This is a genomic window from Rhodococcus sp. 7Tela_A2 (assembly GCF_049311045.1).
Lineage (GTDB): Bacteria > Actinomycetota > Actinomycetes > Mycobacteriales > Mycobacteriaceae > Rhodococcus.
In genome coordinates this window covers 1-41,153 of sequence record NZ_JAXION010000030.1, presented here as the reverse complement: position 1 = coordinate 41,153, position 41,153 = coordinate 1, and the positions used below count along the sequence as shown (strand labels likewise).

Sequence of the window (41,153 nt, the reverse complement as noted above, 5' to 3'; positions counted from 1 at the left end):
CGACATCCGTCGCGGCGCTTCTGTGCATCCGATCGCCTCCGCGTTACAGTCGTACCCATCCATTGATCAACCGATCAACACGCTCCGCATCCCGTTCCGAGGAGGGCGTTGTGCCCGACGTATCCGACAGTCCCCAGTCCGTCCTGGGGCGTGTCACCCTTCTGCTCGAACCGTTCCGCACCGCCGAGGGCCTGACCCTCACCGAGTTGGCTCAGCGCACAGGGTTTCCGCGCTCGACGACCCACCGGATGCTGGTGCAACTGGTGAAGGTCGGCTGGATCAGCCGCACCGGCACCACGTACCGCCTCGGCCCCAAGATGATCGAACTCGGTGCCCAGGCCCGCGAACGCGACCGGATCTACAAGGCCGCCCTACCCACGATGTACGACCTTCAGACCCAGACCGGCCTGGCGGTCCACTTGGCCGTCCTCGACGGTGAAAGCCTGCTCTATCTCGAGAAGATCGGCGGGCGCTGGGCAACCGAAATACCCTCCCACGTCGGCCAACGCCGACCGACGCACGAGACGGCGGCGGGCATCGCCTTGCTGCGCCACCGGGACGGCGCACCGTCGGACCACGCCCACTCCGAATGCTTCCTCTACTCCGAGGGCGTCGTTCGCGGCGGAAATCCGGTCCGCTGCGTGGCCGCGGCCTTCGATGCAGGCTGCGGGGAGATCGCCGCACTGTCGCTGGCCGGCCCTCAGGGGCGCATTCCCGAGGGGGCGAGCCGGCTGGTTCGCAGCGCCGCCGACGCGGTGTCGGCACTCCTGACCTGAAGAAACCTCTTCCCGAGAACATGCTGCCCTGCTACTGTCTTCTTCGGTTGATTGATCGAGCGATCAATACTCGTGGGCCGGCGTGCCCCATCCATATGGAGGTTTCGTGAGGAACTGTGACGGCTTCCCCGCGGCTGTCGTCGACCGCGTCGCCGGACTGCTCGATGCGTTCCAGACCAACAACAAACTCACCCTGTCCGAATTATCTTCTCGGACAGGGCTACCGAGGTCGTCGGCACATCGGCTCCTCACCCAGTTGATGGAGTTCGGCTGGGTTCGGCGAGAGGGCCACTCGTATGCTCTCGGCCGCACCATCTTCGAATGGGGCGCACTCGCGCAGCACCACGACGGACTGCACCGCGCCGCACACCCGGTTCTCCACGAACTGCACGCCGTGACGGGACTGGTGGTCCACCTCGCAGTCCTCGACGGCAGCGAAGTGCGCTACCTGGACAAGGTAGGCCGGGAATCGGTACCCGTCCCGTCGCGCATCGGGGGACGTCAACCGGCTTTCCGGACTGCCTTGGGTAAGGCACTCATCGCGCACACCCGGTTCGACCCCACCGGGACGTCCACCGCGGAGCAACTCGCTCCGCCGGTGGGTATCGACGCAGCACGGCTGCGCAACGAGATCGCGTGGATCCGGGAGCGGCACGTGGCCCATGAGCGCGGCGAATCGATTCCCGGAATCGCGTGCGTCGCAGCACCGATCGGCGACGGGCGCACCTACATAGGTGCCGTGTCCGTCACCGGCGCCGCCGACAAGGTGGACGCCGTCCACCTCACGACGCCGGTTCGAGTGGCTGCCCGCACGATCTGGCGCAGCCTCTCCCGGACCACCACCCCACAACGCCGCGTGGGGTGAATGCGAGGCACACCGCGCCGTTACCGCACCAGCGCTTGCCCTCCGTCGACAGGCAGCGAGTGACCGGTGATGTATCGCGCGGCGTCGCTGCACAGAAACACCACCGCCGGGCCGATGTCGGTTTCCGGGTCGCCGAGCCGGCCGAGGGGCACGGTGTCGAGGTACCCCGCGGCGGCGTCGGGATCAGCGCGGGCCCACTCTTCCATCGGCTGCGAATTCGCGAGCGGCAGAATCGCGTTGACGCGGATACCGTCGCCGGCCCATTCGCACGCCGCGGTGCGGGTCAGTACCCGGACGGCTTCTTTCGCCGCGGCGTATCCGCCGGTGCCCGAAGGGTTCCACCGGATTCCGGCCGCCGACCCGAGGTTGACGACGGCCCCGTGCCCGCGCAGGTAGGGGTGGCACGTGCGCATCATCCGCCACGTCGCCGTAGGACCCGACTCCATGCACTCCCGGTATGTCGCCTCGTCCAGGTCGAGCAGTGGCCCGGGCGCCGGGGTCTGGGCATTGTTGACCAGCACGGTGATTCCGCCGAAACGTTCGGCGACAGCCGGAACGAGCCGCGCGACCGCCTCGGCGTCGGTCACGTCGCACACGTAGGGCTGCGCCACACCGCCCCGGCGGGTGATGTCGTCGGCGACCGATTCGAGTGTTCGTGCCGTGCGCCCGACCACGGCGACCTGCGCACCGGCGGCAGCGAGTGCAAGGGCGATGCCGCGGCCGATGCCCTGCCCGGCACCCGTGACGAGAGCTGTTTCGCCGGCCAGAACCGTGTTCGGGACCGGTGCGACCGTCTGCGAGGTTGTCATACATACTCCTGGTGAGCGTGAGGGATGGGACCTCATTGATCGTTTGATCAATGAGGTCTGGCACAATGGCCTGCCGAGGTACGCCGGTGCCCGACGGCAGGAGGCTCGAAGTGGATCCACACGAACGCAAAAGGCAGATCCTCGACCGGTCGGCCGAGATCTTCTCCCGGAAAGGTGTCACGGCGACCACGATTCGCGAGATCGGCGACGCTGTCGGTGTGTACTCCGGGGCGCTCTACCACTACTTCCCGTCGAAGGAAGCGATCGTCACCGAACTCATCCGTGAGTATTTGGAAGACCTCACGGCGCGCTGCGCCGAGGTGACGGAGCGCAAACTGCCCCCCGTCGAACGACTCGAAGCACTCGCCGAGATCGCACTGGCGACCAGCGAGCAGTACCACGGGGCGACGTCCATCTGGCGACGCGAAGGCGAGTACATGCGCGAACGCGTCGTCGAAGCCGACATGGTCGAGACGGCCGACGCCATGCAAGTCGCGTGGCGCGAGGCGATCGCCGACGGCGTCGCCGACGGCACGTTCCGTTCGGATATCGACCCGGAAGTGTTCCGGGAACTGCTCTACGACGCCGTCTGGCACGCGTCGCGCTGGTTCCGGTCCGGTCCCGACGCGACGACAGCCGATCTGGCGCGCACCGTGATCTCGGTATTCGTCGACGGCCTGCGACGTCGACACAACTGAGCCGTGCCCCCCGCGCGGGGGGGGGCCCCCCGGGCTCCGGCTGTTACTCCCCTGTGGCGGAGAGGTTCTCCTCGACTTCCTTGTGCCACGACTCGAGGGCACGACTCGTGTCGACCTCGAACTCGAAGCGCTGGGTCATCTCGGGAGTGACCTCCTCGACATCGACGTAGAACTGGCTGTACCAGCGCCGCAACTGATACACCGGGCCGTCTTCTTCGGTCAGGAGCGGGTTCTCGATACGCGTCTTGTGCTTCCAGATCTCGATGTCCTGCTGGAACTGCTCTTCGAGACCGTCGGTGAACAGCGTCGCCATCTCCGACATCTGCTCGTCCGTCATACCGTCGATCTTCTTGACGATCGTGCCGAACTGCAGGACGAAGGAGTTCGACGTCACCGGGTAGTGGCAGTTGATGAGCTTGGACTCGATGGTCTTACCTTCGGACACGGTGTAGATCGTGTCCAGCATGAAGGACGGACCGTAGTAGAAGGCGTCCGAGATCGTCTGTGCCTCGGGAAGATCCATCTGGACGCCGGTCTTGATGTCGTCGCGCCCGTACGAACGCATGTGCTGGCCGGCGATGTGGCCGTCGAAGACGTTCTTGAAGTACTCGGGCATCTGGAAGTGCACATAGAAGAAGTGCGCCATGTCGACCACGTTGTCGACGATCTCACGGCAGTGCGAGCCCTCGACGTGGATCGTCGTCCAGGTCCAGTCGGACCACTGCCCGTCCTCGTAGCCTTCGATCTCGGGGATCGCGAGTTCCGGCGTCGGCTCGGTGCCCTGCGGGCAGTTCCACACGAAGAGCACGCCGTTGCGCTCCATCGTCGTCCACTTCTTGGTGCGCGCCACCTTCGGGGTGCGGCGCGCGTAAGGCACTGCCTCGCAGCGGCCTTCACCGTTCCAGCGCCAGTCGTGGAACGGGCAGGCGATGGTGTCGCCCTTGATCTCGCCGCGTGCGAGATTGCCGCCCATGTGCCGGCAGTACGAGTCCAGCACGTGAAGTGTTCCGGAGGTGTCGGCGAAGACCACCAGGTCGGTGCCGAACACCTTGACCTGGTGCGGCTTTCCGTCGCGGAACGACTTGGCGAGGCCGATACAGTGCCATCCTCGCGCGAATCGGGTGGGGTTGGTGCCGGTGTCGATATTGCGGATCTCGATACGATCCTGCTGGACGGTCATTCTGGTCTCCAAGAGGTGTACGGGCGGAGCGAGCGGAATCTGACAGACACGGTGGTCACCGGGCTGCGGTGACGGTGTCCTCGGAAGCGAGGGGCCGGACGGACGGTTCGACCCTCGTGGTCGCGCGGAGCTTTCCCTCCGACACCGCCTCGTCGACCGTGCAATCCAATGCTGCACACCGCATGACGTATGCGGCGGGATCGAGATCACGAGCTGCCGCGATTTCGTGGCAGGCCGCGCGGGCGGAGTCGGTCCACTGGATGCTCGTATGAGCGGGGCTGTATTTCGCGACGTGTACGCGGGCCGCACAGGCGCGACAGTCGAGCGACTGCATCAAGGCGTTTCCCTTCCTCGGATACCGCGAGAGTAGAAAGGCAGCTGTGGCGGCGGCCACATCGATTCAGCCCAGTGGAACGCCACGCCGGGCAGGACGTCATCGGTGACGGGACGACCCGGCGATCGTTACGCTCCGCAGGCCAGCCGAACTCGTCTCCGCGAAGGAACGAACATGACCGAGCCGATCCTGCTCACCGCACAACACGGGTCCACCCGTGTGCTCACGTTCCACCGCCCGCAACAGCGCAACGCACTGAGCTCCGCCCTCATCGAGGTACTGCGCACGGAACTCGCGGCGGCGGACGCCGACGAGGCGACCGACGTCGTCGTCCTGACCGGCACCGACCCCGCGTTCTGTGCGGGACTGGATCTGCGCGAACTCGGCGGCTCCGGCGGCAACCTGGGCCGCCTGTCGGACGACGGCATCCCCGTCGGCCATCCGTGGCGACCACTGTCGAAACCCGTGATCGGCGCGATCAACGGCGCCGCCATCACCGGCGGGCTCGAGATGGCACTGGCGTGCGATTTCCTCATTGCCTCCGAACGCGCACGGTTCGCCGACACTCATGCGCGCGTCGGGGTGCTTCCCGGCTGGGGACTGACCTCCCGGCTTCCCGCCGCCGTGGGCGGCGCGTTCGCACGTCGCATGAGCCTCTCGGGAGACTTCGTCGACGCCGAGACAGCCCTGCGGGTCGGATTGGTGACCGAGGTGGTGGAGCACGACCGGCTTCTCGGCGCCGCCCTGGATCTGGCCGCGACCATCGCGGGCAACGACCGGGCGGGCGTGCGGACACTGCTCGCGTCGTACCGCCGAGCGGAGGAGCACGTCGTCGCTCCGGCACTGCGGGTGGAGAACGAGACGTCGCGGCAGTGGATGGAGAACTTCACGCCGGAACGTGTCGCCGAGCGCCGCGACGGTGTCATCGGACGCGGGCGCGCTCAGAACGCTCCCTAGCCGTACCGACCGGAGACGTCGGTCGTCTCGCCTCGGCCGCTCACCGGCCTGGCTGTTGCTGGGGGAACGCCGATCTCGTCGAGGTGGTGGCCGCTGCAGGCGATCCTGGTTGCACTGGCGTGCTCGATACGCGACACCAGGAACCACCGCATGGCGCTGCGTAGCCTGCACCACCCGATCAGGTACCACTGGCCGTTCGTGGAGGCGAACATGACCGGCTCGACATCCCGGGTGGTCGTGTCGCCGTCACGCGCGGTGTAGCGGATACGCACCACCCGTTGCTCGGCCATCGCTTCCTCGAGCGCCGACTTGACCGCGCGAAGTGGCGGTGGAGGCGAGTTGACCCAGACGCGACCGGCCAGCGCATCGGCCTTCGTCCGAGTCTGTGGATCGAGTACGTCCATGATCTTTCGAACGCCCGCCGAGGCGAGATCGGCGTACGGAGCATCGGGTGCGGCAGAGACTGCCGCGAGTAGTGCCACTGCCTGCACGGGGGTGAGGCTGACCGGGGGCAGGGTGCCTCGGGCCACCAGCCCGTAGCCGCCGCCGGGGCCCGGACGCGACCAGATCGGCGCGCCGCTGTTCTCGAGTGCGGTGAGGTCTCTTTTGACCGTCCGCACGGACACGCCGAACTCCTGTGCCAGTCGCTCGGCAGTGCATCCACGCGGTCCGCTGCGTCGCAGCATCTCGGACAGGGCGTGGAGTCGCTCCGCCCTCTTCATCTCCCACCCCGGCAGAAAACCATGTCAAAAATGGTGACACACCGTTGTCCTGCCGGCGCGAGAGCATCGTGGTGTGACGAACAATGCGAGTAGCCCGACCATCATCTTGATCGCCGGCCATTGGCTGGGGGCCTGGGCATGGGACGAGGTGCTGGAACATCTGAGCGCCGACGGCCTGCGATCCATCCCGATGACGCTTCCGGGCCTCGATGAGCGGGACGCCGACAGGGCGTCCAGGACGCTCGACGACCAGGCGGCCGCGATCGAACAGACCATGATTCGGGCTGGGGCTTCCGAGGCCCAGCCGGTAGTGATCGTGGCGCACAGCGGAGCCAACGCGCCGGTGAGCCTGGTGCTCGATCGGCATCCTGAGCTCGTCCGCCGAGTGGTGTGGGTCGACAGTGGGCCCGTCGCGTCCGGCAGTGTCTTCGCCCCGGATGCGCCCGAGGATCTGGACGAATTTCCCCTACCTCCCTTCGACGCGCTCGGGGAGCAGGCCGGCCTCGAGGGCCTGACCGCCGAGGCTCTCGAACGCTTTCGAGCCAGGGCCGTTCCGGAACCCGGTCCTGTTATACGGGGGCTGGTGACGCTCACCAACGATGCGCGTCGGGCCGTCCCGACCACACTGGTGTGCTGCTCGATCCCGAGCGCGCAGGTAATGGAGCTGGCCGACGCGGGTCATCCCATGTTCGCCGAGGTGTCGACACTCGGCGATGTCGATGTCGTCGACCTCCCGACGGGGCATTGGCCCATGTGGAGCCGTCCCGGCGATCTCGCGCATATCCTCGCCGCAGCAGCGACTTCCCCGGCAGGCGAGCGCACGGCACAGAGGAACCGGACGCGTCGATGAGTTTCCGGGCGTCCCCGAGTCGATACGGGTACATCCGGATCGAAGGAGCCTCCATGACCCAGCCCGACACCCGCACGCTCGATGTCCCCGGAGCGTCGCTCGTCTACGACGTGCGACCCTCGTCCGGCGAGCAGCGGTTTCCCACCCTGATCCTCGCCGCATCGCCGATGGATGCCGGTGCGTTCGGCACCTTGGCCTCGTACTTCACCGACCGGACTGTGGTGACCTACGACCCGCGCGGCACCGGGCGTGGCGTGCGCACCGACACCACCATCGAATCGACCCCGCGGCTGCACGCCGACGATCTGGTTGCGCTGATCGACGCGCTGGGAACCGGACCGGTCGACCTGTTCGCGACCAGCGGCGGCGCGGTGAACGCACTGGAACTGGTCTCCGGCAACCCCGAACTCGTGCGCACCCTCGTGGCACACGAACCCCCGATTGTGGGCATTCTCCCCGACCGCGACCGGATGGCGGCGGCGTGCGCCGACATCCACGACACCTACCTGCGCAGCGGGATGGGCCCGGCGATGGCGAAGTTCATCACGCTGGTCGGGTGGAAAGGTGAACTGTCGGACGCCTACTTCGAGGCACCCGCACCTGATCCGGCCGCCTTCGGTCTCCCCACCGAGGACGACGGCACGCGTGACGACCCGCTGGTAGGCCAGAACATCCTCTCGTGCACGGGCTACGAACCGGATTTCGATGTTCTTTCCGCCGCATCCACCCGGATCGTCCCCGCAGCCGGGCGCGAGTCCGCCGAGGAGATGGCAGCGCGGGGTGGGGCAGCCCTCGCGGCACGACTCGGAACGGATGTGACGTGGTTCCCCGGAAACCACGGTGGGTTCCTCGGCGACGAGTACGGAATGCCCGGTGAGCCCGAAGGGTTCGCCGCCGTGCTGAGAGAGGTACTGCAGCCCGCTCGGGTGTAGACGCGTGCGTCAGTTGCGGTCGTCGGGCCGGCGGGGCGCCGCCCGCAACTGCCACGGCACGCTGGTGACCATGACACCGGGCTGGAACAGCAACCGGCTCTTGAGCCGCAACGCACTCTGGTTGTGCAGCAACTGTTCCCACCAGTACCCCATGACGTATTCGGGAACGAAGACGGTGACCACTTCCCGCGGTGAATCGCCTCGCCGCCGCTTGACGTAGTCGAGTACGGGCCGGGTGATCTCCCGGTACGGCGAGTCGATGACCTTCAGCGGCACATCGATGTCGCTCTCCTCCCAGGCGTGGACGAGCCGGCGGGTTTCCTCGTCGTCGACGTTGACGGTGACCGCTTCGAGCGTGTCAGGGTTCGTCGCGCGGGCGTAGGCGAGCGCGCGGAGGGTGGGCCGATGAAGTTTCGACACCAGCACGAGCGAATGGGTCCGGCTGGGAAGCACGCCGTCCCACTGACCGCGCTCGAGTTCCACCGCGACCCGCGCGTAGTGACGGTGGATCGCACGCATCACGAGGAACACCGCCACCATCGCGACGATGGCGATCCATGCGCCGGCCACGAACTTGGTGACCAGCACGATCACGAGCACGGTCGCGGTCATCGCAAGACCCACCGAGTTCACGATCCGGGAACGGTGCATGTGGCGTCGTTCCTGTGGATCGGTTTCGGTGGCCAGATGCCGGGTCCAGTGCGTGATCATGCCCATCTGACTGAGCGTGAACGAGACGAATACTCCGACGATGTAGAGCTGGACGAGCTTGGTGACCTCGGCGTCGAACGCCCACACCAAAGCTATGGCCGCGGCGGCGAGCAGGACGATGCCGTTACTGAACGCGAGCCGGTCCCCGCGGGTGCGCAGCTGACTCGGCAGGTGGCGGTCCTGTGCGAGCACCGACGCCAGCACGGGGAACCCGTTGAACGCGGTGTTGGCGGCGAGCACGAGAATCAGTGCCGTCACCCCGGTGACGAGGTAGAAACCGATCGGGAACCCCGAGAACACCGTCTCGGCGATCTGGGCGACCATCGTCTTCTGCCGGTAGCCTTCCGGTGTTCCGGTGAGCTGGGTCGCGGGGTCCTCCGCGATCACCACACCCAGCCGCTCCGCGAGCACGATCATGCCCATGAACAACGTGATCGCGATCGCACCCAGCATCAGCAATGTCGTCGCAGCGTTGCGGGACTTCGGTTTCCGGAACGCGGGGACCCCGTTGCTGATCGCCTCCACACCCGTCAGTGCCGCGCACCCGGACGAGAATGCCCGCGCGATCAGGAACACGAACGCAAGGCCTGCGAGGTGCGACTGCTCCGCATGCAATTCGAAGTTCGACGAGGGCGCGCGCAGGTCGGTGTGGAGGACGAAGATCCGGATCAGGCCCCACAGCACCATCGCGCCCAGACACCCGATGAACGCGTAGGCAGGTATCGCGAACGCCACGCCGGCTTCCCGCAGTCCTCGCAGGTTGACGGCGGTGAGGATCACGATGGCGGCCGTCGCGAACAGCACCTTGTGGTGGTCGATGAAGGGCACGGCCGAACCGATGTTCTGTGCGGCGGAGGAAATCGAGACCGCAACGGTGAGCACGTAGTCGACGATCAGCGCGCTTCCCACTGTCAGGCCTGCCGCGACCCCGAGGTTCTTCGTGGCAACCTCGTAGTCGCCGCCCCCGGAGGGATAGGCGTGCACGTTCTGCCGGTAACTGGTGACCACCACGGCCATCACAACCGCGACCGCGATGCCGATCCACGACGAGAACGCGTAGGCCGACAACCCGGCAACGGACAGGACGAGGAAGATCTCCTCCGGCGCGTACGCGACCGAGGACAATGCGTCGGAGGCGAAGACCGGCAACGCAATACGCTTGGGCAACAACGTGTGACCGAGGGCGTCGCTGCGCAGCGGCCGTCCCAGGAGTACCCGCTTGGCGGTGCCGGAGGGTGCGGCGTGGAGGTTCGCGGCGCTCCGCGCGTGGTCAGCCGGAGACATGACGCAGATACAACAGGCGGTCGCCGCCGCGAAGGACGTCGACGTCGGCCGTGCCGACCCGCAGCAGCCGCCCGTCGCGTTCGATGCCGACGACGAGGTCGGTCAGGCTACGAGGCGACACCCCTGTTTCCTCGGGCGTGATGTTCCGTTCGGCCATGGCGAATCCCTCTTCGGGTGTGAGCAGGTCGTCGATCATCTCCACCACGTTGGGGGTGGTTCTGGCGACGCCGAGCAGCCGCCCGGCGGTTTCGGCCGAGACGACCACGGTGTCGGCGCCCGACTGCCGCAGGAGGTGGGTGTTCTCCACCTCGCGGGCTGCCACGACGATGCGCGCGGCGCCGGACAGTTGCCGGGCGGTGAGGGTGATCAGGACGGCGGTGTCGTCGCGGTCGGTCGCGATGACAACAGCCGACGCTCGCTGGACTCCGGCCAGGCGCAGTACATCCGAGCGACTCGCCGTGCCCTGGACCGTCACCAGGCCCTGTCGGCCCGCGGCATCGATCACAGAGCGGGCAACGTCCACCACCACGATTTCCGACAACCCGATCCCGTCGCTGATCATCGCGTCGACGGCCGTGCGCCCCTTGGTGCCGTAACCGACCACGACGTAGTGGTTGCGCACGCGGCGTCGCCACCGCTGGATGCGAAGGACCTGACGGGAGTTCTCCGTCAGGGCCGCCAGGGTGGTGCCGACCAGGATGATGAGGAAGAGGATGCGCAGTGGTGTGATCACCAGTGCGTTGAGTGCGCGCGCACCAGGGGTGACAGGCGAGATGTCGCCGTAGCCGGTGGTCGACAGCGACACACTGGCGTAGTAGATGCAGTCCATCAACGAGAGAGGATTGCCCTGAATATCCCGGAAACCGCTCCGCCCGATGTACACCACCACGACCGCCACCGTGAGCACCACGATCGCGTAGGCGATCCGGCGCGCGATCTCCCACGTCGGGCTCACGAAGACGTGGGGTACACGCACGGTACCGACCAATGTGAATGCCGGTCGCTCGGGTGTTCGTCCCGATCGGCTCGGCCGAGCACGCAGGCTTCCGGCCACTCCGGCTCCCGTCATGTCACTCGCGCGGGGATGCAGAATTGCAGAGTACGCCCGTCCACGGACGGCGCAATAGCGTTCGACGGGGAGATGGTGGCAATATGATTCTCATGAATGAGAATGGAATTTCTAGCGACGGTTCGTCACTGCTGGTGATGAGTCAGCACACCTTCTCGTCCGACTTCGGCCTGCTCTCACGGCTCGTCACGAAGGAACGCGCGGTGATGCGTTCGGTCCTGACCGACAAACTGCGCTCCGATGCGGGCTCGGCATCGCTCGGAGTGCTGACGACGCTGGTCGACATCGTCACCTCGAGTCCGGCGCTCGCCGCCTGCGGACAGGACTGGGTCGCCACCCAGGACCTCACCCTCCACGCCACCGGCCCGCTGACGGAAGGTCCCGTCGTCATCGACGCACAGCTCGTGCGCATCGGCAAGAAGATGATCCACGTGTCGGCAGACGTGTACGACGCACGCGGCACAACCGATCTCGACGAGCTCATCGCCGCGCTCGATACCGGCGGTGAGGGCGGTCCGGTGCTCGCGGCCCGCGCGCTGGTCACGTTCGCGCGCTTGCCGCGCGCCGCCGCGCCGAGGGCGGACGAATACACGCCGGGCGAATGGGTCGGTGTGGACCGTGAGTACCCGGTCGTGCCGGTCGACGGGACGATCTACTCCCGACTCGGCATGCGCATCGTCGACCCGGACGAAGGGGTTCTCGAGCTCGACCGAACGCCCTTCGTGGCCAACATGATCGGCACCATCCAGGGCGGTGCGCAAGCCCTCCTCGCAGAGTCGGCCGCACACGCGATGCGGCCCGATCTGGTGGCGACCGACATTCAGATGCACTTCCTGTCCCAGGTGCGCGTCGGTCCGGCACGGTCGTACGGCACGGTGGTCCGCGACGGGGCCGACCATTCGGTGATCAGCGTCCGTCTCGTCGATGCCGGCGCAGACGACCAGCTGCTCGCCCTGACCACGGTGACCCTGCAGCGTCCGCCGGCGAGGGCGGCCGACTCGGCTCAGCCCGAACTGTGAGTGGCCGCGAAGACGATGAACACCACGAACAGCGCACCCGTTCCGAGCACCGTGCCCACGACGGTCTCGACGTAGTTCGTCGCGAGGCCCTTCTCGATCCTCAGAAGTCCGATCCAACCGCAGACCACGGCGAGCAGGCCGGCGGGGATGGACACGAAGTCGCCGACGATAGGAACGAACGCGGTCAGCGCGGCAACGATGCCGGCGATCAGCGCAGTGTTTCCCAGTCCGTTGCGATCGCGGAACTCGGTGGGCGGTGTCGCCGACATGCCTACTCCCAAGAGATCGGCGGATGGGTATCGGTACATCCTGCACCCTCGACGGTGAGTCTGTCTCGGAGGACGACGCTCCGCCTCGGCTTCGGCCCTCGACCGACCGGCAAGGGCCGCACGCGCAGTCTCTCCGCCGCCGAGTCCCCGATTCACCCCCGGGGTCACCTTGCATTTCGCGGCAGCGTGACGGAAGGACGTATAGCGTGTTTCGGAGTTGCTCCTCGCAACACGCTGCACGCGCCTCCTCCCCTTCGGCGCTGCGGCCGGCCCCGTCGGCCCCTCCCCTCGAATTCGCCGACGGGGTCCCCGCTTCTCCCGGCACGCCCGACCGGCAACCTGCGTCCCGCACGTCGGCACCGGCGTTTGACCAGCGGGCACGGACACGGTCGACTAGCGGTGGCCCCTCACACGAACCCGGAGACCCCGCGATGACCGATGCTCTCGACGCTGCCGCCCGCCTTTTCGTCAACGACGGGCTTTCCGAAGAGGAGATCGCTCGTCAGGCCGCGTTGTACGGTCCGCTCGCCGACGATGTCCGCGCACTGATCCCGCTTGCCGTGCAGAGCCGAGCCGATGACGACGACGTGCGACGGGCCCGGGAGCACCTGGCAGCCGCGAGGGAGTTGCTCGGGCGCCGGAAGGAGGACCACCCCTTCGGTACCCGGTTCAACGACGCCGGCAACTTCCGGGTGTGGGGCAACGCCGCCATGGGACTGCGGAACGCGATCGCGCCACTGCCCCGCATCAACCAGGATCCCGACGGTCGCGTGTGGGCCGACTTCCATCTGCATGTCGGCTTCGAAGGGCCCGCGGGACATACACACGGCGGAGTCTCGGCGCTGATCCTGGACCAGCTGCTCGGTGACGCGGCCCGGGTGGGCGGCTCACCCGGAATGACGGGCACGCTCACGCTGCGCTATCGCAGGCCCACCCCTCTCGGCGATCTGCACGGGGAAGCAAAACTCGACCGGATCGAGGGGCGTAAGGGATTCGTCACCGGACACATCGCGGGGCCGCACGGGATCTGCGTCGAAGCGGAGGGCATCTTCATCAGGCCCAACTGGCCTGACGGCAACGGCCGCGACCGGCACCGCGCGGGATAACAGCACGCCGCGCCGCGTGCCGGCCGTCGAGACCGCCGGTCGTGCCGGGAGCGACACGGCCGTGCGCCGTATTCACCCATCCCGGGCGTGACCGGGCCGAACAGTTCCGTAATACCTGTTCCGTGACGATCGTTGCTTCCGGGACAGAACGACCCTTACCACGTCGCACGACGCGTGTCTCGTCGAGCACGGAAAATCTTTTGTCTGATTCTCCAAAAGCGAGAAGTCGGTTCCCCTCCTGTGCAAGCATCATGCCCGACACCGGCGAAGTGGGGGCTTCGGACGCCGGGTCACCCGTTCACAGCGCTGGCCGAACGGCCCGGTGAAGGAGGCAGACGTGAAAGCACAACGGACGCTCGTCGCACTGGCGGCGATCGCCGTGCTCGCCGCAGGATGCAGCGGGCGCAGCGAAAGTGGTGGGTCCGAAGACGACGAATCGCGCGGCGGTACCGCGCAATCCGTTTCGGGCGACTTCGGCGACCTCAGCGGTCTCTGCGGGCCGGGCGACGCCACGACTGCGACCGCGCAGGGCGTGACCGCCGACGAGATCCGAGTCGGCGTCCTGTCCGATGTCGGCTTCACCAAGAACCCCGAATTCGTCGATGCCGCACATGTGTTCACCTCATGGTGCAACGCCGCCGGCGGCATCAACGGCCGCACGCTCGTAGCCGAAACGCGCGACGCGAAACTGATGGAAGTCCGGCAACGGATGATCGAAGCCTGCCGCGAGGACTTCGCCCTCGTCGGCGGCGGCGCTGCGCTCGACGGTCTCGGCGTCAAGGAACGGTTGTCGTGCCTGCTGCCCAGCTACCCCGCCCAGGTCTCGCAGACGCAGGCAGTGGGCGCCGATCTCGAGATCAGCGCCTCCCCCAGCCGGGTTCCGGGCTACGACCCCTACTACGGCTTCCGCGAATGGCTCATCACCGAGAAGTACCCGGAGTCCGCGGGTTCGGTGGGAATCATCAACGGTGATTCGCCTGTCACCCGCGACCTCGGGCAACAAGCCGTCGACAGCATCACCGCAGCAGGTGGCACCCTCACCTACAACGACCTCTACCCCGCGATGGGCGTCGCCGACTGGACCCCCTATGCACAGTCCATCAAGAGCAAAAACGTTCGCGGACTGGTCTTCTACGGCGACTTCAAGCAACTCGCCAAGCTCGAAGAAGTGCTCACGGGGATGAACTACAAGCTCGACTGGATCGACGCCAACAACAACGCATACAACGATTCGTTCATCGAACTTCTCGGGAAGTCGGCCGAATTCCAGAACAACTACGTCGATCTGGGCGGCAGCGCTCCCTTGAGCAGCGCCGACGACGAGCCCGCCGTCCAGCAGGTCCTCGACATGTACGCCGAATACGCGCCGGACGCCGAGATCACCTTCCCGGCGCTACGGGCGATGTCCGCCTGGGCGCTGTTCGCGAAAGCCGCGACGAGTTGCGGCGACGACCTCACCCGCTCTTGTGTCTACGAGGCTGCGCTGCAGGAAGACGCATGGACCGGCGGTGGCCTCCACGCCGCCGGTAACCTCGCGAATCCTGTTCCACCGCAACCATGTTTCAACATCGAGGCAGCCACACCCGAAGGTTGGGTCACGGCCGACTTCGGAGCCGACAACGGGCTCTATCGATGCAACACTCCGCCGTTCGCGTACCCCGGCGACTACGGCGTGCCGATGACACTCGCCGACGTCGGCAAGAGCATGGGCGACATCCAGTAATGGAACAGTTCGTCACCTTCGGGATCGTCGGCCTCAGCACCGCTGCGATCTACGCGATCATCAGCAGCGGGCTGGTGGTGACCTACACGACCACCGGGGTGTTCAACTTCGCGCACGGCGCCACCGGAATGATGGCCGCGTTCGCGTACTGGCAACTCAGCATCGGCTGGGGCTGGCCGGTGTGGCTGTCGGTGATCACGGTGCTGTTCGTGCTGGCGCCGGCGTTCGGGATACTGGTCGAGCACCTGATGCGGCCCGTACAGCGTCTCGGGGAAGCCGAGAGGCTCGTCATGACAATCGCGATGCTCAGCGGCCTGATCGCCGTCGCCCGGTGGATCTGGGATCCCAACAAGTCCCGTTCGCTCCCGACGTTCTTCGCCGAGAAGGACTCCTTCCACATCGGCGCGGCCACGGTCTCCTGGCATCAGGCCCTGACGATGGTCGTCGCGGTCGTAGTGGCGCTCGGGCTCCGGTTGCTGATGTTCAACACCCGCACGGGCGCGGAAATGCGGGCGACGGTGGACGACCGGGCCCTCGTCGGACTCACCGGCGCCGACCCGGTGCGCGCCAACCGCGTCGCCTGGATCCTGGGCACCACCTTGGCGGCCCTCGGCGGGATCCTCATCGCGCCGATGGTGGCGCTCGATGCCACCCAGTTGTCGCTGCTGATCGTCAGTGCTTATGCCGCAGCGATATTCGGGCGGCTGAAGAGCTTGCCGATGACCTTCGTCGGCGCGATCGTGATCGGCTGCATGGAGGCCTACCTTGCCGGTTATCTGCCGCAGAACGAGTACCTCCCGGGGTTGCGGCTGGCCGCACCCGCGATCGTGTTGCTGCTCGCGCTGCTGCTCTTCCCGCACGGAAGGTTGCGCGGGCGAGACCGTCACCTGAGCCCGGTTCCCTTGCCGTCGGTGCGCGGAACGTTCGCGTTCGCGGGCGTCATCGTGGCGTTCGGGCTCCTCCTCGCCACCGTGCTCGGCGCGGGCGATCTCGTCACCTACGGACAGATCTTCGCCTTCGGTGTCATCGCGCTGTCGTTCGTCCCGCTCGTCGGGTACGCCGGCCAGATCTCGCTGTGCCAGCTCAGCATGGCCGGCATCGGTGCGATCGCGTGCGCACACCTCGGCGGCGACGGACAGTGGTGGGCGCTGATCGCGGCGGTGGTGGTCGCGGGCGTCGCAGGAGCCGTCGTCGCGGTACCCGCCCTCCGGCTGTCGGGGGTGTACCTGGCACTGGGCACGGCCGCGATCGCCGTCGTGCTCGACCGGTGGATCTTCTCGCTGCCGTCGTTCGAACTCTTCGGCATCGACATCGCGCTGTTCGACCAGGGGTCGGTAGAACTCGTCGGCCCGTCACTGTTCGGGATGCAGGTCGACACCCCCGCCGAACTGACGGTGTTCTCGGCAGTCTGCCTCGCGCTGGTCACCGCGGGCATCGCGGCACTGCGGCGGGGCAGGCTCGGCAGGCGCTTGATCGCCTTGCGCGACAGCGAAGCCGCATACGCAACGCTCGGCGGCAGCCTGCTTCTGACGAAGATCGTCGTCTTCGCGATCTCCGCGGGCATCGCCGGTCTCGGCGGTGCACTGTACGGGATGCAACTGCAATCCGTCGCGGCCGACCAGTTCAATTTCGTTGCCGGACTGTCGATCTTCCTCATCGCGGTCGTAGGCGGCCTCGGGGTGGTGGGTAACGGACTGTTCACCGGGTCGATGCTCGCCGGACCGTTCAACGCGATCGTGGCACTGTGGCCCGCCGCGCAGAACCTCGTTCAGGTCGCACCGGCCGCCGCGGGTCTCGCGTACGGGTCCGGCGCGGTGGACGACGGTGTGGTCCCGTCGCTGCGGCGGCGCTGGGAACCGGTTTTCCACGATGCACTCGTGATCGCGGCCGTCGTCACCTGGGTGGTGTTGCTCTGGCTACTGCGACTGATCGACGTGATCAACGGATACGTGCTGATCGCCGGGATCGTCGCCGGAGCGCTGGCCGCACGGAGCTGGGCTGCCGCCCGCCACAGGCCGGTTCCGCACTCCGAGGAGATCCCCGTGGAGTGGTGGGGCGTGAAGCGTCCATGGACTGCGGAAGACGAGGAGGTGCTCGATCGTGCCGTCACAACTCGCAGTTGACGACATCTCGGTCGCGTTCGGCGGCCACCGCGCGCTCGACGGGGTCGCGCTGACCGCGGAACGCGGAGAGGTGACCGGACTGATCGGCCCCAACGGTGCGGGCAAGAGCACTCTGTTCGACGTGGTCTCCGGACTCCGGAAACCCCTCTCGGGCACCGTGTCCCTCAACGGCCGGGACGTGACACGCGCCGGTCCGGCTCGCCGCGCACGACACGGGCTCGCCCGTACATTTCAACGCCTCGAACTGTTCGGCCGACTCAGCGTGCGCGACAACCTGCGCGTAGCAGCAGAATTGGGACCCGAGCGACGACACGCTGGGCGCGTCGCCGACGAGATACTCGCCCGACTGGGTATCGAACATCTCGCCGACACCACCGCCGACTCACTGTCCACCGGCATGGGACGCCTCGTCGAGGTGGCGCGGGCACTTGCGGTGCGTCCGTCCCTCATCCTCCTCGACGAGCCGGCGGCAGGCCAGGACGTGCAGGAGACCGAACTGTTCGCCGCGCTCCTGCGCGCGCTCGCCGCCGACGGGACCGCCGTCCTGCTGGTCGAGCACGACATGGAACTCGTCATGAGCGTGTGCGACACGGTGTACGTGCTCGATCTCGGGAAGATCATCGCGTCCGGGCCACCGGGTGTCATCCGCAGCGACGAGACCGTGCTCGCAGCCTATCTGGGGAAGTCATGAGCGCCATACTCGAAATGCGCGGTGTCCGAGCCGCATACGACGCCATCACCGTTCTTCACGGAATCGACCTGCAGGTCGCTGCGGGTCGGGTGGTGGCGTTGCTCGGCCCCAACGGAGCCGGCAAGACCACCACCCTGCGGGTCGCGGCCGGCGTTCATCCCGTCTCGTCCGGGCAGCTACTACTCGGCGGCCGTGACGCCACGGGAGTCGCGCCCCGGGATCTGGCACGGGCGGGAGTGTGCCTTATCCCCGAAGGCCGAGGGGTGTTCCCCAACATGTCGGTTCGGGACAACCTCCTGATGATGACCTTCACCGGTCGTCCACGAGCCGAGGTCGAGGAGATCGCGTTCTCGCGCTTTCCCATTCTGGCCGAGCGAGCGGCGCAGACCGCGGGAACACTGTCGGGGGGCGAACAGCAAATGCTGGCGCTCGCCCGCGGTCTCGCCACCGACCCCGCCGTGCTCCTGCTCGACGAGCTGTCCATGGGTCTGGCACCGATGATCGTTGCCCAGCTCTACGACCACGTCTCGGAGATCGCCCGGAGCGGAGTGGCCGTGCTCGTCGTCGAGCAGTTCGCCGACGCGGTACTCGATTTCGCCGATCACGCAGCGGTGCTGATCCGCGGGCGGATCCAGCAACAGGGACATCCGGAAGACCTACGCACCGAACTCGCATCCCTCTACCTAGGAAGTGCGCCATGACCTCGACCGAAGACCGCGCCGACAGGTTCACCCGCGAACTCGCCCAACTGAAGATCCCGGATCCGGCGGCCGGGCGACACGACCTCTGGCTGCGCCTCGGCCTCATCCTGATGGTGGCAGGTCCCGTGCTCGGCGTGGCGTCGTACTTCCTGTCGCACAACACCTCCGACGCTCTCGTGCAACGCGACGCGATCGTGATGGCGATCGTCGGCGTTGCGGTGGCCGTGGTGGGATCCGCCGTGTTCCTGCGGTACTCGCTCACCGGCTTTCTCCGGTTCTGGATGGCCCGCCAAGCCTTCGATCTGGCGGTTCTCTCCGACGGTCTGCCCCGCCGGGACGGATCGTCCTAGACGACACGGTTCGCCGTAACGACTCGAGGTCGCGACCGCGTCTCCGTCACGACCACGACCACATCTCCGGTAGCGGGATTCCACTGCCGGTCGAACAGGGTGACGGAAAACGTCCGGCACCCGGAGAGGACTCACATGCGCGTCTCGATCACCCGTCGTGCGCTCGCCGTCTGCGGTTCGATGGCCGTCGCCGCCGCAGTCGTCACAGGCTGCAGCGATTCCAGCGAAGACACGTCCGGCGACGACACCTCCACCACGTCCAGCGTCGCCACCACTACCACTCCAACTGCGGAAGCGGCCTCGGCCGACACTGCTACCACGGAGGCGGTGACCGCGTCCTATGTCACCTTCTTCGACGGGACGACCCCGGCGGCCACGCGCGCCGGCGTGGTGGAGAACGGCGAGAACTTCCTTCCCGCCCTCGAGGGCATGGCCACCGACCCCCAGGCCTCCGCGACGGCAGCAACCGTCGAGGGTGTGACGGTCGCGGATGACGGCACCGCCACGGTCTCGTGGACGTTGCTCATGAACGGTGCCCCCGTACTTCCCGATCAGTCCGGCGAGGCGATCGAGGAGGACGGCACGTGGAAGGTCAGTGCCGCGACGTTCTGCGCGCTGCTGGCCATCCAGGGAGACGGCAGCGCCGTACCGGGCTGCTGACACAGCGAATCACCGTCGCTGCCCGAACGACTCGGCGGTCGGCGCCATTCCGGTTGCTGCCGGCATGGCGCCGACACGCCGTCGTTGCATCGGCAGATGCCCTCCCCAGTACAGTGGGGCACCGCCGCCGGCAACGAGAGGGAGCCCATGCAGCACGCCCTGTTCTACTCGCTCGTCGCCATGTGCTCGCTGTTCGCGGCATCGACATGGTGCCTGGCGAGGCCGCACGCCCTCTCGAGCCTCGCCGCTGCGGTAGCCGCCGCACTCTGGTTCCTCATGAACGGAATGCTGGAAGGACGGGTGCTGTACTCCGTCACTCCCGACCACGGGCTCACCGAAGCGGACCTGCTTTCCGGGGTGGCACTCGCCATTTCGGCCTGGGGTTTCCGGACGACCGCCCGCAACCGGCGCAGACACGAGCGTCGGCCACGACCCGCGCCCCGCAGCGTCGACGTCGACGAGACACGCGCGATGCCCCAGCAGATCCTGGCCGCGCAACAGGACGTGAGTGTGCCCCCGCGCGGACCTCGGAATCGGCACTAGGCGAGGCTGCCGACCCTGCGATCCACATCCCCGCAACCGATTTGGGTATCGGTTTCGTCTCGATGCTGGACCGGGTGCGCGCACCTGACCTAAACTCCCCGACGGCCACATTCAGGTGGCCGTGTCTCCAGAAGTCCTCCCCGACACACATGGAGATACAGCGCAGGGCCCCGCCGGCTCCTCCCCCTCATTTCGCTGGCGGGGCTTCCCTGCTCACATCACTCCTGGGTTCACAGCTACTCCGACGGGCACTCGACCGCCCCGCCGGGTTCCGCAGCGACGGCGTCCGGCGTGACCGGTAGCAATACCGCACCCGCTCCCGCGGTTGCGATACCCCTCGCGCTACAACTGCCTACTTCACTTCCTCCCGCGCCCACGATAAATCTCTTTGTCCACGCTTGTGTCAGGATTCACTGATCACCGCTCGTCGAATGCACGCGCACGACAGCGGTCCCCGAGCGGCGGGCTGTAGACCACGGCGTCGCACACGCGGCACGCATGTGTCCGGTGCATCACGCCGCAGTCGCATACCTGCGATCCCACCAGCGTCCGGTTCGGTCCCAGCCGATGCCCGTTGGGGCAGCGCGCGGGAGCAGGTTCGGCCCAGCCGGACGGGATTCGATACAGCTTCACCGTTCGATCATATGTTCGAATGCATGACCTGTTCGACCCCTCCGGCGGGGAAGGATCAGATTGCGGTCGCCCGATCACGCGGAGGGTCCGGATCTGCGCGGCACCCGTACGGGCGACACTGGTCGCATGACCACTCGCGCCTCCCGGACCACCACCAAGCCCCCGAAGATCGACGGACGTCGGCCGGTCGAACTCGACGACGGGGACGCCGGCGACCTGGCGGCGCACACCACCGTCGAGCGAATGCGGTATTCGGACGTCGACCTGTCCGGACTCGATCTCGCGGGTGTGACGCTGTCCGAGTGCGAGCTCACCGGGGTGTCCGTCGACGGCACGGACTTCACGAGCGCACGAATGGTCGACACCCGCATCGAGCGGATGCACGCACCGAAGCTCTCCGCTTCCCGCAGCACCCTGCACAACGTGCGGATCGTCGGCAGCCGGATCGGCGCGCTCGACCTGTACGACTCCGGACTGCGCTCGGTGGTGGTGACCGATTCGAAGATCAGCCTGATCAACCTGCGCGCAGGGAACCTGCGTGACGTGCTGTTCCGGGGATGCATCATCGACGAACTCGACCTCGCCGAAGCGAACCTCACGCGGGTGGCGTTCGAAGACAGCCGAATCGGCGACCTCGATGTGAACCGCGCCACTCTCGCGCACGTCGACTTCCGGGGCGCGGAGATCGGAGTGATCAGAAATCTGGACGGATTGAGGGGATCGACCATCAGCGGCCATCAGGCCGTCGCACTCGCAGGCATGTTCGCCGCACACCTCGGAATCCGGATCGACAGCTGAGGTTGCCCGAAGATCGAGGAAAGATCAGTAAAGTCATCGAGTGCGACATTTATGGCTGAAGCGAGACGACGACCGCCCATCGACCGAACTCTCCCTCGACCTCCGCGCACACACCACCGCGATCGCGGTGATCTTCGGTCTCTCGATCGCCGCGACGATCGCCTTTCTGGTCGGTAACGACTACATCGACCTGCTGGTCTACCGCATGGGCGCACACGTGCTGCTCGACGGCGGAGACCTCTACGGTGCGATCCCTCCGGTCGTCGACGACTTCGGACTGCCGTTCACCTACCCCCCGCTCTCCGCGATCCTCTTCGTACCGCTCGCACTGATCCCCGTCACACTCTCCAAGTTCGTGTTCACCGCGGTGTCCGTCGCAGCACTCGTGGTGACGGTGCGCATGGTGCTCGGACGTGTGCGTCCCGACCTGGAGAACCGCACATCCTGGGTCGTCACTGCGGTCACCGTCGCCGTCGCACTCCAACTCGAACCGGTCCGCGAAACCATCAGCTTCGGCCAGATCAACTTGGTGCTCATGGCCTTGGTGACCGTCGACGTACTCGCCTCCAAACCCAAATGGCCCCGGGGTGTGCTGATCGGTCTTGCCGCCGCCATCAAGCTGACACCCGCGGGTTTCCTGCTGTTGTTCCTGCTCGCGCGCGATTGGCGGACCAGCGCACGCATCGTCGTCTCCGCACTCGGTTTCTCTGCGGCGGCGTTCGTCCTCCTGCCCGAGGCGTCCACGCGGTACTGGTTGCACACGCTTCCGGACACCGGGCGAATCGGCTCGGCGTACTACGCGGCCAACGAATCCTTCAAGGCCGTCGTCTCCCGGTTCGCTCCGCCCGACCCGCTCGAGTCGGCGCTGTGGCTCGGTGCCGTCGCCGTCATGCTGATCGTCGCGGTCGTCGCGATCCGTCTCGCTCTCTCGCGGGGAGACCTCGTGACGGCGCTGCTCGCCACTGCGACTGCGGTGCTTCTCGCCTCGCCGGTCTCGTGGTCGCACCACTGGGTCTGGGTCGCTCCGGCACTGATGGTGCTGACACTCGAGGTGCTGCGTGCACCCAGCCGGCGCAACGTCGCCGTTGCTGTCGCCATCGGTGCGGTCTTCCTCATCGGGCCGCACCACCTGCTGCCGGCGGGCGACGGACGCGAACTCGAGTGGGCGCTGCCGCAACACCTGGTAGGCGGCGCGTACGTGATGATCGGCGTCGGCTTCCTGATCTGGCTCGCACAGCTGCGTCAGGACACAGTGCGTCAGGACACCGCGTCCGGTGCCGAACTCGGGCGTCTTCCGGGCGCAGCTTCCGACCCGGCCCCACGGGTGGGAACGCTCTCCCCACCCGACGACACACCAGGCGTGTGACGCAGATCTCACGTTTTCCGGCACCGAAACGGGTACCTGACGGTGGGAAGTTGCGTCCGCACCGCGCGGGACGCGCAGAAGGAGAAAGGTGCAGACCTGTGCGCCAGAAGGCAGATCTTCGGATGGTCACCCCGACGCAGGGCATCGCCACGCAGGACGTCGCAACACGCGGCACCGAGCATTTCGGTGCCCAGCGCTGGTCGTTCCGGTGCGAGCGATGTGACCACTCCTACCGGACTGTCGCACACACCTACACCGTCGCCGCGCTCGCAGCCCGCGCCAACGGCTGGGTCGTGGACCCCACCGCGCTGTGCCCCGGGTGCGCCAGCGTCGCCCTCTCCCTCGCCGCATAGCGGGTCGAAAAGCCTCCCTGCCGTACCCATATCCTCGTAGGGAACGAGGACGGAAGGCAGGCGATGACGTTCATCAAGATGTGCGGGCTTCGAGACGAGGCCACGGTCGACCTGGCCGTCGAACTGGGTGTCGACGCGGTGGGCTTCGTCTTCGCCGACAGTCCGCGCCGGGTGTCTGCCGAAGAGGCGACGCGACTGCGGTCGCGGGTGCCCGACGGAACACTCGCGGTGGGGGTCTACGTGAAGATGGCTCTCGACGAGATCGTCGCGACAGCCCGTGCGGCCGGCCTCGACCACGTCCAGGTGCACGACTTGCGTTCGGCGGACGACGTCCGGGTGCTCCACGAGGCGGGACTGACTGTCGTCCGTGCGGTGAACAAGAGCGGCGCCGCGTCGGTGTCCGAGGATTTGGGCGCCGATCTGCTGCTCGTCGACGGTGCGGTTGCGGGTGCCGGGGTCACGTGGGACTGGCAGGATCGCAGCGCTGTCCCCGACGGGCGCTGGATCCTCGCCGGCGGCTTGACCCCGGACAATGTGGCGCGAGCGGTCGCCACGTCGGGAGCCTGGGGCGTCGACGTCTCGAGCGGCATCGAGTCCGGTCGCGGGATCAAGAGTGCGGAGTTGATGACGGCGTTCGCACACGCGGTGCGAGGAGCCTGAGCCGGCGGGCCGAAACGCGCCTCAGTAGGCGCCGTCGCTCGCGAGGACAGCGCGCACCGTCTTCGCGACGATCAGCAGATCCTGCACCATCGACCAGTTCGCCACATAGAACAGGTCGAGCCGAACACGGTCGGCCTCCGAGAGATTCGACCGTCCCGACACCTGCCACAGCCCGGTCATGCCCGGGCGCACCAGCATTCGGCGGTCGACGAAGCGCGGAATCTCCCGTCCTTCCCCCACCGTGAGGGGGCGCGGACCGACCAGACTCATATCGCGCGTCAGAACGTTGAACAACTGCGGCAGTTCGTCGATGCTGGTTCGGCGAATGAATCGTCCGACCGGGGTGATCCGCGGGTCGGACGACGACTTGTAGAACACCGAGCGACTGCTGTCCGTTTCGCGTCGCATCTCATCGATCATCGTGTCCGCGTCCGTCACCATGGACCGGAACTTCCACATGCGGAAGGTCGCTCCGTTCAGCCCGACGCGTTCCTGGCGATAAAAGACGGGCCCCCGATCCTGAACTTTGATCAGAGCCGCGACACACAGCATGACGGGTGCGAAGGCGAGGAGAGCGAGAGTCGCGCTCACGAGGTCGAAGACGGTCTTGGCCATCCGGTTGGACCCGCGGTACTGGGGTTCCTCGACGTGGACGAGAGGGAGACCGCCCACCGGGTACATCGACAGCCGGGGTGACGCGATCTCGGTGACACCCGGCGCGACCACAAGGTCCACCCGGTACGGCTCGAGGTCCCACGCGAGGTCTGCGAGATCGGAATTGCCCCACTGCGCATTCGTGGCCACCGCCACGGTGTCTGCGCCCGTGAGCTTGACGGCGTGCAGCACATCCTTCTCGCCACCGAGGACCGGAATGTCGAGCCCGCCCGCGGTGAGCGTCCGGATCTGCTCACCGGTGTATCCCGGGGTGCACACTCCCACCACCCGGTAACCGGAATCGGCGTCACGAGTGAAGGATTCGACCATCGCCTTGACCGCCTGGTCACCGCCGATCACGAGTACCGAGGTGCGGAACTCGCCGCGTTCACGCCTGCGGCCGATCTCCCGGCGCCACCGATGCCGCCCGAGGAGAAGGCCGGCCAGCCCGAGGGGCAGGGCGACTCCGAGATAGATGCGGACCGCGTCGAGGTCGATCACGAACGACTCGATCAGGAACGACAGGATCGCGATGAATCCGAAACACTGGAGCGTCGCCCTGGTGACCAGACGGTACTCCTCTTCGCCCCTGCCGATTACCGTGGGTTTGCGGGTGCGAGCCAGCGACAACGCGGCGAGCCAGCAGCCGGCAACGGCGACCGCCAGCAGCATCGAGCTCGGAACTCCGGCCTCCGGAACTTCACCGAAAGCGAACCGAACCCACTGTGCAAGTGCAAGAACCGCACACACGACTGCGGCGTCGGTCAGGCACAACAGCCGGGTATGGATGGTCTGCCATTGCCTGCGGGTGCCGTGCCTCTCGGTGGATTCCCGCGTCGTGTCCGGGCTCGGGGCGGGTAGGGCGCGCAGTCTTCGCGCTCGCCCGGCTTCGATGCTCATTTACGCCCCATGCTTCGGCTTACCCCTCGCCCCCCGACCGTGTGACGGCTCGGTCGGTCCCGACCGTTTCGCCCTGCCCGACTGCTATGACCGTTATGCCGCTATTACCGTTTTCCTGCCGAGAAGTGTTTCAGTGCTCTAGGTCACACCGGAACGGAAGCCTGTCCGTGCGAGAATGTCCGGCCGCGGGGTGACAGCACCGTCCGGAAGCGTGCGATCCGTTGAGTGCACGTGCGGCGTGTTTCGGCCCTCGTAACCGCGGCGACACCCGGTTCCGTCCGTAGAACGGCCGGCGACCCTACAGCCGTTCCGGTGCCAGGGGCGCAGAGGATTCGGGCGACGCCAACATCCGGAGCGGGTCCACAAGAAGGCCAACCGTCGTACCGAAGTGCATGCCGAACCCCACTTGTCCCCCATCGAACAGGCCCGCGACCCGCGTGGAACCTACCTCAGGGCACGAAGCGAGACAAGATCGACTCAGCGAGGGCGGGAGCCGTCGTACGTCACCGTTTCCGGCTCACGAGGAGACCCAGTTCCGGATGTCCGCACGGAATCTCTCCGACGACAACTCCGCCACCGAATTCCGGCCCCGTCGGGGAACCGTGTCGACGGCCGCGATGCACTCCGCGAGCGACTCCACGGAATCGTCCCGAAAGTGCAAGCCGTCCACCCCTTCCACCACGGTCTCCCCAGCTCCGCCGAGTTCGTTGACGATCACCCGCGCGCCGGCAGCGCGCGCTTCGACCGGCATGATCCCGAAGTCCTCGATCGCGGGAAAGACGTAGACATGCGCGCGCTGATACAGGGCGTACAGCAACTCGTCCGACGGACGCGCAAGCACACGCACGGGCACACGGGCCTCGTCGGCCAGCTTCCGCAGCCGCGCTTCCTCCGGACCCGACCCCGCGACGACGACGGGCAGACCCGCGAGATCAGCGGCACGGATGACCCAGTCCAGCCGCTTGTACGGAACGAACCTCGACGCCCCGAGGACGAACGTGTCCGGAAGGCTCTCGAGGAGCGCCGATTCCGGCTCCGAGAGTTCCGCACTCCACTCCGGGACCGACGAGATCCGTGTCGTGTCGACCGGAGGAAAGATCACGCGGGCCTCCACGCCCCAGGCCCGTTCCACCCGGCGTCGAACGAAATCGCTGTTCGCAGCGAACTGTGCCCCTTCTGCCGCCCGCCGGCGGTCGAGACGCCGGAGCGGCGGCGATGCCAGTTTGACCGCCGTCGACGCACCTCGATCGTCGAGTTCGGGGTTCCACAGGTAACGCGCGGGGGTGTGCACGTAGACGAACTTGCGGAAGTCGCGTGCGGCACCGCGGAACGACACGTGGTGGGCGAAGCAATGCGAACTGACCAGCGCGAAGTCGTAGTCCCCGGTCCTCCGCCGCCACACGTAGGGCATCGCGGGGAGCGCGAGCGCCTTGTGGCGCCGCAGGGGGGTGCGCGCAAGTCCGCTCTCGCGCACCGTCCGCGTCGGGTAACGCTCGGCGTCGTCCCACAAACAGAGGACGTCGGCATCGGGATAGCACCGCACGAACTCGTCGAGCACCTTCTCCGAACCGCCGTCACGTGCGATCCACTCGTGCACGAGCACTCCCGGCATGACCATCCCTCCGAACGCCCGAGCAGTAGGGCACGGTAGTTTATGGCACAGGTTGCGCACCGGTACCGCCGGGTGTCGACGGCCCGATTCGAATGTGTCGTAGCAACAACCCGATTCAAGAGGTGGCGCGTGGTGCGCCGTCCGCCGCCTTGGGTCACCCGCATGATCTGGAGGTTCGAACGTGGGCGTGCAGCACTCGTCGTGGTTCGGGCCCGCCGACGCACCACTCCTCGCGCACATTCACGTTCCCGACGACGGCCGGTCCCGCGGCGCCGTGGTGCTCTGTCCACCGCTGGGCAAGGAACACCTCGACACCTACCGCGGCATGAAAGCACTCGCCGAGCAGCTCGCGGACCGCGGCCTGACGTCGGTGCGGTTCGACTATTCCGGTGCCGGTGACTCGTCGGGCGACCAGGATTCCCCTGACGCGGTAGCGGCCTGGCAGCGCAGCGTCGTTGCGGCGACCGCACTCGCGCGCGCATGCGGAGCAGCGCACATCACCGTGGTCGGTCTGCGCGCCGGAGCACTTCTCGCGGCCACCGCGCTTCCCGGCTGCGGACCGGTCGACGCCGTGGTGCTGTGGGATCCCATCCTTTCCGGCCGCAGCGCCCTGCGCGAACAACGCGCCCTGTACCGGGTAACCCAGGGGACCGACGATCCGGCCGATCCCCGCATCTCGATCATCGGCGGGGCCCTCTCCCCCGACGCCGCGCACGCGCTGAGCACGCTGCGCATCGACGCGAGTGTGTTCACCGGCATCAGGACCATGCTCGCGACGCGCCCCGCGGCGCGCGACACCCCGGCACTGTCCGCGCTCGCCGACGCGCTGGTGTGCGACGAACTGCCCCTCGTCGACCACGAGGCGTTCACCGCCCCCGCAGCTCTGTACGCCGACATCCCGTTCGGCGGTATCCGGGAGATCGCCGACTGGATCGCCGGAGGGTCGCCCACCGACACCCACGAGGTGGTGCTGTCGCTCCGGCATCGCGCGGCGGTGGCCACCACGACCGACGGATCTCCCGTCTACGAATCGGTGGAATCGCTCGGACCCAATGCGCTGTTCGCGGTGCGGACCCATGCGGTCGAATCGACGGGCAGCGACGATCATCGACCCACCGTGCTGTTCTTCGGGACCGCCTACGAGCACCGCATCGGCCCGGGCCGCATCTGGGTGGAACTTGCCCGAAGCCTGGCCGCGCACGGAGTCTCGTCTGTTCGTTTCGATCGCACCGGCGTCGGAGACACCGGCATGGTGAAACATGACCAGCAGGTGGCGTTGTATTCGGAGGTGTCCGACCGCGATGCGCTCGACGCCGCCGGTGCGCTGAATATCGATCCGAAAGACCTGATCGCGACGGGACTGTGCTCGGGCGGGTGGTACTCCTCGTACATCGCACTTCGAGGGCACGCGCACACTGTCGTTCTGGTCAACATGATCTTGTGGTCGACACGGGTAAGAAAATCACTGCGCACTCAGCTCCGCCCGCCCGTACCTGCTGCGCCCGGTGGCGGTGAGAAACGACCGACGGTCGGCTCGGTATCGCTGCGCGCTCGGATCAAGCCGCTAGCGCGGAAACACTTGCCCTACCCAGCCTGGCTGTGGCTGGGCCGACTCGGCCTGACCCAGGTCCCCGAGGTGATCCTCGAAGCGCTGCGTCGGGCAGGTGTCGACGTCACCGTCGTGCTCTCGGCACAAGACCACCAGTGGTTTCGTGATCAACGGGGCGGGGAGGGTCTGCGACGACTGAGACGCCGAGGGTTCACCGGCCAGATCTTGGCGGGGGAGCTCGGCGATCACAGCGGTTGTCACCGTGACGGACGTGAGTTCATCCGCACCGAGGTCACCGCAGCGGTTCTTAATTCATTCGGCCGGACGATAGCGGCACACGAGCCCCACCCCTGTCCGGACGTGTCATGACGACTGTGCTCGTCCTCCTATTGCCCGCTGCAGCCGCCCTCGCCGTCGTTCTCTATCAGCGGCCGCAACGTGGGCTCCTTCTCGTCGCGGCCCTGACTCCGCTGCACGGATTGCTCGCGATCGTGCCCGGCGGTTCTGCATTGTCTCCGTGGAAAGAGGGAGTTCTGCTGTTGACGCTTGCGGCAACCTTCGTCAGCCCATATCGCAGACGTAGTCCCACTCCGTCCTTCCCGTGGTGGCCGGCAGTGGCGGCATGGGTGGTCCTGGGTGTCGTGTCGGCGATACTTGTGTCGGGACCAGGGGCCGTTACCCCGCTGAAGATCACCTTCTTCTACCTCATCATTCCCGTGATCCTGTGGCGCGCACCGTTCGACGGCCGCGACCGCGATACCTTCGTCACAATCCTGATGGGCATGGGTGTGTTCACCTCGGTCGTCGGATTGGCCCAGCAAGCGATCGGCGGTGAGCGTCTCGCCGCACTCGGGTACCAGTGGGACGACCAGATCCGCACCACAGGCGGGATCCTCCGTAGCTTCAGCACCTTCACGACCCCGTTCGCATTCGGGTTGTTCGTGATGATCAGCCTCGTCGTCGGCGGCGCGATCGCACTCGCCGATCCCACCCGGCTCCGCAACCGGTTGTTTCTCTGCGCGACACCGATCATGCTGCTGGGCATGGGCGTGACGATCGTTCGTGCCAGTTATATCGGTCTTGCGGTCGCACTGCTGTGGCTCGCTGTCCACCGCCACCGCGCGCTGCTGCTGGGATTCGGTGCCGCCGCCCTCGCCGCGCCGATCGCTCTCCTCGTCGTACCGGGCTCGTTGCTTGCTCCGCTCTTGTCGTCGTCGAGCCTCGGTGAACGCGGCGACGGGTGGTCGGAGACCCTTGCCTCGCTGTGGGTGCATCCGTTCGGTCAGGGACTGGGCGCAACCGGTTCCGCCGCCGCCAAGGCCGCTTCCGAAACCAACCCCATGCTCTCGGAAATGTCGTTGCAGGCTGCGGTGACCTTCGGATTCATGCCGTACCAACCCGACAACTACTACATCAAACTCGCCGTCGAACTCGGACCGATCGGAGTGTGGTTGTTCGTCCTCGTTCTGGTCTGCGCCGCCGTGTCGACCCTTCGCGCCTCGCGGATCATGCGCGGCCAGGACGCCGCGCTCGCGCTCGGTGTGAGTGCGTCGGTGGTGGCGGTGGCGGTCGCGTCCACCGTGTCGACCTATCTGGAGATCTTCCCGCTCGACGTCTACTTCTGGTTACTCTTAGGAATCGTGGGATGTGCGCTCACACAGCACCGTTCGCAGCTTCATCGACCGGATACCGAATCGGGTTCGGAGCCATGGCGCTCCGCCCTGCCGGCAGCGGAGTCCAGACCTACGCCCGTGAACTGCTGAGGGCGCTGCCCGCGCTTCTCCCCGGGACCGAGTTGTGCGCGACAGTTCAGCGCGACGCGGTGGCAGAGTTGCCACCACAGGTCTCTGCCTCGCGGCGCCCCGTGGCACGCGGTGTGCGCCGCGCCGTGTGGAACGCGGTGCCCCTCCCCTCCACAGACCTGTTCCACAGCCTCGACGTCGATCTCCCTCTCGGTCAGCGCAGCCTGACGGTGTCGACGTTTCACGATCTGGCCGTCTTCGACGCACCGTGGGCGTTCAGCCGGTTCCGGGCGACAGGGGAACGCCGGTTGCTGCGCGACGCGATGCGCCGGGCCGATGTCCTCGTGGCCGTCTCCGAGTTCACCGCCGAACGCATCCACGCGTTGTCGGGCCGCGATGCCGTTGTCACCCCGCTGGCGCCGGCCCCGTGGGCCACGCCCCCGTCGCCCGGCCAGGTTGCCGAGGTGCGCGCCCGCTACGGACTGCCCGACCGCTTCGTACTGCAGGTCGGCACCGTCGAACCGCGCAAGTCCGTCGCGCTGGTGGCCGAAGCGTGCCGGAACCTCGACGTGCCGTTCGTCCTCGCGGGCGCCGGTTCGACCGGACGCGACGCACCGTCCGGGGCCCACGGACTCGGTTATGTCGCCACCGCGGACCTGCCTGCCCTCTACGCTGCCGCGAGTGTCGTCGCATACGCCTCGCGCTACGAGGGCTTCGGTCTCCCACCCCTCGAAGCGATGGCGTGCGGCGGTGCTGTCGTCTCGAGTGCCGTCGGCGCATTGCCGGATTTCGCCGACGACGGGGCACTGCTCGTCACCGAACACACCGTGCCGGCATGGACGGCGGCGTTGCGCGCCACTCTCCTCGACCTCGACACCGCCCAGGCACTGAGGCGACGCGCCCCGGAGGTCGCCTCGACCCTCACGTGGACTCGGACGGCGGAACTCACCGTCGGCGCCTACCGCACCGCCGGCCTCCGACTGTGAAGGTGACTCCCGGTGGGTAGGCATTCACGTCCGGACGACGTGGACGACGACGAGAGCACCCACATTCCCGCCGACCTCGCTCCCTCGGGTCGCCACGCGAAGATCTGGGATTCCCCGTCACTGTCGGGCTACGCGCATCCCTCGATGACCAACACGGGGCAACTGCACATCGACCTCGTCGCCGAAACCGTCCTGATGGAACGGATCGTCGCCAAGGTCCACGAAGACCGCGACGGCACCCTGCACGAACCGCGACAGCCGCAACTGGACGGACGCGCGGCGCGGCGCAATACCGTGGCGATGCTCGGGAGCCGTCTGGCCATCGCGTCGATGGGCTGGGCCGGATCGATGATTTTGGCACGGGTGCTCGCCCCCGACGACTTCGGCAAGTTCTCGTTCGTGTTCGGTTTGCTCGGAGTGCTGTCGGTGGTCACGGATCTGGGCGTGGGCCGCGTCGTGCTCGCCAAACTCGTCGAATGCAATCCGTGGGAGGTCTCCTACGTCACGACGGCGTTCATCGCGCTGCGCGGGGTGCTCGGCATCCTCGGCTACGCCCTCGCGGTGGGATACGTGGTGCTGCTGGGCTATTCGTCGGACGTGGTGTGGGCGACGGTCGTGGCAGGGCTGGTCGTGGTGGTCGCGACCCCCAGCAACGCCTTGTCGGTGATGTACCAGAGCCGTCTGCGTATGGCGTCGGTGGCCGCGGCCGAAACACTCGGCCAGCTCGCGCAATTGGTCTGCACCATTGCGGCCGTCCTGTGGCATCCGGTCCTGCTGGTGGTCGTCGCACCCGCGGTGATCAACGAAGTCGTCGCGGCCGCACTCAAGATTCGTGGCGTCCGCGCCGGTAAAGCCGGACCGCTACCGGCCGCGCGTGCCCAGTTGTGGCGCTGGCGCGAAATGTTGATCGAGGCGGTGCCGCTGACGATCGGTTTCGCGCTGCTCACCGTCCTGTCGAAAGTCGACGTGCTGATGCTCGGCCGGATGGACACCTTCGACTCCGTCGGCCTCTACACCGTGGGGTACAAATTCGCCGACCTGTTGTCGATGGTCGCCTCCACGGTCGTCGGTCCCGTCACCACGCTGCTCGTCGCGACGTGGCCGGCGCAGAGCGAGCAGTTCCGGCAGCGGACGCGTGAAGCGGCGATGCTGCTCGCAGTCCTCGGAGCAGCGGCGACCGCCGCATTCTGGCCGACCGCGGACGGTGTGCTGGCGCTGCTCTACGGAGAGCGATTCGCCGAAGGTGCCGATGCCTCCCGAATGCTCGTGGCCGGCAGCGCACTGTCGATGCTCACCGAACTGGGCCTGATGGTTCTCGTCGCGACCGGCCGGCACCGCGTCTACCCCTGGGTCGCGTTCGCCGCACTCGTCGCGAACGTCGCCACGAACCTGGTGCTGATCCCCCGGATGTCGTTCGAGGGCGCAGCCCTCGCGACGGTCCTCACCGAGGCGGTGATGGTGGTGGCGATCTGGGTCGTGGTCGCCCGGACGGTTGCGGTCCGGCGGCTGTTCCCGTTCGCCCAGGCGTCGGCCATCGCCATGCTGGGTGTAGCAGTGACCGTATGGGCGTCGCTGCTCGCCGAGCAGTTCGACGTGCCGTGGCCGATCACCGCCGTCGTTGCTCCCCTGTGTGTGTTCGCAGGTGTTCATTTCCTTCCCATCACCGGTGGGCTGGGACTCGTCGGGCTCGTGAAGTCGCGGTGAGTCCGCGCCGGGCACAGCAGTACGGAGAAACAGTGAGACGGAGAACGGTGCTACGGAGACGCCTGCTGAGCGCGGTGGCGGTGCTGGTCGTGCTCGGTACAGGCGCGTGCGGAAGCACCGAGCCCGCCGGGTGCCGCACCGATCTGTCGGCCGACAGCCTCGGTGTGGCCACGGGTTCGGGGCTCGACACTCTCGGGGATGCGGATCTCGACCGGTACTTCGGCGCCGCCGCGGACAGCGGTGCGGCGTGGGTCCGGTTCGACTTCGACTGGTCGATTCTCGAGCCGAGCCGGGGAGAATTCGACTGGTCCGGAACCGACCGGGTCGTCGATGCGGCCCGCGCGCACGGACTGCAGATCCTCGGATTGCTCACCCACACCCCGGAGTGGGCACGCGCCGGTGACGCAGACGATACGCACGGCCGGCCCGCCGATCCGGACGAGTTCGGGCGGTTCGGCGCGGATGTCGCGCAGCGGTACCGGGACCGGGTCTCCCACTGGGAGATCTGGAACGAGCCGAACCTCGCGGTGTTCTTCGGACCGCAGCCGGACCCGGTGGCGTATGCGGCCCTACTGGAGTCCGCCTCGAGTCGTATCCGTGCGGCGGTGCCCGGCGCCGTGGTCGTGAGCGGCGGATTGTCCCCGGCGACCGACACCGGGACGGATATCGCTCCGACGACCTTCCTCTCGGAACTCTACGAACTGGGTGTGGCGGAGAGTTTCGATGTGGTGGGCATGCATCCGTACAGCTACCCCGCCTTGCCCTCCGACGCCTCGACCGAGAGCTGGAACTCCTTCTACCGGATGCGCGACATGCGCGACATCATGATCGGGCACGGTGACGACGGAAAGCCGATATGGGCAACCGAATTCGGATCTCCTACCGGAACCGGCACCGATGCGGTGGATGCGGAGCGGCAGGCAGAGATACTGCGCGACGGCATCACCGAGCAGCGGCGCCTCGGTTTCGTGGACAAGCTGTTCGTGTACAGCCTCGTCGATCGTGGCACCGACGAATCCGATCGCGAACAGAATTTCGGTGTCGTCGACCATGCCCTAGCGCCCAAACCCGCCTGGCACGTGATGCGCACGGCGGCAACGACACCCGGATGCCTCTGATCAGACGGATTCACCTGCGGGCCGGAGCGCGTCACGTGCGGCGCGGCGCACCGGCCGCACCCAGTCGCTGCCGTGCTCGGCGAGCTGGAGCATCCATCGGGCGTGGCGGCGGCGGACGGGTGTGGCAACGACGGTTCCGACCCGGTATTCGCCGTTCGCCCAATGCGATTTGAATTCCGAGGTGCCCAGCATGAAATCGAATCGGGAGATGCCGAGGTCGTCGTGGTGGTCGGCGAGCCATCGTTGCAACAGCTGACCGGGTTGGTACCGGCGCACATCGGGATGGAAGCGGGACATCCACATCTCCGCCACGTCGCCGGTGCGGAACATGATTTCGTGTGCGCACCATCGCGTTCCGACGACCAAGCCCACCACGAGCAGAGTTCCCGCCCGCGCTTCGGCCTCGAGCAGAGGTTTGGTGAACGCCGCGAACGGTGGTCCGCAGAAGTTGTCGCGGTCGGTGTGCTCGTCGGCTGCCGCTGCGACGGCGACGACGTCCTCCCAACGTCGCTCGAGGTGTTCCGGATCGCGGATCACCTCCACTCGCGCGGGTGTACCGGCACCCTCGAGTGCTCGTTCGGCACGGCGCAGTGTCTTGAGAGTACGACTGCCGCGGAGCGTCGTCGCACCGGCGCCTCTCGGCAGATCGATGGTGAGGCATCGATCGTCCACCTCGACGCCGACGTCCCACAGCGGCGACGTGCGTAGCACTTCCACCAGGGGATCCGCTACGTCGATGTGGGTGAGTTGCAACGACATCCCGGTTGCGGCGATCCCGTCCACCAACTCGGCGAGAGCATCACCGTCGGCTGCGACGAACGTGCCGATCGTGCCGAGGCCGTGCCCCGGAAAGCGGAGGGTCTGTACGCCGAGTCGATTGCGCCGGTGGAGCGGGGCCACCGCCACGAGCCGGCCACCGCGGCGTGCCGTACCCACTGCCAGTCGTCCCCGCCCGAGGTTCCGGTGCCAGTTCAGCGCGTACGACGGTCGCGCGGCGACACGTGTGCCCACGTGCCGCGCGAGGTCGGACCATTCCGGGACGAGGGCGTCGACTGCACTACCCTCGACGATGTCGAAGCTCATTGTCCGGGGCGGCGTCCGCGCTCCGGGTCGGACCGCCGGTGCTCTGTGTGCCGGCCTCGCATGTACCCAGCTCCTTCTCGGGAAAGTACCGCGACGCCCGGCCGCGAGGGACGCGACGTCTCTCGCTCCCCGAGAACGATCGTAGGCGGAGGGTGCACCGTTACGTCGTCCGCATCGAGCTACCTCCCGGCGCTCGGCCGGAGCTGGCGCGTCTACCGGACTCGGGGCGCCGCGAACGGCGCCGCGGGTACATCGGCTCCGCTGCCGAGCGCGGAGATGACGCCCTCGAGGATCATGTCGAGAAGCTCGGCCGATGTCGCGAAGTTGATGCGCACATTGTTGCGGCATCCGCTGCCGAACCGCAACCCGCCCTCGACGAGGATTCTGCCGCGCTCCCGCACCCGTTCGACCGGATCATCGAATCCGAGCGGACCGACGTCGATCCAGGTGAGATACGTTCCCTCCGGAAGGTGGTGCCGCGCAGCGGGGATTCTTTCTCGAAGCACGGCGTCGACGTGCCTGCGATTCCGTTCCAGGACCTGCATGAGGTCGCGCTGCCATGCGTCACCGTGCCGCCACGCGGCGAGCGTGGCGATCACTCCGGGCACGGACACCGCGCCGTACAGGTCGAACGGTTCGGCGTCACGCCGTCTCAGTAGCCGTTCCGATCCGTAATGCACCACCGCGCACCGTAACCCGGCGAGATTGAAAGACTTTCCCGCGGATGTGATCGTGACAGTGCGTCTCGCCGCGTCCGGGCCGAGCGATGCGAACGGGATGTGCACGTGGGGCTCGAAGACTATTTCGGCGTGGATTTCGTCGCTGACAACCAGCAGGTCGAACCGTTCGGCGATGTCTGCGATCTGCTCGAGCTCCGCGCGGGTGTGAACACGGCCGGTGGGATTGTGCGGGTTGACGAGCACCAGTACGCGGGGGCGGTGGCGCGCAACCCGCTGCTCGAGGGCTTCCATGTCCAGCACCCACCCGTCGCCCCGATCGACGAAGGGGAAATCGAGCTGCTGCAGGCCCATCCGGCGAATGGAGGCGAGAAACGGCGGATAGTTCGGGGTCTGAACGACGACCGAGTCACCGCGCCGCGTGCTCAGGTGGAGGATCAGTTGCAGGGCCTGGATCAAGTCCGTTTGCTCGCGGACCGAGCCCGGGTCCGGTTCCCATCCGTACCGGTCGCGCATCCGTGCCGCGAATTCTTCACGCAGCGGAGTGCCGTGCACCCAATTCGGGTAGCCGAGGTCGGTCTCGATCTGTTCGTGGAGCGCACTGCGGATGACCGGTGCAACGGGGAAGTCCATGTCGGCGACCCACGCGGGCAACAACCCTTCGTCGACGGCTCGAGCCCACTTCGCCCCCGCGCGAGCCGACAACTCGGCGATGTCCAGGTCGTCGAATCCTGGGAAAGAAATCCTGCTCATCGGGCCTCCTCGGATGTGGAGAGCAGCAGATCGCGCGTGATCTCGATCTGACCGTGATGCTGCGCAAGCTCTTCGAGGACGTGGAGCAGGACCCCGTCGACCGACACCACGTCACCCCGGTACTTCTCCGGTACAGCATGCGCCAGCCGGGCGGCCGGGTCCACCGCAGCGAGATCCTCGGCCAGCCGGGTGCGCTGCTCGGCGACCATCCGCGCCAACTCCGCGACGGTGCCCGATGCGCCGAACTCCGACTCGCGGTCGCGGTTGCTCTCACGGCCGAGGACGATGTGGCCCACCCAGAACTCGACGAGCGCGCAGCAGTGATAGGTGATCGCCCACACCGAGTTGGCGCCCGGCAGCGGCGGTACCGTGTTCGCGCCGGCGTCGCCGAGCTTCGTCGACGCGGACAGCATCCCGTCGAAAGCACGATCGACGAAGTAGAGGTACTCGTCGGTTTTCATCGCCCTACCGCCGTTCATCCTCATGTTCGAGTGAGCTGAGAATGACACGGTTCGGGGAAATCCGCGCGACGAACTCAGGCGACTTCCGCAGGTCTTTCGCCGGTGACGAAGAAGATGAGCCGATCGGCCACGTCGGCGGCCTGGTCTCCGAACCGCCCGTAGAAGCGCGCGACGAGAACGGTGTCCACGGCCGTCGGAACGTCACCGTCCCAGTTCTTGCCTTCGACGGTGGCGAGGATCCGCGAGTGCACCGCGTCCAACTCGCGCTGGAGCGCACGGACACTCTGAATCGCCTCGAGGTCGAGATGAGTGAACACATCGCGCAGCACGGCTGCGATCCGGGCTGCGACGTCAGCCATCACAGCGAGGTCGTCGTGCAGGGCACCTCGCACGAGCAGGTCCGGGAAGCGACGGCGTGCAACGCGCGCGATGTGGAGCGTGAGTTGCCCCATCCGGCTCAGATCACCGCTGATTCTGACTGCGGAGAACACGAGTCGGAGGTCCGCGGCGACAGGCCCCTGCAAGGCGAGGATCTTCATGGCCCGATGGGCGCAGTCCGTGGTCAGCTCGTCGAGGCGGGCGTCGAGGTCGAGCGTGCTCTGCGCCGCCAGCAGGTCACCGCGGAACAGCGCCTCGGTCGCCGACGAGAGGCCCTCCGCGGCCACGGCGCCGAGTTCCCCGAGCCGTTCGAGCAGTTCGTTCAGTTCGCCCTTGAACACTTCCCTCATGCAGCACTCCTCTCGGTAGCGTGCGGAAGTCCCATTCTGCTGCGGTGGGTGCCACCACAAACTGAATGCCCGTCCCCCCACGTTCTACACAGGCTGATGATTCACTTCTTTGCGCTCGGTGTCACTCCGGGTATCGGCAGGCGAGAGATCGTCCATGCGCGCAAGGTGGGCTTTGATCCATTCTGTACTTCCCGGTGTCGCGACGTGCTCATGCGTTGTACCGGCGATGCGGGTAGTCAAGGCAGTCCTTCGAGGTAGTGCCGACATGCTCGGCTCGCAGGCCACCCACACCCCCGGAGTGACCGCCATCACTATATAGCGAGACCGCGAGGATACAACTCGGCCTAGCCCGAAGCTCGGGGTGTGGAGTCCGGTGCGGGAGCCGAATCGCTGGACGGCGGCCGATTTCCCTGGTCGTCTCGGTTCCGGACGATCTCCTGGGCGTACTCGCGGTTGACCGACTCGCTCACCGGAGCATATGTCTCCTCCGCATGCGGCGGGTGCCCCTGCGGCGTGTCGACCTGCCCCTCCCCGCTCCGGTAGCGGGGATGAGGGGTGTTTTCCTGGGGCTCGAAGAGCGACTTCGAGAGCGCCGCGATGGGCCGGGTCGGCGGTGCCGGATCGACGAACGGAACGGGCCCGGACGACGGGTCGCGGGCGGGCACAGGCACAGGCACAGGGGCCGGCATGGGAGGCCGGCGCTGCGGATCCACGGGCGCTTGCGAGCGCGGGTGCGGTCGGTGCGGGTGCGGCGGCGGGTACGGGCCCGGTTGCGGGGAGACGGCGACACTGCTCGGCTCGGGCGTCGTCGGGGTAGCCACCGGCTTATCCTTCTCGGGTGCCGGCGGCTTGTCGACGGACAAGACGACGAGCCGGGTGGGGACATCGATCTCGGCCAGCGCACGAAGACTGTTCTCCACTACAGCCCGGTCTTCGCTACCCGTAGTGACGACGATCAGGGCAAGCCCGACCTTCTCCTGACGCAGTTGCTTCCACCATTGCTCCGTCATACCGCACCGGATGATGCGTTCGGCGGCGTCGTCGCCGAAGATGTCCGGGTCCGCCTCCACCCCGGAACCATTCAGAACGAGAATCGCTTCGCCGAGCGACGCGCGCTGCTGCAGCATCACCACCGTGTCGAGCGGCAGGCGAGGGATGCCGGAGGTATCGACCTGCAGGGCCGTGCGATACCGGCGGGAAGTCCGCCGCGCCCATGCCGGCGTGACGGTCCTGCCGAACCGGCCGTTGAGCGCGACCAGCAGTTCTGCGACCACGATCAGCGTGAACAGGAATGCGACGGCAGCTTCTGCCACTGGTTTAGGGGACACCTTCGTGCCGCTGCTGGCGGGTGACGCCAGCACCTGGAGATGTTCGGCACCCGCCCCCGCACGGACAGCACGTATCTGCTCCAGCCGGGAATCGAGTTCGGCCTGCAGGAGCGGGTCCGGGCTGCCGTCCGTGGTGTCGTCGGTACCGGCCGCGAGTTCGGCACGGAGACCCGCGACGATTCCGTCGAGATCCGCGATGCGCGATTCGAGTGCGGTGCGGTTCCGGGTGCTCTGGGCCTGGTCGAGCGCAGCAACGACCACCTGCGCGAGCCGGTCCGCTTCCTCCTGCGACCCGTCGCGTGCCGTGACCGTGAGCAGTGTCGGCGACGTTCCGTAGTCCACCGAGACGTTTTCGGACAACGCAGCCGGATCCTCACCGACCTCCGCCGCGATGGCGGCGACCACGCGGGAATCCTCCGACAGCGCGACGTAGGGAGCGATCAGCTGCCCGAGCGACGCGTCGGATCCGGAAACTGCATCGGTGCTGCGAATCTCCACCACGACCGTGGACTCGTAGACGCCCGGCCCGCTGTCGCGGACGAAGAACACCGCGAGTGCCACCACCGCCGCTGCGACGACCGCCGGAAGCGCGACGCGCGCCAGTTCGCGAGCGTGCCCGAGGAGATCGACGGCCGGAGGGACGCCGAGTTCACGACGCAACTCGGCGTCGCGGATGTTTCCTTCAAGCACGTCGCGGACCCTTTCGCGGAACTGCCGTATGGGGGGAAATGTCGCTTTTAGGTCGCGAAAATCCGGCCGAACGTTACCTCACTCCGGAGCGCGCGGCTACAGGCCGAGCAGCCAGCGAGGGCGCGACCACATCTGCCAGTTCTCGACCACCTGCGCACCGGCCGAGACATACAGCGGGGTCACCTGCGGGCTGGTGAGACCGCACATCGGCACCGGACCACGCAGTGCGAACGTGCGGGCTGCCGCCGCATCCACGAGACGCCGCGCGTAGCCACGACGCTGCCGTCCCTTCCTCGTCCCCAGCGACCACACGGTTTCGATCTCGCCGCCGTCCGAAATCAGTGTGCAGGACTGTAAGCGAGCGTCGTCGAAGATGCCCGTCGCCGTCAGGCCGGGTGCTCCCGGAACGGTGTCGGCGTACGCAATCGCCGCGGTGCCCGGCGACACCCCGAACGCACCCGCAGCCAGGTCGCGCGCGTCGGACATGTCCTCACGCCCCAGGACCCGCAACGCGTCGTCCTCGGGTGCGAGGACCGGAACGAACACCGTCAGGTCGAGAGCCCCCGCGCACACCCAGCCGCGGTCGGCGAGCACCTGTGCGGCGGCGAGGCCTCGTCCGGCGAGCAACACGATGGCCGGAAAGCGGGCTGCGGTCACGATGTCGTATACGTGTTGCGCATGCGCGGTGACGTCGCCGTTGTGGACGAGCGCGAGGTTGTAGTCGGGATCCGGTGCTCCGGTGATCCCGGCCCACCATCCGTCACCGTCCAGGTACGACCCCGCAGCGGTGAGCGGCCGCATACTGCGTCCGTAGGCGCGGCGCAGGACGTCGAGCGTCACGGTGGTACCTGAGATGGAGCCGGGTGTCACTCGTGATCCTCCTGCTTCTCGGCACATCCGAGTTCGACCGGTACGAGATGAAGTTATCGTCCACTACCTCGCACACGCATCGGGGGGGCCCCCCCGCGGGGGGGGGCGCGGGGGGG

General features: G+C 67.2%; 40 protein-coding genes. 24 read left to right on the top strand and 16 right to left on the bottom strand.

All coding sequences use genetic code 11. The features are described from left to right. The first annotated feature begins 110 nt into the window (after positions 1 to 110). Both TVH25_RS08235 and TVH25_RS08230 read left to right on the top strand, forming a co-directional pair. Positions 111 to 776 (top strand): IclR family transcriptional regulator, encoded by a 666-nt coding sequence (locus TVH25_RS08235; RefSeq protein ID WP_296550499.1) that lies wholly within the window; start codon positions 111 to 113, stop codon positions 774 to 776. A gap of 106 nt (positions 777 to 882) precedes the next feature. Continuing rightward, positions 883 to 1,641, top strand: coding sequence for an IclR family transcriptional regulator (locus tag TVH25_RS08230; protein WP_296550498.1), 759 nt, complete (start codon positions 883 to 885; stop codon positions 1,639 to 1,641). A gap of 20 nt (positions 1,642 to 1,661) precedes the next feature. On the opposite strand, the gene TVH25_RS08225 is transcribed toward TVH25_RS08230, so the two are convergent. Further along, positions 1,662 to 2,450 carry an SDR family NAD(P)-dependent oxidoreductase gene (locus TVH25_RS08225; RefSeq protein WP_169618938.1) on the bottom strand — a complete coding sequence of 263 codons (789 nt, stop codon included), beginning with the start codon at positions 2,448 to 2,450 and terminating at the stop codon, positions 1,662 to 1,664. 110 nt (positions 2,451 to 2,560) lie between these two features. On the opposite strand from TVH25_RS08225, the gene TVH25_RS08220 reads away from it, so the two are divergent. Continuing rightward, positions 2,561 to 3,148, top strand: coding sequence for a TetR/AcrR family transcriptional regulator (locus TVH25_RS08220; protein WP_296550497.1), 588 nt, complete (start codon positions 2,561 to 2,563; stop codon positions 3,146 to 3,148). A gap of 43 nt (positions 3,149 to 3,191) precedes the next feature. On the opposite strand, the gene TVH25_RS08215 is transcribed toward TVH25_RS08220, so the two are convergent. Both TVH25_RS08215 and TVH25_RS08210 read right to left on the bottom strand, forming a co-directional pair. After that, entirely contained in the window at positions 3,192 to 4,328 is a 1,137-nt protein-coding gene (locus tag TVH25_RS08215; protein ID WP_169618934.1) for a Rieske 2Fe-2S domain-containing protein, read from the bottom strand. A gap of 55 nt (positions 4,329 to 4,383) precedes the next feature. After that, positions 4,384 to 4,662, bottom strand: coding sequence for a hypothetical protein (locus TVH25_RS08210; RefSeq protein ID WP_169651430.1), 279 nt, complete (start codon positions 4,660 to 4,662; stop codon positions 4,384 to 4,386). 174 nt (positions 4,663 to 4,836) lie between these two features. On the opposite strand from TVH25_RS08210, the gene TVH25_RS08205 reads away from it, so the two are divergent. Continuing rightward, the gene (locus TVH25_RS08205) at positions 4,837 to 5,619 is read left to right on the top strand and encodes an enoyl-CoA hydratase (protein WP_378528139.1); all 783 of its coding nucleotides are present in this window, start codon (positions 4,837 to 4,839) and stop codon (positions 5,617 to 5,619) included. Here TVH25_RS08205 and TVH25_RS08200 read toward each other — a convergent pair. After that, the gene (locus TVH25_RS08200; RefSeq protein ID WP_422423802.1) at positions 5,616 to 6,341 is read right to left on the bottom strand and encodes a helix-turn-helix transcriptional regulator; all 726 of its coding nucleotides are present in this window, start codon (positions 6,339 to 6,341) and stop codon (positions 5,616 to 5,618) included. The genes TVH25_RS08205 and TVH25_RS08200 overlap by 4 nt on opposite strands. A 73-nt stretch (positions 6,342 to 6,414) precedes the next feature. On the opposite strand from TVH25_RS08200, the gene TVH25_RS08195 reads away from it, so the two are divergent. Beyond that, positions 6,415 to 7,191, top strand: coding sequence for an alpha/beta fold hydrolase (locus TVH25_RS08195; RefSeq protein ID WP_422423801.1), 777 nt, complete (start codon positions 6,415 to 6,417; stop codon positions 7,189 to 7,191). A gap of 53 nt (positions 7,192 to 7,244) precedes the next feature. Continuing rightward, positions 7,245 to 8,123, top strand: coding sequence for an alpha/beta fold hydrolase (locus TVH25_RS08190; RefSeq protein WP_296550493.1), 879 nt, complete (start codon positions 7,245 to 7,247; stop codon positions 8,121 to 8,123). A 9-nt stretch (positions 8,124 to 8,132) separates the two neighbouring features. Here the strand turns inward: TVH25_RS08190 and TVH25_RS08185 are convergent, their stop codons facing one another. After that, positions 8,133 to 10,118 (bottom strand): APC family permease, encoded by a 1,986-nt coding sequence (locus tag TVH25_RS08185; RefSeq protein ID WP_422423800.1) that lies wholly within the window; start codon positions 10,116 to 10,118, stop codon positions 8,133 to 8,135. Beyond that, a complete protein-coding gene (locus TVH25_RS08180) occupies positions 10,105 to 11,172 on the bottom strand; it encodes a potassium channel family protein (protein WP_296550559.1) in 1,068 nt (355 codons plus the stop codon). The genes TVH25_RS08185 and TVH25_RS08180 overlap by 14 nt, the downstream gene beginning before the upstream one ends. A gap of 107 nt (positions 11,173 to 11,279) precedes the next feature. Here TVH25_RS08180 and TVH25_RS08175 point away from each other — a divergent pair, with 107 nt between their 5' ends. Then, a complete protein-coding gene (locus tag TVH25_RS08175) occupies positions 11,280 to 12,206 on the top strand; it encodes a hotdog domain-containing protein (protein WP_296550491.1) in 927 nt (308 codons plus the stop codon). On the opposite strand, the gene TVH25_RS08170 is transcribed toward TVH25_RS08175, so the two are convergent. Beyond that, on the bottom strand, positions 12,191 to 12,475 hold the full coding sequence (locus TVH25_RS08170) for a hypothetical protein (RefSeq protein WP_296550490.1): 285 nt from the start codon (positions 12,473 to 12,475) through the stop codon (positions 12,191 to 12,193). The genes TVH25_RS08175 and TVH25_RS08170 overlap by 16 nt on opposite strands. 431 nt (positions 12,476 to 12,906) lie before the next feature. Between TVH25_RS08170 and TVH25_RS08165 the strand changes: the two genes are divergently transcribed. The 8 genes from TVH25_RS08165 to TVH25_RS08130 all read left to right on the top strand — a co-directional run bounded on the left by TVH25_RS08165 (position 12,907) and on the right by TVH25_RS08130 (position 20,372). Beyond that, entirely contained in the window at positions 12,907 to 13,581 is a 675-nt protein-coding gene (locus TVH25_RS08165) for a hotdog domain-containing protein (protein WP_422423799.1), read from the top strand. A 337-nt stretch (positions 13,582 to 13,918) separates the two neighbouring features. Continuing rightward, positions 13,919 to 15,304 (top strand): ABC transporter substrate-binding protein, encoded by a 1,386-nt coding sequence (locus TVH25_RS08160; RefSeq protein WP_422423798.1) that lies wholly within the window; start codon positions 13,919 to 13,921, stop codon positions 15,302 to 15,304. Continuing rightward, on the top strand, positions 15,304 to 17,427 hold the full coding sequence (locus TVH25_RS08155) for an ABC transporter permease subunit (protein WP_422423797.1): 2,124 nt from the start codon (positions 15,304 to 15,306) through the stop codon (positions 17,425 to 17,427). Before TVH25_RS08160 ends, TVH25_RS08155 begins: the two co-directional genes overlap by 1 nt. Beyond that, the gene (locus TVH25_RS08150; protein ID WP_422423795.1) at positions 17,405 to 18,118 is read left to right on the top strand and encodes an ABC transporter ATP-binding protein; all 714 of its coding nucleotides are present in this window, start codon (positions 17,405 to 17,407) and stop codon (positions 18,116 to 18,118) included. Before TVH25_RS08155 ends, TVH25_RS08150 begins: the two co-directional genes overlap by 23 nt. After that, positions 18,115 to 18,819: an ABC transporter ATP-binding protein gene (locus tag TVH25_RS08145; protein WP_422423794.1), complete on the top strand. Its 705-nt coding sequence runs from the start codon at positions 18,115 to 18,117 to the stop codon at positions 18,817 to 18,819. The genes TVH25_RS08150 and TVH25_RS08145 overlap by 4 nt, the downstream gene beginning before the upstream one ends. Further along, positions 18,816 to 19,169: a hypothetical protein gene (locus TVH25_RS08140; protein WP_422423793.1), complete on the top strand. Its 354-nt coding sequence runs from the start codon at positions 18,816 to 18,818 to the stop codon at positions 19,167 to 19,169. The genes TVH25_RS08145 and TVH25_RS08140 overlap by 4 nt, the downstream gene beginning before the upstream one ends. Before the next feature lie 135 nt (positions 19,170 to 19,304). Further along, positions 19,305 to 19,829, top strand: coding sequence for a hypothetical protein (locus TVH25_RS08135; RefSeq protein ID WP_422423792.1), 525 nt, complete (start codon positions 19,305 to 19,307; stop codon positions 19,827 to 19,829). 96 nt (positions 19,830 to 19,925) lie between these two features. After that, on the top strand, positions 19,926 to 20,372 hold the full coding sequence (locus tag TVH25_RS08130; RefSeq protein WP_422423791.1) for a hypothetical protein: 447 nt from the start codon (positions 19,926 to 19,928) through the stop codon (positions 20,370 to 20,372). 417 nt (positions 20,373 to 20,789) lie between these two features. Here the strand turns inward: TVH25_RS08130 and TVH25_RS08125 are convergent, their stop codons facing one another. Continuing rightward, complete coding sequence (locus TVH25_RS08125) at positions 20,790 to 21,005, bottom strand: hypothetical protein (RefSeq protein WP_169618904.1); 216 nt, start codon at positions 21,003 to 21,005, stop codon at positions 20,790 to 20,792. Positions 21,006 to 21,131: 126 nt separating this feature from the next. Here TVH25_RS08125 and TVH25_RS08120 point away from each other — a divergent pair, with 126 nt between their 5' ends. From TVH25_RS08120 to TVH25_RS08105, 4 genes are all read left to right on the top strand, one after another. Further along, positions 21,132 to 21,803, top strand: coding sequence for a pentapeptide repeat-containing protein (locus TVH25_RS08120; RefSeq protein ID WP_422423790.1), 672 nt, complete (start codon positions 21,132 to 21,134; stop codon positions 21,801 to 21,803). Between the two features lie 40 nt (positions 21,804 to 21,843). Then, a complete protein-coding gene (locus TVH25_RS08115) occupies positions 21,844 to 23,169 on the top strand; it encodes a glycosyltransferase 87 family protein (RefSeq protein ID WP_422423789.1) in 1,326 nt (441 codons plus the stop codon). A 98-nt stretch (positions 23,170 to 23,267) separates the two neighbouring features. Next, positions 23,268 to 23,522, top strand: a complete 255-nt coding sequence (locus tag TVH25_RS08110; protein WP_206036410.1) for a hypothetical protein — start codon at positions 23,268 to 23,270, stop codon at positions 23,520 to 23,522. A gap of 63 nt (positions 23,523 to 23,585) precedes the next feature. After that, positions 23,586 to 24,182 carry a phosphoribosylanthranilate isomerase gene (locus TVH25_RS08105; protein WP_169618900.1) on the top strand — a complete coding sequence of 199 codons (597 nt, stop codon included), beginning with the start codon at positions 23,586 to 23,588 and terminating at the stop codon, positions 24,180 to 24,182. 21 nt (positions 24,183 to 24,203) lie between these two features. Here TVH25_RS08105 and TVH25_RS08100 read toward each other — a convergent pair whose 3' ends face one another. Continuing rightward, a complete protein-coding gene (locus TVH25_RS08100; RefSeq protein WP_296550481.1) occupies positions 24,204 to 25,736 on the bottom strand; it encodes a sugar transferase in 1,533 nt (510 codons plus the stop codon). A gap of 517 nt (positions 25,737 to 26,253) precedes the next feature. Continuing rightward, the gene (locus tag TVH25_RS08095; RefSeq protein ID WP_422423787.1) at positions 26,254 to 27,348 is read right to left on the bottom strand and encodes a glycosyltransferase; all 1,095 of its coding nucleotides are present in this window, start codon (positions 27,346 to 27,348) and stop codon (positions 26,254 to 26,256) included. Positions 27,349 to 27,529: 181 nt separating this feature from the next. Between TVH25_RS08095 and TVH25_RS08090 the strand changes: the two genes are divergently transcribed. Genes TVH25_RS08090 through TVH25_RS08070 form a run of 5 tightly spaced genes read left to right on the top strand, consistent with a single transcriptional unit; the run spans position 27,530 to position 34,447 of the window. Next, a complete protein-coding gene (locus TVH25_RS08090) occupies positions 27,530 to 29,266 on the top strand; it encodes an alpha/beta hydrolase (protein WP_422423786.1) in 1,737 nt (578 codons plus the stop codon). After that, positions 29,263 to 30,660, top strand: a complete 1,398-nt coding sequence (locus TVH25_RS08085; protein WP_422423785.1) for an O-antigen ligase domain-containing protein — start codon at positions 29,263 to 29,265, stop codon at positions 30,658 to 30,660. The genes TVH25_RS08090 and TVH25_RS08085 overlap by 4 nt, the downstream gene beginning before the upstream one ends. Then, complete coding sequence (locus TVH25_RS08080) at positions 30,606 to 31,625, top strand: glycosyltransferase family 4 protein (RefSeq protein WP_240954836.1); 1,020 nt, start codon at positions 30,606 to 30,608, stop codon at positions 31,623 to 31,625. The genes TVH25_RS08085 and TVH25_RS08080 overlap by 55 nt, the downstream gene beginning before the upstream one ends. Positions 31,626 to 31,637: 12 nt before the next feature. Beyond that, positions 31,638 to 33,329, top strand: a complete 1,692-nt coding sequence (locus TVH25_RS08075; protein WP_422423783.1) for an oligosaccharide flippase family protein — start codon at positions 31,638 to 31,640, stop codon at positions 33,327 to 33,329. 32 nt (positions 33,330 to 33,361) lie between these two features. Beyond that, entirely contained in the window at positions 33,362 to 34,447 is a 1,086-nt protein-coding gene (locus tag TVH25_RS08070; RefSeq protein WP_422423782.1) for a cellulase family glycosylhydrolase, read from the top strand. Here the strand turns inward: TVH25_RS08070 and TVH25_RS08065 are convergent, their stop codons facing one another. From TVH25_RS08065 to TVH25_RS08040, 6 genes are all read right to left on the bottom strand, one after another. After that, a complete protein-coding gene (locus TVH25_RS08065; protein ID WP_422423781.1) occupies positions 34,448 to 35,530 on the bottom strand; it encodes a GNAT family N-acetyltransferase in 1,083 nt (360 codons plus the stop codon). Between the two features lie 212 nt (positions 35,531 to 35,742). Beyond that, entirely contained in the window at positions 35,743 to 36,960 is a 1,218-nt protein-coding gene (locus TVH25_RS08060; RefSeq protein WP_422423780.1) for a MalY/PatB family protein, read from the bottom strand. Beyond that, entirely contained in the window at positions 36,957 to 37,421 is a 465-nt protein-coding gene (locus tag TVH25_RS08055) for a DinB family protein (protein WP_422423778.1), read from the bottom strand. Before TVH25_RS08055 ends, TVH25_RS08060 begins: the two co-directional genes overlap by 4 nt. Before the next feature lie 74 nt (positions 37,422 to 37,495). Beyond that, on the bottom strand, positions 37,496 to 38,149 hold the full coding sequence (locus tag TVH25_RS08050) for a phosphate signaling complex PhoU family protein (protein ID WP_169618883.1): 654 nt from the start codon (positions 38,147 to 38,149) through the stop codon (positions 37,496 to 37,498). Positions 38,150 to 38,493: 344 nt separating this feature from the next. Further along, positions 38,494 to 40,167: a hypothetical protein gene (locus TVH25_RS08045; RefSeq protein WP_422423777.1), complete on the bottom strand. Its 1,674-nt coding sequence runs from the start codon at positions 40,165 to 40,167 to the stop codon at positions 38,494 to 38,496. A gap of 96 nt (positions 40,168 to 40,263) precedes the next feature. After that, the gene (locus TVH25_RS08040; RefSeq protein ID WP_422423776.1) at positions 40,264 to 41,007 is read right to left on the bottom strand and encodes an N-acetyltransferase; all 744 of its coding nucleotides are present in this window, start codon (positions 41,005 to 41,007) and stop codon (positions 40,264 to 40,266) included. Between the last annotated feature and the right edge of the window lie 146 nt (positions 41,008 to 41,153).

Bases quoted from the DNA above. Each gene is read 5' to 3' on its own strand.
- TVH25_RS08225 (WP_169618938.1), bottom strand. From the start codon at position 2,450: ATGACAACCTCGCAGACGGTCGCACCGGTCCCGAACACGGTTCTGGCC.
- TVH25_RS08215 (WP_169618934.1), bottom strand. From the start codon at position 4,328: ATGACCGTCCAGCAGGATCGTATCGAGATCCGCAATATCGACACCGGC.
- TVH25_RS08210 (WP_169651430.1), bottom strand. From the start codon at position 4,662: ATGCAGTCGCTCGACTGTCGCGCCTGTGCGGCCCGCGTACACGTCGCG.
- TVH25_RS08205 (WP_378528139.1), top strand. From the start codon at position 4,837: ATGACCGAGCCGATCCTGCTCACCGCACAACACGGGTCCACCCGTGTG.
- TVH25_RS08200 (WP_422423802.1), bottom strand. From the start codon at position 6,341: ATGAAGAGGGCGGAGCGACTCCACGCCCTGTCCGAGATGCTGCGACGC.
- TVH25_RS08190 (WP_296550493.1), top strand. From the start codon at position 7,245: ATGACCCAGCCCGACACCCGCACGCTCGATGTCCCCGGAGCGTCGCTC.
- TVH25_RS08185 (WP_422423800.1), bottom strand. From the start codon at position 10,118: ATGTCTCCGGCTGACCACGCGCGGAGCGCCGCGAACCTCCACGCCGCA.
- TVH25_RS08175 (WP_296550491.1), top strand. From the start codon at position 11,280: ATGAATGAGAATGGAATTTCTAGCGACGGTTCGTCACTGCTGGTGATG.
- TVH25_RS08170 (WP_296550490.1), bottom strand. From the start codon at position 12,475: ATGTCGGCGACACCGCCCACCGAGTTCCGCGATCGCAACGGACTGGGA.
- TVH25_RS08165 (WP_422423799.1), top strand. From the start codon at position 12,907: ATGACCGATGCTCTCGACGCTGCCGCCCGCCTTTTCGTCAACGACGGG.
- TVH25_RS08155 (WP_422423797.1), top strand. From the start codon at position 15,304: ATGGAACAGTTCGTCACCTTCGGGATCGTCGGCCTCAGCACCGCTGCG.
- TVH25_RS08145 (WP_422423794.1), top strand. From the start codon at position 18,115: ATGAGCGCCATACTCGAAATGCGCGGTGTCCGAGCCGCATACGACGCC.
- TVH25_RS08140 (WP_422423793.1), top strand. From the start codon at position 18,816: ATGACCTCGACCGAAGACCGCGCCGACAGGTTCACCCGCGAACTCGCC.
- TVH25_RS08135 (WP_422423792.1), top strand. From the start codon at position 19,305: ATGCGCGTCTCGATCACCCGTCGTGCGCTCGCCGTCTGCGGTTCGATG.
- TVH25_RS08130 (WP_422423791.1), top strand. From the start codon at position 19,926: ATGCCCTCCCCAGTACAGTGGGGCACCGCCGCCGGCAACGAGAGGGAG.
- TVH25_RS08120 (WP_422423790.1), top strand. From the start codon at position 21,132: ATGACCACTCGCGCCTCCCGGACCACCACCAAGCCCCCGAAGATCGAC.
- TVH25_RS08105 (WP_169618900.1), top strand. From the start codon at position 23,586: ATGACGTTCATCAAGATGTGCGGGCTTCGAGACGAGGCCACGGTCGAC.
- TVH25_RS08100 (WP_296550481.1), bottom strand. From the start codon at position 25,736: ATGAGCATCGAAGCCGGGCGAGCGCGAAGACTGCGCGCCCTACCCGCC.
- TVH25_RS08095 (WP_422423787.1), bottom strand. From the start codon at position 27,348: ATGCCGGGAGTGCTCGTGCACGAGTGGATCGCACGTGACGGCGGTTCG.
- TVH25_RS08085 (WP_422423785.1), top strand. From the start codon at position 29,263: ATGACGACTGTGCTCGTCCTCCTATTGCCCGCTGCAGCCGCCCTCGCC.
- TVH25_RS08080 (WP_240954836.1), top strand. From the start codon at position 30,606: ATGGCGCTCCGCCCTGCCGGCAGCGGAGTCCAGACCTACGCCCGTGAA.
- TVH25_RS08065 (WP_422423781.1), bottom strand. From the start codon at position 35,530: ATGAGCTTCGACATCGTCGAGGGTAGTGCAGTCGACGCCCTCGTCCCG.
- TVH25_RS08060 (WP_422423780.1), bottom strand. From the start codon at position 36,960: ATGAGCAGGATTTCTTTCCCAGGATTCGACGACCTGGACATCGCCGAG.
- TVH25_RS08055 (WP_422423778.1), bottom strand. From the start codon at position 37,421: ATGAAAACCGACGAGTACCTCTACTTCGTCGATCGTGCTTTCGACGGG.
- TVH25_RS08050 (WP_169618883.1), bottom strand. From the start codon at position 38,149: ATGAGGGAAGTGTTCAAGGGCGAACTGAACGAACTGCTCGAACGGCTC.